This is a genomic window from Butyricicoccus sp. AF18-9LB (assembly GCF_027684505.1).
GTDB classification, from domain to species: domain Bacteria; phylum Bacillota; class Clostridia; order Oscillospirales; family Butyricicoccaceae; genus Agathobaculum; species Agathobaculum butyriciproducens.
Window position 1 is genome coordinate 57,672 of record NZ_JAQCWA010000005.1, and the last position, 56,158, is coordinate 113,829.

Consider the following 56,158-nt stretch of genomic DNA (forward strand, 5'->3'; position numbering starts at 1 on the left):
GCGCGGCATTACCATCAAGGCGCGCGCTGTCCGCATGGAATATACCGCGGACAACGGCAAGACCTACGAAATGAACCTGATCGACACCCCGGGTCATGTGGACTTCAACTATGAGGTTTCACGTTCTCTGGCGGCGTGTGAGGGTGCGCTTCTGGTCGTTGATGCGGCACAGGGTATTGAGGCGCAGACGCTCGGCAACACCTATCTTGCCATTGACGCCGGTCTGGAGGTCGTGCCGGTCATCAACAAGATCGACCTGCCGGCGGCAGACGCGCCGCGCGTCAAGAAGGAGATCGAGGATATCATCGGCATTCCGGCAGAGGACTCGCCCGAAATTTCCGCAAAAATGAATATCAACATTCACGAGGTGCTCGAGCGTATCGTAACCGATATTCCGGCGCCGGAGGGCGATGCGGATGCGCCGCTGCGTGCGCTCGTGTTCGACAGCCAGTACGACCCGTACAAGGGCGTTGTCGTTTACATGCGCCTGCTTGACGGTAAGATCTGCCCGGGCATGAAGGTCAAAATGATGGCCACCGGTGCCGAATTTCAGGTGCTTGAGTGCGGCTATATGCTGCCGCTCGGTCTGTCTCCGCAGCAGGAGCTGTGTGCGGGTGAGGTTGGCTACTTTACCGCCTCTATTAAAAAGGTGTCCGACACCCGCGTGGGCGATACCGTTACCGGTGTGGAAAATCCGACGCCGGAGGCGCTGCCCGGCTATCGTCCGGCACGTCCGATGGTATTCTGCGGCATTTACACCGAGGACGGCTCCAAGTATCCCGATCTGCGTGACGCACTTGAAAAACTGCAGCTGAATGACGCGGCACTGTCGTTTGAGCCGGAAAGCTCGGTCGCACTCGGCTTTGGTTTCCGCTGCGGCTTCCTCGGTATGCTGCACATGGAGATCATTCAGGAGCGTCTCGAACGTGAGTTTGACCTCGATCTTGTTACCACCCTGCCGAGTGTTATCTACGAGGTCAGCAAGACTGACGGCACCGTGCAGCGCTGCGACAATCCGCACGACTATCCGAGTCCGGATGTCATCGAGGAGGCCCGCGAGCCGTATGTTAAGGCATCCATCATGACGCCGCAGGAGTTCGTCGGCAATATCATGCCGATGTGTCAGGACCGACGCGGCATCTTCAAGGATATGCAGTATCTGGACTCCAATCTGGTCGAGCTGCACTATGAAATGCCGACCGGTGAGATCATTTATGACTTTTTCGACGCGCTCAAGGCTCGTACCAAGGGTTATGCGTCGCTCGACTATGAATTTATCGACTACCGCAAGAGCGATCTCGTTAAGGTCGATATGCTGCTCAACGGCGATCAGGTGGACGCGCTGTCCTTTATCGCGCACCGCGACAAGGCCTACGGCCGTGCCCGCCGTATCTGTGAAAAGCTGAAGGAAAATATTCCGCGCCAGCTGTTCGAGGTGCCGATTCAGGCAGCCATCGGCGGCAAGGTTATCGCCCGCGAGACGGTCAAGGCGCTCCGCAAGGACGTACTGGCTAAGTGCTACGGCGGCGATATCACGCGTAAGAAGAAGCTGCTCGAAAAGCAGAAGGAAGGCAAGAAGAAGATGCGTGCGCTCGGCACGGTTCAGCTGCCGACCGAGGCTTTTATGGCTGTGCTTAAACTCGATGAGGAAAACTAACGCTGCAACAGGCGGCAAGCTGCTCGGCCTCTACCTGCACATCCCGTTCTGCGTGAAAAAGTGCGCGTACTGCGATTTTTATTCGGTCACGGATGCGTCGCTCAAAGCCGATTACACGGCGGCGCTGATTCGTGATATAAAGGCGTACGGCGAACGCTGCTCCGGTTACACGGTCGATACCGTGTATATTGGCGGCGGCACGCCGACCTGCCTTGGCGCAGACTATCTCAGCAGGATTTTACAGGCGGTCGGGGCGTGCTTTGCGATTGCGGAAAACGCCGAAATCACGGTGGAATGCAATCCGGAGAGCACGGATCAAGCGGTGCTGGAGGCCATGCACGAGCACGGCGTCAACCGGCTCTCGTTTGGCGTGCAGGCGGCGCATGACACCGAGCTCAAACGCATCGGCCGTATTCACGACTTTGCGCAGGCACAGACAGCCGTAGAACTCGCGCGGCAGTGTGGCTTCGCCAACATCAGCCTTGATTTGATGTACGGCCTGCCGGACCAGACGCAGGCGCAGTTTCTCGACTCGGTGACACAGTGTTTGACGCTGAACCCGCAGCATTTGTCGTGCTACGGACTCAAACTGGAGCCTGCAACACCGATGGGACGTGAAAATCCGGTTCTGCCGGATGATGATACGCAGGCAGATACCTATCTTGCCATGTGCAGGCTGCTCGGCAGGAACGGCTTCGAGCACTATGAAATATCAAATTTCGCAAAACCGGGTTTTCGTTCCCGGCATAATTTCAAATACTGGGATCTTTCCGACTATCTCGGACTGGGACCGGGTGCCCATTCCTTCCTGAATGGCCGCCGGTTCGCGTTTGCCCGGGATATCAGGGCTTATATCAGCGGTGAGAGCATCCCGCAGGACGAGGAGGAGGTCTCGGACTTCCGGCGGCAGGGCGAATACCTGTTGGTGCGTCTGCGGACCTCGGACGGTGCGGATATGCACGATCTCGAAAACCGATACCATGTCAGCACGGCTCCTTACGAGCAGGTATTCCGCATGCTGGAAAAACACGGTCTTGCCGCCCACGAGGGTACACGGTGGTATCTCACCGAACAGGGGTTTCTGGTTTCCAACAGCATTATCAATGCTGTGGTGGAAGCCGGAGAATAATTGAGAACGACGGATTCTCAATTTTCCATTATTCATTTGTTTGTGATAAATTAACATATACGCAAAAATGGAGGAATCAACATGCGCGCAGTAATCACAGTAACAGGCAAGGACCGCACCGGTATCATCGCCAAGATCTCGAACACGCTCTATGAGCATCAGGTCAACATCATCGACATTTCTCAGAATGTAATGGACGATGTATTTGCAATGGTCATGCTGGTAAACATTGATAAGTGCACCGTAGACTTCAACACGCTCATCGACCTGCTTGACAAGGATGGTGAGGAGCTCGGCATGAAGATTCACACCATGCATGAGGACATCTTCGACGCAATGCACAAAATCTGACAAATTGATGGAATCGAGAGCAGGTAACCGATTCTCAACTCTCAATTTTTCAGGAGGTTTAGTTAAATGTCTATGATCAACACGAAAGATATTCTGGAAACCATTAAGATGATCGAGGAGGAGCACCTCGACATTCGTACCATCACGATGGGCATTTCGCTGCGCGACCTTGCGGCGGACGACATTAATGTGCTGGCGGACAAGGTATACGACAAGGTAACGCGCCGTGCGGAAAAGCTGGTTGCCACCGGCGAGCAGATTGAGCGCGAGCTGGGCATCCCGATCATCAACAAGCGTATTTCGGTAACGCCGATCGCCATGGTCGGTGCGACCTCCTCGGCGAACAGCTATGTGCCGCTGGCCAAGGCGCTTGACCGTGCCGCTGCGACTACCGGCGTTAACTTCGTCGGCGGCTTCTCGGCTCTGGTGCAGAAGGGTTTTGCCAAGGGCGATGAAATCCTTATCAACTCCATTCCGGAGGCAATGGCGGAAACCAATCTGGTCTGCTCGTCGGTCAACGTTGCGTCCACCAAGGCGGGCGTCAATCTGGATGCCATCGGTCTGATGGGCCGCATCATCAAGCAGACCGCAGAACTGACCAAGGACAACGATTCCATGGGCTGCTCCAAGCTGGTCGTTTTTGCCAACGCGGTAGACGATAACCCGTTCATGGCCGGTGCGTTCCACGGCATCGGTGAACCGGAGACCGTTATCAACGTTGGCGTTTCCGGTCCGGGTGTTGTGCAGTCCGCAATTCGCCGTGCAGGTGACTGCTCCATCGGCGAGGTTGCCGATGTGATCAAGAAAACTGCGTTCAAAATCACCCGTATGGGTCAGCTGGTTGGCGCACTGGCAAGCCAGCGTCTGGGGGTTCCGTTCGGCATTGTTGACCTGTCTCTCGCACCGACGCCGGCGATCGGCGACTCGGTTGCGCGTATCCTCGAGGAAGTCGGTCTGGAGGTCTGCGGCGGCTGCGGCACGACCGCAATCCTCGCTATGCTGAACGATGCCGTTAAGAAGGGCGGCGTTATGGCATCCTCGAGTGTCGGCGGTCTGTCCGGCGCATTCATTCCGGTTTCTGAGGACGAGGGCATGATTGCGGCGGCTCAGGCAGGCGCACTGACCCTTGAGAAGCTCGAAGCAATGACTGCGGTATGCTCGGTTGGTATCGACATGGTTGCTGTTCCGGGTGACACCACCGCCGAGGTCATCTCCGGCCTGATCGCGGACGAAATCGCAATCGGCGTTGTCAACACCAAGACCACCGCTGTCCGTGTTATCCCGGCCATCGGCAAGGGAGTCGGCGATATGGTCGAGTTCGGCGGCCTGCTTGGCTCGGCTCCGATCATGCCGATCAAGACCGGTTCTCCTGCGAAGTTCATCAACCGTGGAGGTCGTATTCCGGCTCCGATTCAGAGTCTCAAGAACTAACTGCATAAAGCGCATAAAAAACAGCTCAGCAATGTCTGAGCTGTTTTTATGCTATGCCGGTGAGACGAAAAGACGCCCGCTCAAAACCACGCTTTCGAGCGAATACTGAAGAAAAACCGCGCCCTGCGGGCACATTTTTTCTTCCCTTGTATAAAAAGTCAGGTACACGCCTCGACTTTTTATGAATTTGCTCCGCAAATTCTATTTTATGCGTGCTGCCGCACGAAGCGTAAAAATTAAAATAATACTTTTTTGACAGACTGACGCCCGCTCGAAAATGAGCGGGCGTTTATGGTTTTTACCGATTCTCGTTGCCTTTCTGGCACATGGTAGTGAAAATCACGCCTGCACCGGAGACAACCCCTACGGTTATCCACAGTTTGGATGAGCCGCCGGACAGGTGCTCCTTGAAGCTGTCAGCCGTTGGAATATCGTTCTCTGCAATATCTGCAGCCGAAGCCTCGTTATCCCAGGTTTCACCGGCCGGAATCGGTCCATCAGGAATGTCGATAATGATCGGCTCGTAGGAAACCTCCGGAACATCGGAATCCGGACGGTTTACAGATAAATCGGTCTCATCGTTTGAGATCTCTGAAACGAAAGCAGCGTCCGTCTCCGGAGAATCTTCTGCTGCAAAAGCGCTGATGCTGAGCATATTCAGACTCAGGCTGGCGGTGGTCAGCAGAACCAGAAAACGCTTGCCTTTTCCCTTCATGAGTTCTCCCTCACTTTCGCATGAAATCAGAAGCATAAATCAATGCCGTTGCCTTAAACATAGTTTATCAGACAGCGGATACAGAAAGAGGGTATATTTTGCGAAATGACAGCATTTACCTGAAAAAATGTACAAGGCGTTAAAGCGGGCAACGAACACGGAAAAAGCCGTTCTGAGGTACAGAACGGCTTTAGAAAAGTTATTCCCACTGCTCCCAAACATCGGGCTGGTAGCCGACAGTTGCCTGACGGCCGTTGCGGACGATTGGCGTTTTCATCAGCGTGCCGTCCTCGAGCAGCTTTTCCTTCTTGTCCTCGTCGTAGGCGAGGTAGGAAAGCGACGCATAACTCTTGCTTTTCTGGTCGAGCAGGTTGTCCAGTCCACCGACAGCCTTCAGCACGCTGTCCAGTTCACCCTTGGACATGCCCTTTTGCGCAAGGTCGATCATCTGGAATTTAATGCCGCGTTCTTTGAACCAGCGCTGCGCCTTTTTGGTGTCAAAACACTTATTTTTTCCGAAAATCTGTATATTCATGCCGTAATCTCCTTTGCTCTGCTGTTTGCATTATAGCAGAACTGGGAGAGGAAAACAAGGGCAATACCGCATAATTGAACAAGAGCGATTTGCGCAAAGCGCCGCGGCAGCGCGACCGGAGCCTGCGCAAGGAACCGCAGCTTTAATTGTGCGGTGTTGCCCAAATCCTATTGCGGTCGGCGCAGGTGCAAAACGCCGCAGGTGCGTGTGAACGGATACAGCAGCACACAGACAAGTGCGGCGCATCGGCCAATCTCACACAGGAGGAGAGGCACTGCGAAGAATACCTCGCCGTGTCGGGCAAAATTGCCGATGGCAGCCAGTCCGGCGGCAGTGAATGCCGGATAGGGGAGCAGGGCAGCGGTGTTAGCTCCAAGCAGCAGCACTGTGCGCAGCAGCAGGAGTGCGAGCAATGCACCGCCTGCGCTGAGTCCGCGTGACACGCTTGCGGACAGCTTGGCCTCCGGCAGAGATAACGCCAGTACGACCGATACCGGCAGCAGGGAGTACAGAATATGCCGGAATTGCGGCAGCAATACTGCTGTCGGTGCGGAAAAGTTTGCGGGCGTAAGCTGCGTGAGTGTCAGCACACCGGAGAGCAGGAGTACCGCACCGGCAAGCCACGCAATCGGCAGTGCCCACATGGCACAGCGGTTGAGCCCCATTGAGGCCGTGAGCAGGATGCAGACTGTCAGCAGCACAACTGTGCTGCCGCATGAGCGTCCGGTGAACACGGTCTTCTGCAGGAAAATGCTCATGCGGGCGATGGATGCCAGCAGCGGAAACAGCGAGGTCAGGGCGAGCACCCATTGTGCAGGAGCTGAATGCCGAACCCGGTCGGACAGCCTTGCCGCTCCGATACCGGCCAGTGCACAGACCGTACACGCGAGTGCAGCGGCGTACACGCTCTGCCCGTCGGCGGGAAGATACAGTAATTCACTCATCGGCAGCAGGGCAAACAGCGCCGTACACCACCGCGGAAACAGCCGCTCACGCATAGGTGCCACCGCCAATCTCACCGTCTAAAAAGCAGTTCAGCCGTTCGTTTTTGAACACTGCTGTACCTGCCGGTGCCGTCTGTCCGAACGCATCCACGCGCAAGGCCGGAAGAATGGCTGTGCCGTCTGCGTGCAGCACATCGGTGACGCGGTACAGCGGCATATCCGGCAGAATACCGTCCTGCGCGGAGCGGTCAAGCAGCTCGCTGAGCGCGTACACCTCGTTATCGTTCTCCAGCAGCTCGGCGGCAGAGCCGTCCCGCACGACGGCTGCCCGCAGGCTGAGCCGCACATCGTTTTCACGGCAGAGATAGTCCGCCAGCGGAAGAATGCTCTCGGAAACTGCTTCCTCACTTAAAAGCAGCACCTGTGCATGGCTCAAATACAGGTCTCCCGGCAGGATACTGCGCAGATTGTGCAGCGCGTCCGTCACATCGGTTCCGGTAGCGGACAGGTAAGCCGGAGCGGCGGTGTCATCCGGCGAGTCCTGCCGCACAACCTCGGCGGTCAGGCAGTATACACCGTTTTTGCAGTCGAGCGCAAGTGCGGACACCGGCGAAACCTCTCTCGCACAGCCGCACAGCAACAGCAGCAGCGGCAGGAGTCTGAGCAGCTTCACGGGCGTTCCTCCTTCGACGGGCGTTTGACGGCAAAGCGGTCGCAGCGCATGAAAAACCATGGATAGCGAAGCCAGGTGTCCTCATGCTCGGCGGAGATGCGCGGCACCAGATTGAGCAGATACGGTACCGAGCACGAGTGCATGCGGCACAGTGCCGCGAGTGTTAATCCGAGTGCAAGACCAACGCCGTACAGTCCCCAGGAGGCTGCAGCAGCGAGCAGCACGAAGCGAAGCCACAGGGCAGCGGTCTGCAGCTTGGGCACCATCAGACCGGTGACACCCGCGATAGCGACTACGATAACGGTCGGTGCGGCGGCAAATCGCGCGGAAACCGCTGCGTCACCGAGCACCAGACCGCCGACAATGCTCATCGTCTGTCCCATGGCACCGGGCGTTCGCGCTCCGGCTTCCTTGAGTGCCTCGAGCACGAACAGCATGAGCAAAATCTCCCAACCGATGGGAAGGGGAACGCCGCGCTGTGCGGCGGAGACAGCGAACAGCAGCCGCGCGGGCACTAATTCTCGGTGATAGAGCATGAGTGCGGCGTACATGGCGGGAAACGTGATCGTGAATACAAATCCGATGACACGCAGGATGCGCGAAAGATTTGCCTGCAGAAAGCTGATATAGTAATCGTCGTTGGACTGAAAGCACTCCTGAAACAGAAACGGCGCTGTGAGCGCTACCGGACTGCCGTCCACGACAAGGACACACCGACCCTCCAGCATACGGGAAGCGGCAACGTCCGGCCGTTCGGTCGTGCCGAGTGTCGGAAACGGCGACCAGCGGTGGTCGCGTATGCGCTCGGCAAGATAGTTGGAGTCGAGCACGCTGTCGATATCGAGCGCGGTCAGACGTGTTTCCAGACGCTCAACCAGACTGTTTTCACACAGTCCGGCGATATAGCACAGGCACACGTTGGTGTTTGTGCGGCTGCCGACGCGCATAAACCGGAATTTCAGCCGAGGGTCATTCACGCGACGGCGGATGAGCGCCAGATTGGGCATAAAGCACTCGGTGAAGCCCTCTCGCGGGCCGGAAAGCACGCGCTCGTTTTCCGGCTCGGCGGTGCTGCGCTTGTCGAAGCCCTTGGTGTTGACGAGAACCGGACGTGCATCGCCGTCAGTCAGTACAATGGCGTCGCCGTAGAGAAAGGCGGCAAATACCTTGTTCATATCAGTTTCCACGCGGCATTCGTCAGCCTGGAGCACAGCGGCGGCGAGTATATCGGCGGAAAGCCGCGGCTGCTCACAGCGCAGGATCGGCCGCACAAGGCTCTGGTTGATGGCAAGGGAATTTACCATGCCGTCAAAGAAAAACAGCGCACAGCGCAGTCCGTTTTGACCAATGGCACGCCGTATGATAAGCGTATCGTCGTTCCGGAACAGCTCCTGCATCATGCGGATGTTCCGTTCCAGATCGGCGGTAAATGTGATCGTTTCCATAGTTTCACCCCAAGTTAGGGTGCGCACTATGATAAAAATTATTCGGAAAGTTATCTTGCAGGGCGGGGTGGCCTCATTCCGCCCTGCGGTCAAGTGGTCAATTCGGCCGAAAGAACCTCGCCAAATAATCTGATTCCCTTCAGCGCTTCTGTCATCGTATTGCCCGACGAACCTACCTCCACCAGAAACGCGCTGTGCGTTGCATGCTGATTAAAACGCTGGGTCCGCAGATTAAGCGGACGCATGAGCGTCGGATAGGTGCGGTTGAGCCGGTACTGCAGCGATGCTGCACGATTCAGGTTCTCCTGCCAGTCCGGATGATACAGGCCGCCGTCATCTGTGCCGACCACAAGCATAAGCTGTGCGGTTTCCTCGCCGTTTATCGTGCAGGAGGTCTTGTAGGCGCGGCCGTCATCGGTCAGGATCGAGTCGCGGTGCACGTCAATGACGGTTGTGATGGATGGATATTCTGCCAGCGTGTCCTCAACCACGGCAAGTGAGCGGTCATACGCACCGGTGTACACGGGCGAATCGAAAATTTCGCGGATATGTACGGCCTCAATGCCGTTGTTCTCGAGGACCTTCTGCAGCTCGTCACCGACGCGCACTACATTATAATTGGTATCGGTCGTGCGCTCGGTCTCGGTCGGTGTATACGGAAAAGCGGCATCCGGCGTGTAGCTTTCGCTGCCATGTGTGTGATAGATAAGCACCTGCGGTCCGTCACCGCCTGCGGAAAGATGCTCGTCTGCGGCGAGACAGTCTGCCGCATCCACATCATACGAGGTCTCGTTGTTGATGGAGACCGTGGCGGCCTTGTCAGCGGCCGACAGCACCGGATTGTCGTTCTCGGTGTCGGACGAGGGCACATAGGCGCTCTCCGCAAGCGGATTCTCCGCCTGCTCATCCCGCGCTGCGGCAGCCGTGCGCGGCGTGTACACCTCGGCGGTATCATCCGGCGAAACGCCGAATTCGAGCGCCATTGCGCGGGTGACAAAGCCGCTGTTGTGCGCCAGACCGGTCAGTGCCTTTTGCGCAATCGGCTCGCCGCCTGCCCGGGAAAAAATCAGCAGCGACAGCGCCAGACAGAGGGTGATGACGGCAGGCAGGCGGATGCCGCCTCTCGATCGGAATTTCTGATGTTTACGCCGCTTCATTGCGCCATCCTCCTTGCTGTTTCATGCTATCTATCATACGCCGTACAGCGTGCGAGTATGCCCGAAACCTGTCACGAGAGGTACAGGTCGATATCGGCAACACTGAGGTGCGGATGCAGCGCCATGTTGACTGCATAGCCGATCATGCGGGAGATGTCAGCGACCTCGCGGTCAATATCGCGTGTGGTGATCATCACCGGCTGAGAAAGGTCGTCCAGCGCTTCACAATCAGGCTGCCCAAGCTGACTGCTGATCTCATGTGCGAGCGTTGCGCCGTCCACCACGGTCGGCACACCGACGGCGATAACCGGCACGCCGAGTGTTTCCTTGTTGAGCGCTGCGCGGGCGTTTCCCACGCCGGCCCCCGGCGTAATGCCGGTATCTGCCAGCTGCACCGTACGCAGCAGCCGCGACAGCCGACCGGCGGCAAGCGCATCCACGGCGATGACAGCGGCAGGGCGCACGCGGTCGAGCACACCGCAGATGACCTCGCCGGTCTCGACGCCGGTCTGTCCGAGCACACCCGGAGCCAGTGCGGAAACGGGCCGCCAGTCCGCGAAAATAGCGGGCGACTGCGCGACCAGATGCCGCGTGGCAATGACATGATCGGCGGTCTGCGGACCAATGGCATCGGGGGTTATCATACGGTTGCCCAGTCCGGCGATGAGCACCGGACCGTCATTCGGATGCGGCAGCAGCTCGCGCAGCAGTGTGCTGAGCGCCTTGCAGGCACGCGGAAACGCGTCCTCCTCACGGCGGATGAGTGCATCCAGCTCAAGCGTGAGATAGCGCCCCTGCGGCTTGCCGATCTCGCGGGCGGCATCCTCTGAGAGAATGCGTACCTCGTGTACGGCGAAGCCCTCAAGCATGTGGTCGGACTGCCGGACATGCGGCAGGGCAGCGGCTGTTTTATGGTTTTCAATCGCCTCAACGGCCAGATCGGTGCGGAAAGCCATGCGCAATCCCTCCTTATAAGGATAGTTTTTTTCGAGGAAAAAGTTTTTATGCAGAAAATGAAAAAAACACTTGCTTTTTTTGTGAGAAGATGATAGAATAATATCACTGTTGAATAGAAAACGAAGGAGGTGTTTTCAGAATGCCCAATATTAAGTCTGCAAAGAAGCGCGTTAAGGTTAACTCCGTAAAGGCGCTGAACAACCAGATGGCTAAGAGCGAGCTCAAGACCACTCTGAAGAAGTTTGATGCTGCGATTGCTGGCGGCGATAAGGCTGAAGCAACTGCTGCTTACACGACCGCTGTCAAGGCTGTCGATCAGGCGGCTGCCAAGCACCTCCTGCACAAGAACAATGCGTCCAACAAGAAGAGCAAGATGACTACCAAGCTCAACGGCATGGCGTAAGTTCTGGTATAGAACATCGAAACCGCAAGTTTAACTTGCGGTTTTTCTTTTTGCGTCATTTAGATATTTATCGAAATGTATTGACAAACGCAGAAGATGTGGTATACTGAAAACAATTAGATGGCCATCTAATTAATAGGATAGCGAGAAGGGCGGTGAACGGAATGGACATTACCATTCTGATTTGCGCGATTGCGCTGATTTTAGCGGCAATACTGGTAATCTGGCAGGCAAAAGCGCTTGCAAGGTGCGATTTAATTTGTAAATCCTGCGGCACGAAGCAGAATCTGCCGTGGAAGCGGCTGGTTTTCCGCACGCATGTGGGAAATGACTGGCAGCTATATTGTCCGGTCTGCGGACGCAAAATGTGGTTTGCCGCACGAAAGAGGGGACAGTAATGGGGTTTCAGCAGAGCTTTAAGGCACTTAGCGATCCGGTGCGGCGCGAAATTCTGTCGCTGCTGCGGCGCGGACCGATGGCGGCGGGCGATATTGCGGCGCACTTCGAGGTGTCGGGCGCAACCATTTCGCATCACCTGTCCGTCCTGCGGGATGCGGGTCTGGTGCTGGATGACAAGCAGGGCAAGTACATTTATTATGAGTTGAATATGTCGGTCGTGGATGAGATTCTTGAATGGATCAGCGCCTTGAAAGGAGATGGCAGGAATGAAAAAAATCAGTAGACTGCAGGTGACGGCGTGGGTGCTGTCGCTGCTGCCGGCGGCAATGACAGCCGCGTTTTACAGCAGGCTGCCCGCAGAGATTCCCATGCAGTGGGATCTTGCCGGCCATATGAATTACGAAACCAGATGGCATTTGTGGATCGTGGCCGGGATGGCACCGCTGTTTGCGGTTCTGTTTTACTTTCTGCCGCGGTTTGACCCGAAAAGCAGGAACTACAGCAAGTTTTACGATGTCTATATCGGGTTTCAGATCATGATCGACCTGTTTCTGACCGCAATGTGCGGTATCTGTATTGCGGAAGCACTGCGTCCGGGTACGGTCGATGTGCCGACAGTCGTATGTCTGCTCGTCAGCCTGCTGGTGATGTGCCTCGGCAACATTATGCCGAAGTTTCGCATGAACTGGTACTGCGGACTCAAAACGCCGTGGACGCTGTCGAGCGAAACCGTCTGGACGAAAACGCATCGTGCGGCGGGCCGCATGCTGTTTGCGGCGGGTATTATCGGTGCGGCAGGCTCGTTCATTCCGAACGAAATTGCGAAGTTTGTGCTGGTGCTTGCGCCAATGGCGGCGGCAACGATTATCCCGACTGTGCTGAGCTGGCGATGGTACCGCGCAGAACAGCAGTGATAGACGAAAAATGAACTTTGAAAGCGCGGTTTGCTGGAAAACCGCGCTTTTCTTGTATAAAAAGGTTAAAATTACAGAATGGTTACAACAAATTTAGTCATATTTTAACTTGTCAAGTGGGGAACGGTGTGCTATAATTTTGAAGCAAGTTTACATAGGTGGGGAATACACCCTATCTATCATAACCACTGGGCAAGGAGAATATTATGAAAAGAACGCGAAAGCTGGTGACCGTTGCGGTGCTGGCGGTTGCGGTGGTCGTAAGCGCGATCACGGCAGCCTATGCACTGAGCGCGAACACCACGGAGACGTATGCGTATCTTCCTGAACACTCGGTTTACTTTTATGATACAGCAGGAGAGTACGCGTGGGCTTCCAGCGAGGTTGATACGCTTGCCGTTGCAGGCGTGATCAAGGGCGGCGGAACCCATCTGTTTTATCCGGGCAACGCCATTACCCGAGCGGACTTCATCGTTATGCTCGACCGCGCCTATGGCATGAGTGAAGCGCTCGACAACGGTCAGGTCAATTCAAACGGCTCATTTGTCGATGTGCCGAGCAGCGCCTATTACAGCAAGGCGGTTATCGCGGCGAAAGCCTTCGGCATAGCGGCGGGCACCGCGACCGGTGAGTTTCAGCCGCAGCAGAGCATGACCCGTCAGGACGCAATGGTGTTCCTCAAACGCACGATTGACCGCACGGCGCTCAAGCTGGGCACCGGTTCGGTGAGCAGCTTCTCGGATGCGAGCAGGATTTCCAATTACGCGAAGCCTTCGGTCAGCGCACTGGTCGGTGCTAAGGTGATCGGCGGCTCGAAAGGGAAAATCAATCCGCTTTCCAAGGTAACGCGTGCGGAGATGGCGGTGATGCTCTATCGGGCAACGCATTTGACCGTGCAGGGCAGCGGCGCGGTGTATCAGAGCCGCGGCGATCTGGTCAATCTGTGTATCGGCACGCAGAATTACTGCGATGTTGTGATCGAGAACTATGATCCTTCGGTGACGTATACCGGTCTGATGGAGTATACGGATTTCCGACGAGTCGGCGGTGTTAGCTACGTTTCGCTGAGCGGCAAACGCGCAATCGACCGCACGGTAGCGTACACGAACGGCGTGTTCACCTTTGCAGACGGTGAGGGTACAGTGAGCATTCCGGCGGCCGCCGATTGCGTAGCTATCGATGTCAGCCAGCCGTACCATCAGCTGAATGCGCCGACAAGCACCGGCAGTACCTACCGGCATTGCTATCCCTCCATCGAGGACGGTGCGGTTACTGCGATTTATTATTCCAAGGTATAACGAAACCACCCTGCTTTCGCAGGGTGGTTTGAGACTGTCGAAAAACTCCGTTTTTCGAGCAGCCTCTCGATTGAAACCACGCTTTCAATCGAATCTTGACGAAAAGCCGCGCCCTACGGGCACAATTTTTCGTCCCTTGTATAATTCCCGAGGTACACAAGGTGAATTGCCGCATAGCGGCAAAAGAGGGTGGCCTGGGCCACGCCCCCGGGAATTATGAATTTGCTGTGCAAATTCTATTTTATGCGTGCTGCCGCACGAAAGGTAAAAACGATAGATTGGCTTTATCGACAGACTGAAACCACCCTGCTTTCGCAGGGTGGTTTTTCGTTGTTAAATGCGTGGGCGGAAACTGGAGAAACGTTACGTTCATTCTCCATTTTCCATAAAAAAGACACCTCCGCTGTGCGGAGGTGTCTTTTTTATACATTTGGAGATGAATGGATTTTTGGAGAGAATTGCAGGATTTGAGAATTAAAATTACTCAGAAACCAGCGGGGTGGACAGGTAACGGTCGCCGGTATCAGGCAGCAGAGCTACGATAACCTTGCCGGCGTTCTCCGGACGCTTGGACAGCTCAACAGCAGCCCACAGAGCAGCACCGGAGGAAATACCTACGAACAGACCCTCGCTGTGTGCAAACTGGCGAGAGGTTTCAAATGCGTCCTCATTTGCTACACGAACAACTTCGTCGTAAACCTTGGTATCGAGTACATCCGGAACGAAGCCGGCGCCGATACCCTGAATCTTATGCGGGCCGCCCTTGCCGGTGGACAGTACCGGGGAGGTATCCGGCTCAACAGCAACTACCTTGACATTCGGGTCCTGATCCTTCAGGTACTTGCCGGTACCGGTTACGGTGCCGCCGGTGCCTACGCCTGCAACGAAGATGTCAACCTTGTGACCGGACTGCTCCCAAATCTCGGGGCCAGTGGTTGCGTAGTGTGCAGCTGGGTTTGCCGGGTTTACGAACTGACCCGGGATGAAGCTGTTCGGGGTCTCCTTAGCGAGCTCGTTTGCCTTTGCGATCGCACCGGACATGCCCTTTGTGCCTTCGGTCAGAACCAGCTCAGCGCCGTAAGCCTTCAGCATGTTGCGGCGTTCAACGCTCATGGTTTCCGGCATGGTGAGGATGATGCGGTAGCCGCGGGAAGCTGCAACTGCTGCCAGACCGATACCGGTGTTGCCGGAGGTCGGCTCGATAATGGTTGCGCCCGGCTTGAGCGCACCGGACTTCTCAGCCTCGCTGATCATGGCGTTTGCGATACGATCCTTAACGGAACCGGCCGGATTAAAGTACTCCAGCTTTGCGAGAATCTGTGCGTTAGCGCCAGCCTTAGCTGCAAACTTTTCAGCCGCATACAGCGGGGTGTTGCCGATCAGATCGGAGAAGCTCTTTTTAATATCAGACATGGGATAAACCGCCTTTCAAAATTAAGAAAAATTAGAATGTGATGTTAGTAAGGAATGATGGGAAAACTCAGTCGATGCAACATCGACACATTCGCCGGATCGTCATTGAGATCACGCTCCTAAATTCACTTTATTCATATGTGTTTTGTATGAATTAAATATACAACCGAAATTCCCATTTGTCAATAGGAATTTTGAAAAAAGTCAAAAAATTTCCGCACCCGGAAAAATGGTGCGGAAACATACTGTTTAATGGGTAAGATCCCAGTCGATAGGGTCGATGCCGTGCGCTTCGAGAAACGCATTGCACTTGGAGAAGTGCTTGCAGCCGAAAAAGCCATTGTACGCCGACAGAGGAGAGGGATGCACGCTTTCGAGCACAAGGTGCTGCGGTGCGGTGATGAGTTTCTTTTTGCTGCGGGCATTGCCGCCCCAGAGCAGAAAGACGATCGGCTGCTCATGCTCGTTCAGCTTTTCAATGATATGGTCGGTGAAGGTCGTCCAGCCGAGGTTTTTGTGGCTGTTCGCCTGCCCGCGGCGTACGGTCAGAGTCGTGTTCAGCATGAGCACACCGCGCTCCGCCCACTTGGTGAGCGTGCCGTCCTTGGGAGGCACAATGCCAAGATCACTCTGCAGCTCCTTGAAGATGTTCTGCAGGCTCGGAGGCGGCTGAACACCCGGCTGAACCGAAAAGCAAAGCCCGTGCGCCTGTCCGGGACCGTGATATGGGTCCTGCCCGAGGATGACGGCCTTGACCTTGGAATACGGCGTGTACCGCAGAGCGTTAAAGATATTCTCTGCCGCCGGATAGATGGTCTGCTCGGCGTATTCCTTTTTCAGCCAGTAGCGAATGCGCTTGTAATAATCCTGCTCAAACTCACCGGCAAGGATCTCGTCCCAATCGTTGCCAAGATGTACCATGCGATCACTCCAAAATTGTTTTCTTACCTTTAGTATAGCATAGGGAAGGGGGTGTGTCAAAATTGGGAATGGATAGGAAGCGTCCTATCGCGCAGGCAGTTCGTCCTATCCGGGCTGCACCGGTCGCAGACACAGGTTTTCCGGTGTGCCCGAACTGCGAAGGTGGTTCGCCATTGCCGGGCGAGGATTCCGCCGCTGCGGCGGTGAGGAACGTGCGGCGTCCGCCGCGGGGACAAAAAGGAAGGGACACCCATGGTTTCCCTTCCTCTTTGAACTCCTACCTTTCCTTTGTTTGATAGTACGGCGGTAATGGTAGAGAAGAGACAGGAGTACGGCAGTCGGGTTACCGTTCCGTAGGGGCGCGCATTGCGCGTCCATTCCTCTACCTATTCGCAGCAGGCGCGGCATACCCGTGCCGCGCAAATTTTTTGCTTGTGCAGATTATCCAAATTCTACGGATATAGGCGATATGCACCCGTAATCGTGTTGCGCGGCACTGTTATGCCGCGCCTGCGTAGACCCAAATTGGATGTAGCAGTACGGTATCTGACACTACGAATAGGCGGATACAATGCGGAACGAAAAATCCTCTGCCGTACTCTTTTTTTCGCAGCGGTCTCCTCTCTACCGTTACCGCCGTGCCCTCTAAGGGAAAAGGGGAGATTCACAAGAGGGTGGAAAACCGCAGGTTGTCTACCCTCTTGTGCGCCTGCCGCGCGCAGCGGCACTCCACGCCGTGGTTCACGGAAAAATTCTCCGCCCGAATAGGGTGAACCGCCTGCATGGTTCGGGCATATCCAATTCTCGATTTCGATTTTGAACAAACCATGAATTTTACAAACCCTACTTGATTTTTTGGCGCAATAGGCTTATTATATCAATGTTGGCACTCGATGATTGAGAGTGCTAATACCAAACAACAAACACAGAGGTGTATGTAATCATGGCAACCAAGCAGTTTAAGGCAGAATCCAAGCGCCTGCTCGATTTGATGATCAACTCCATTTATACGCACAAGGAAATCTTTCTGCGTGAGCTGATCTCCAACGCATCCGACGCAACGGATAAGCTCTACTATAATGCAATGAAGGAAGGCAAGACCGGTATCACCCGCGACAGTCTGCCGATTGAGCTGACGCTCGACAAGGCAAACCGCCGCTTTATCATCGAGGACCACGGCTGCGGCATGACTGCCGAGGAAATGGAGAACAACCTCGGTACGATCGCGCATTCCGGTTCGCTGGCGTTCAAGAACGAAAACGAAAAGCAGGACGACATCGACATCATCGGTCAGTTCGGCGTTGGCTTCTATGCGGCATTTATGGTCGCAAAGCATGTTGAGGTCGTATCCCGTGCGGCAGGCAGCGACGAGGCCAACCGCTGGGAGTCCGACGGTGCGGACGGCTACACGGTTGCACCGTGCGAAAAGGCAGAAAACGGCACGAAGATCGTACTGACCATCAAGGACAATACGGAGAACGAGAATTACGATGAATTTCTCGAGCCGTACCGCATTCAGGGTCTGGTAAAGAAGTATTCCGATTACATTCGCTACCCGATCAAGATGGATATGACGCGCTCCCGCATGAAGGAGAAGCCGGCGGATGCAGGTGACGACTACAAGCCGGAGTGGGAGGAGTACACCGAGAATGAGACCCTCAATTCCATGGTTCCGATCTGGAAGAAGTCCAAGAAGGAGCTGAAGGACGAGGATTACAACAGCTTCTATACGCAGAAGTTCTACGATTATCAGCCGCCGCTGTGCCACATCCATTCCAGTGTGGAAGGCGCGGTAACGTACACGGCAATGCTGTTCATCCCGTCTCACGCACCGATGGACTACTACACCAAGGACTATGAGAAGGGCCTGCAGCTGTATTCCAACGGCGTGCTCATCATGGACAAGTGCGCGGATCTGCTGCCCGATCATTTCAGCTTTGTACACGGCATGGTCGATACGGCAGATCTGTCGCTCAACATCTCCCGTGAGATGCTGCAGCATGACCGCCATTTGAAGGCCATCGCGCAGAGCCTTGAGAAGAAAATCAAGAGCGAGCTGCTCAAGATGCAGAAGGACAAGCGCGAGGATTATGAGAAGTTCTGGGCAGCGTTCGGCCGTCAGATCAAGTACGGTGCTTATGTTGAGTACGGCGCGCACAAGGAGCTGCTGCAGGATCTGCTGATGTACCATTCCTCTACGGAGGACAAGCTGGTATCGCTCGCGGAGTACGCTTCCCGCATGAAGGAAGACCAGAAGTATATCTACTATGCTTGCGGCGAGACCATTGACAAGATCAAGCTGCTGCCGGTTATGGAAACGCTGTCCGACAAGGGCTACGAGGTGCTGTGTATGGATGACAGCATTGATGAGTTCTGCGTCAAGATGCTCGCTAAGTACAACGATAAGGAATTCAAGTCCATCGCGGATGCAGACCTCGGTCTGGACAGCGAGGACGAGAAGGAAGAGATCAAAAAGCTGAGTGAGGACAACAAGGATGTCCTCGAAGCGCTCGGCAAGGCGCTCGAGGGCAAGGTTAAGAAGGTCGAGCTGACCAGCCGCCTCAAGAGCCATCCGTGCTGCCTGCGTGCCGAAGGCCCGGTAACGCTCGAGATGGAGAAGGTGCTCAACCAGCAGGCAGCTGTCAACGGCGGTCAGAGTGTACACGCAGAGCGCGTTCTGGAGCTGAATGCCGAGCACCCGATCTTTAAGAAGCTGTGTGCGCTGCAGGCGGAAGGCTCGGATAAGGTAAGCACCTATGCGGATATCCTGTACACGCAGGCGCTGCTCATCGAGGGTATGCCGGTGGATGATCCGGTGGCTTATGCAAATGCTGTTTGCAATTTGCTCTCCTGAGATATATAATAATATAGTTAGTATATAGATAGTATACTTGGGATAAAAGAGTGAATGATTGATGGATTGAGAATAGCGATGCGGCTCGGCTGTGTCGATACTACATTTTATTTATGAACAAAACCGGAAGGTGATGAAACATGAAGAGAATGCTGTGGATACTCAATCCGCATGCGGGACGCGGTGCAATGAGCGGAAAGATCATCGACTGTGTGGCCGCATTTCAACAGGCAGGATATGATGTGACGATTTATATCACGCAGGGTGCGCAGGATGCAACGCGTGTTGCACGGGAGCGTGCGGGCGAATTCGATCGCATTGTGTGTGCAGGCGGTGACGGTACGCTGAACGAGGTGATTACCGGTCTAATGCAGGCGGAGACCCGTCCGGTTCTCGGTTATGTGCCTGCCGGCACGACAAATGACTTCGCGTTCAGTCTGGGCATTTCCAAGGTGCCCGCTGAGGCGGCGGTTATTGCGGCAGGCGATACGCTGCAGGCGCTGGACATCGGCCGCTTCAACGATCGCTATTTTAACTATGTTGCGGCGTTCGGCGCGTTTACCGAGGTCTCTTACGAGACACCGCAGCAGACCAAGAACATTTTCGGGCGTGCTGCGTATATCATCGAGGGCATTAAGGCGCTGACCAACATCAAAACCTACCACATCCGCGTGAACAGCGCGGAAACGCAGATAGAGGACGATTTCATCTACGGTATGGTGACAAACACGGTGTCGGTCGGCGGCTTCAAGACCATCCGGCCGGATGGCGTGGCGCTGGATGACGGACTGTACGAGGTGCTGCTCATTTACCCGGTCGAGAATCCGATGGAGCTGCAGTGGCTGGCGAATGACCTGCTGACGCATAATGTTGAATCTAACCGCTTCGCGTACTTCCGCACGTCAAAAATCAGTTTTTCGTCCGATGACGAGGTGACGTGGACACTGGACGGCGAGTTCGGCGGAGCATTGCACAATGTGCAGATTACCAACTGCAGCCGTGCGATCACATTTGCCACCGGCAAGGAGCCGGAAAGCAAAGAATCATAAGAAAAGTCCTGCAGAATGCTGGCTTAACCGTGATAAGGAACGAATGCAGCCGTATTACGGATAGCCGGCGGATTCAGGTGTGCAAGGACAACAAACGTAAAGACAACCGCCCATTTCCGAAAGGAAGGGGCGGTTGATTTTTGCTGTTTATCAAAAGTAAACTGATTCAATTTCATGGACGAGGTGGCAATCTCCGTATCGGCAGAGCCCGGGATCATAGAAAAAACGGCGTGACTTTCACGGTCACACCGTTCTTTGCGACACAATAATTACTTGTCACGATTCAGTGTCAGCTCTGCGGGATTTTTATACGTTGGGTGCAAGCAGGATGGGCTGAAGCTGTCTGCCGTTCATGGCCGCGTCAATGGCGGCGGGAATCAGCGTCATGTCTGCGACAAGTGAACGCGGTTTGCTGTGCGGTGCATCCTGCCGCAGCGGTACGAAATAGTAATGCCGGCGATTTAGCAGCGTGCCGAGATTGGCGGCGCTGCCGGACAGACCGTCGTTGGTGGAGACCGCCAGCACGACCGGACGTTCTCCGCGCAGATGGCTTTTGACCGCCATGGTCGCGGGCGTGTCCGTCAGACCGTGCGCCAGTCTGGCGAGTGTGTTGCCCGTGCACGGCGCAACGATCAGTATATCAAACAGCGCCTTCGGCCCAATCGGCTCGGCGGAAACAATGCTGTCGATAGGGGGGACGCCGGTGAGTGCGGTCAGCTCCTGACGCCAGTGCGCGGCTGTGCCAAAGCGGGTGTCGAGTGTGCCGGCGCTGTCGGACAGAATCGGCGTAACGGAATCGCCGCGCTCGATGAGTGCTTGTATAACCGGTATGACCTTGGCAAAGGTACAGAACGAACCGGTCAGTACAAAGCCAATGCGGAGTTTGCTCATAAGATGCCCTCCTCGTGCAGAATGGTGTCCACGGTATCGAATACCGCACGTGCAGCGCTGAGCGGTGCTACCTTGCCCGGAAGAGACAGTGCGTGCAGCACGCGGCAGCCATCCGGAAGCAGGGTATCGGCGGCAACACCGCCCGGCAGAGATGCAAGATCAATGATGAAGCAGGGCGGTTTCATGTCGGATAGTACCTCGGTTGTCAGGATCGGAGCGGGTACGGTGTTGAAAATCAGGTCAAAACCGGCAAGGTGACCGGCGAGCCTGCGTGTATCCAGTGCGTGCAGTCCTGCGGCAGCGATGCGTGCGAAATCACGCGTACAGCGTGCGGAGACCGCAACCTGTGCATCGAGAGCGTACAGCTTGCGTGCAAGAAGCATGCCGATCCGTCCGGCACCGATCACCAGACAGCGTGCATTTTGCAGCGTGAACGCAGTCTGCTCCATCGCAAGCTGAAGTGCTCCCTCGCAGGTAGGGAAGGCGTTAGCGATTTGGCGCATAAACGGGTTTGCCTTCGCATAGACTGCAAGCGAAGGAGGGATAGCCATGAAACTGACCGAACAGGAGCAGGCCGCTGTTTCGCGCGGCATGATCGAGGGTCTGCTCCGCGCTTTGCGCGCGGAAGGTATGCTGCCGCCCGAGCGGCTGGAGCTGGTGCTCGAGCTGTTGTGCGCAGGCCGCTGACGTGCTGCGCGTGGCCGCCTATTGCCGCGTTTCCACCTCACAGGAGGACCAGAGAAACTCGCTGGAGAATCAGCGGCGATATTTTTCGGAGTACATCAGCCGTCAGCCGGACTGGGAGCTTGTGGAGGTTTATGCGGACGAGGGCCTGTCCGGTACCTCATCCGACCGGCCCGCCTTTCGGCGCATGCTGGCAGCGGCAGCAGAAGAGAAAATTGACCTGATTTTAACCAAAGAGGTCTCACGCTTTGCCCGAAATACGGTTGACACGCTCGCGTACACGAGGCTGCTGCGCCGTCAGGGAGTCGGTATTGTATTCATTGGAGATCATATCGACACCCGCCAGAATGACGGTGAATTTCGTCTTACCATAATGGCAAGCGTAGCGCAGGAGGAGAGCCGCAAAATCTCTGAGCGCGTCAAGTGGGGGCAGCAGCGCTCGATGGAGCGCGGTGTGGTGTTCGGGTGCAACAATATATACGGATTTACCCTGCAGGGTGGGGAACTGACGGTAAAACCCGAGCAGGCGGCAGTCATCCGCGAGGTGTACCGCCGTTTCTTGATGGATGGCAAAGGCACTTACATCATCGCACGGGAGCTGACCGCCGAGGGCATCCCGCCGCCAAGCGGAAAAGGAAAATCGTGGTCGTCTACGATGGTGCTGCGGCTGCTCCGGGGCGAGAAATACTGTGGCGATCTTCTGCAGCGCAAAAGCTGCACGCCGGATTTTCTCGATCATCGCAAGGTGAAAAATGAGGGGCAGTCACCGCAGGTTTATCTGCGGGATCATCACGAGGCGATTGTGCCACGCTCGATGTTCGAAGCTGTCCAACGGGAACTCGACCGTCGGCAGGCAACCCGCAAAGCCGGCAGCCGACCCTCCACACGGTATTGGTGCTCCGGAAAAGTGGTCTGCGGACTGTGCGGCAGTCGGCTTGTGCCGCGCAGGGGCGCACAGGCGGACGGTGGTCTGCGATGGGTGTGCGGGAAACGGGTGCAGCACGGCGTGGCAGCGTGTGCGGCTCCGGCAGTTGGGAATCGAATTTTGCTGGACTGCATGAAGCAAATCACACAGGATTTGCCAATTGATATAGAGGTGGTATTGCGGCAGACCTTACGCGCGATACCTGATCTCACACGCACCGAAAGACAGCGATTCTGTACGATTTTACGGAAAAAGCTGTACAGTAACACGGTTTACAGTGCGCTGCTCGATCATATCACTGCAACAGGGGAGGGCTTGACTGTATATCTGCACAGCGTGTCCGAACCGCTGCATTTCGACCTTTCAGGCAGAGAAAAACCGTCCGTGCAGCGCACGGACGGCTGAACACTATTCGCTTTTCTTTCCGCGTTCGTCGTAATCATCGAGGAACGAGTGAAGCACGCCGCCGGTCTTGTAACCGGGCATCATATCCAGATTTACCGAGTGGATGCTGTTGAAAATGCTGCGCTCGATATTCGGGTTGTCGCGGCGCAGACGGCGCAGCAGAATCTTGACCTCCTGTCGCTTGGAACCGCCTCCGCCGTTGTCGCACATCGTACAGTTTTCGGTGAAGCGGCACGCGCACTGGATAAATTCGAGGTCGTTATACTGCTTCCACGCGAGGATATCCTCCTCGTGAATGCAGTACAGCGGACGAATCAGCTCCATGCCTGCAAAGTTGGTGCTGTGCAGCTTGGGCAGCATGGCCTGCATCTGCGAGCCATAAAACATACTCATCACGGTCGTTTCAATGACATCGTTGAAGTGGTGGCCGAGCGCGATCTTGTTGCAGCCAAGCTCCTGTGCCTTGCTGTACAGATAGCCGCGGCGCATCCGCGCACACAGGTAGCACGGGTTCTTCTCGCTGTTGTTGGCAACCGCGAAAACATCGGTCTCGAACACGGTGATCGGGATATGCAGCAGCGCGGCGTTGCTCTCAATCTTATTGCGGTTGATCTCGTTGTAGCCGGGGTCCATAACGAGGAAAACTACCTCAAACGGCACCTCGCTGTACCGCTGGAGCAGCTGCATCAGCTTTGCCATCAGCATGGAATCCTTGCCGCCGGAGATGCACACGGCAATCTTGTCACCCGGCTGAATCAGCTGATACTGTCGAACCGCCAGTGTAAACGGGTTCCAGATGGTCTTGCGGAATTTTTTGATGATACTGCGCTCGATCAGCTCGTGCGGCTGTAAATCTCGTTTCATAATGATGCTCCCTGTATTACTTGACTAACTCGTGATAGCACGCGTCGAAAACGGACAGAAATTCGTCGATTTCCGCGTCCGTGGTAAGGTGGCTCAGGCTGATGCGCCATGAGGACAGTGCATTTCTGCGATCACGGCTGACAGCAAACACTGCACGGGACGGCAGACCGTCTGCCGAGCAGGCGGATTTGACCGATACGCACACGCCTTTTTCGGACAGCGCGCGCTGAAATACGGTGCCTTTCACATTCTTCACGCTTAGATTGAGGATATGCGGCACGGCGTGCTCCGGACTGTTGATATGCACTGCGGGATACGCCGCAAGTGCCTTCCGAAGCCGTTCGCTGTGGCGCTGAACGACCGCACAGCGGCTCTCACGCTCATCGCACGCCAACTGCAGTGCCAGCGCAGATGAAGCCGCCAGACCGAGTGCAGGCGTGCCGCTGCGGTACAGCGTCGTGCTGGCACCGCCGTTCATCTGGGGCTCGAGCGGCATACGGCTGCGCTTAAGCAGCACACCGCTGCCGCAGATGCCGCCAAACTTGTGCGGCGCAAAGCTCAGCGTGTCGATGCCGGAAAAGTCCACCGGGATGCGCCCGATGGCCTGCGTTGCGTCAACGTGCAGACGGCAGTTCGGATGGTCAGCCAGCAGCGCTGCGATTTCGTTTACCGGCTGAATGGTGCCAAGCTCGCTGTCCACCGCGCAGATGGCAACGAGAACGGTATCCGGACGCAGAAGCTCGCGCACTTCCTCCGGATCCACCGTGCCGTCCCGACCGATGGAGAGCAGGTCAATCTCCCAGCCGCGCTCCTGCAGGGCGGTCAGGCTGCCGCTGACCGAGGAATGCTCGAGCGGTGTGGAGATGATATGTTTGCCGATATGCCGTGACGCCTGTGTGATGCCCTTGATGGCGAGGTTGTTCGCCTCGGTCGCACCCGAGGTAAAGATGACCTCGGCAGGGGATGCGCCGGTCAGCACTGCAATCTGCTCAGTGACACGCGCCATTTCCTCACGGGCGGCTTTGCCTGCCATGTGTATCGAGTTCGGGTTGGCCGGAAACCGGCGTTCTATATCGCAGAATCGCTCCAGCACCGCAGGGTCCGCGGGTGCATGGGCGGCATAATCGAGATAAATCATAGCATGGACTCCTCAAAATAAGGTTAACGGCTATAATCATAGCATTCTTATAGGAAAAAGTCAAGATGGACAGAAAAAGACTGCTGTCTCCGATGAAACAGCAGTCTTTTGTTTTACCTCATTGCGGGGTCGGTCACACCGTTGGCCTCGAACGCGCGGATGCGGTCCAGGCAGGTGCCGCACTTGCCGCACGGCTTGTCGCCGCCCTCGTAGCAGCTCCACGTCAGCTGATAGGGAACCTGCAGCCGCAGACCTTCGGCAACGATCTGCGCCTTGTTCCAACGCACGAACGGAGCCTCGATGCGGACATCACCGCCCGAGCCGAGTACGATGGAGTGGTTCATTGCATTTACAAAATCCTCACTGCAGTCGGGATAGGCATTGCCGGCGGCATCGTCGTGATGCGCACCGTAGTAAATCACGCTGCAGTTCTTGGACAGCGCAACGCTGGCCGCTGCCGACAGGAACAGACCGTTGCGGAACGGCACATAGGTCGTAACCGGCTTGCCGCCGCGCTGCGCCAGCTGCTCGGCGTAGGATTCCTCGGGGATGTCCTCGGTCGAGTGGGAAAGCAGCGAGCAGTCGCTGTACGCGAACACCGGCGTCAGGTCGAGAGACGTGCCCTCGATGCCATAGTATTCGAGAACCGCCTTTGCAGCCTGGATCTCCTTAACGTGCTTCTGACCGTAGTAAATGGACAGCGCACACACATTCTCCTTGCCGTGCTTCTCGATGGCAAGCGCAAGACAGGTCGTGCTGTCCACGCCGCCGCTGCACAGGACCATTGCCTTTTCGCTCATCGGTTGTCCACCTTCTCCGGGTACAGATCGTGGTGGGTGAGACGCTCGAATGCAACCTCCTCCCAGCGGGTGCCGGGCTTGCCGTAGTTGCAGTACGGGTCGATCGAGATGCCGCCGCGCGGCGTAAATTTGCCCCAGACCTCAATGTACTTCGGGTCCATCAGGCGGATGAGGTCCTTCATAATGATGTTTACGCAGTCCTCATGGAAATCGCCGTGGTTGCGGAAGCTGAACAGATACAGCTTGAGCGATTTGCTCTCTACCATGCGCTCGCCGGGCACATAGGAGATATAGATAGTAGCAAAGTCCGGCTGGCCGGTCATCGGGCACAGGCTGGTGAACTCCGGGCAGTTGAACTTGACAAAATAGTCATTGTCCGGATGCTTGTTCGGGAAAGTCTCTAGCATTTCGGGCGCATAGTCCGAGGGATACTTGTTCTTCTGGCTGCCCAGCAGAGTGACGCCGTTCAGTTCTTCTTTATTTCTTCCGGTCATGGTTGCATTCTCCTTACATTAACTAGCCTTAGTTGCCTTGGGATACAGTGCACGCTGCAGTACGTTCACCAGAACGACACCGCAGACCGCAGGTACGGACTGACCGATGCACAGGCTGGTGGCGAGTACAGAATACGGAACGTGCAGCAGATAGCTCAGATAGCTCGGTACGCCGAGACCGGGCACAAGGATGATCGGGAGGATCATCAGCCAGCGGCTCCAGCCCTTGCGGCGGATGAGCACGATGATCGCGGTAACGATGATACCGACGAAGCAGCCTCCGAACCAGTCCAGCAGACCGAGTCCGCCGAACAGAAAGTTGGCAATGAAATTAGCGAAACCAAGCGGCAAAACCAGGAACGGAAACAGGTAAGCGAGCGCATACAGAGCCGTCGCAATGCGGATCTGGTACGCACCGAAAGAGAAGCTCTGCGTAAAGTACAGCACAACAACGTAAAGTGCCATCACCATAGCAGAAACGGTCAGTTTTTGAACCTTGCTCATGTTTTCTTTTACCATATTTCGTTCACCTCCAAATAATGCACACAACAACGTTGATTGAGAAACGTAAAGTTTTTCTGTTTCGTTGTCCCTAGTTTTGTTTTACGACAGGATGGTTTCGAACTGTCATTCCATATCCGGAAGCAAAGTGCCGAACGGCACAAACGATAGTATAGCGTATTTTTACCGTTTATGCAAGTGTAAAAGTACCAAAATGCGGTTTTTGATAGAGGGATTATGCGGTTTCACAGAGAAGCGCAGAGCACCTGTCCGGTTGGGAGAAAACCGGACATTCGACAGAAAAAACGCGGACTTGTCGAAAATTGTCGATAAATATGCGGGAAAAAGCAGGGATATCCGCTTGCGCGGACGCGCTGAATATGTAAAAATAAGATGTAATCCATAAATCGGCATAAGATAGAGAAAGCCGGGGGAAAGCAGTAAATGAAGATCAAACAAGGCAAAATGCGTATTTTACTGGCGTGTGCGGACGAGTCTCTGCTGAAACAGACAAAACGGCTTATGCAGGCGAGCAATGAGCTGGAGCTTGTCGGCTGTACGTCGAACGGCACGAAGGCGTGGGAAATGATTCGACAAAAAACGCCGGATATGGTCGTGCTGGATACCGACCTGCCGTATGCGGACGGCTTTGCCGTTGCGTCATGGATGAGACAGAATAAGATGTGGGATACGAGCATTATCCTGCTCAGCTCGTTCATCGGCGGTCAGACCTATGTAGAGTGCAGTCTGCTGCACATGAACGTGCTGCTGCGTAAGCCAATCTGCGCGGATGCACTGTATGAGCGCATCAAGCTGGCGGTCACCTGTACCAGTCGGGGAGACACGGTGGAGCAGCGGCTGGCCCAGATCCTGCGTGAGCTGGGTATGCGCGAGCAGACGATCGGCTATCAGTGTGCATTGCTGACCGTGTGCCTGTATCGGGAGACCAACGGTGCCAGCATCACCAAGATCATTTATCACAGTGTCGCGCAGCAGCTGAACAGCGAAGGCAGTAATGTGGAGCGCAATATGCGCTACGCCGTTCGCCGCGCATGGGATAAGTGCGATAAAGCCGTGCTTGCCAGGTATTTCGGTGAAGCGCGTGCACAGGATAAGGAGCCGCCGAGCAACCGCGAATTCTGTGCGGCTCTCGTGGAGTATCTCCGGCAGGAAGCCTGCCGCCTGTAACCGGACAGCCTGTGCTTTTTGCAAATGCGGCAGGTACCGCGTTGCGGATCGCCAACTCCTCGCGGGATAAGTAGTCGATGAGTGTCAGTCCGTTCTGCACCGCGCGGGCGTGTACGGAAAAAGGCACGGCACCGGCCAGCGTCAGTGTTCCGGCGGGAATGGCATCGAGTACATCGCCGATTGTGTGCTGTGCATTGGCAAGCGGCGCGTTCAGACTGCCGTCCCCCGTCTGCACCGGCATAGGCAGAATGACCGCGCGTGCGTCGGCAAGGCACGCCTGCAGGTCACTTACAGCCGTGCAGCCTGCGGCGGGGCGGCGCTCGAGTGCAAACGTGCGCACGGTGTGGCCTGCTTCGTGCAGCAGCTCGGCTAAATACGCCTGACGCACGTCGCCGCCGACGACGGCGAGAGTCGTCGATTGATTCATAAGCAAAAACCTCCTTTGCGCCATTCTATGCCGGATGCAAAAGAGGAGTGAAAAGAGAACATCCGCTCTTTGTACAAACAGAGAGCGGATATTTTTGTATAGATTACTGATTGAGTACCTCGAACAGCGTGTCGCATGCGCCGGTGAGCGACTGCGCAGGACTGTCTGTGGTGATCTCATAGGTGTTTTCGCAGCCGATGAGGCCGACACCCGGAATCGCGATCTTCGGCTCAACGGCAAGCGTCATGCCGGACTCGAGCGGAGCCGAGAAGCCTTTGGCGAGAACCGGTGTTTCGTCCATTGTCAGACCGATGGAGTGGCCGAGGAACTTGCAGCCGTTCATAAAGCCTTCGCGGAACGCAGGATCGACGAGAGAGAGGATCTTCTCGTAAATCTCAGCCGGAACGGCACCGGCGCGCAGGAGAGATGCAGTTTCGTTCTCCAGCGCAATGCACTGCTCGCGTGCCGCGCGGATCACGCCGCTCTGCGGATGCTTGTCCAGCTCGCCGTAGTAGAACGTAATACTCTTATCGGTATGGTAGCCGCGCCAGCCGCACGGAATGTCCAGCAGGACGGTGTCGCCTTCGTGCAGCGTGCGCTCGGACGAGCCGATGGACTTCATTGCGGTCGAGGTGCCGATACAGCCGGAGGGGCTGTCCAGTGCGGTGGGACGCAGGCTGTTTTCACTGAAGCTGGCAATACCGAGCACGTCCTCGGCTGCCGGCTGATTGTAGCGCGAGATACCCATGCCGCCGCGGTCCACGATGGCGGTGCAGATCTCGCTGCACAGGCGTGCTTCGCTGACGCCTTCGCGCAGGAACGCCGGAGCAAGTTCCTCGATGACATAGCGGTGCAGTCTGCCGGATTCGCGCATGCAGTCAAGCTCATACGCGCTCTTGACCGAGCGCAGACCGCTCAGAACGCCGTCCATCGGCTTGGGTGCAAACGGCAGATGCTTGTTCAGCATGGAGAGCTTTTGCAGCGTCATGGTCTTTGCGGCAACGTAGACGGTCTCCGGAATATCCGGATAGACCTCCTTGATGCCGCGGAAGCTGCCCATCGGACGGATGTCTGCAAAGGCGGATTCGTCCTTTGCAACATCAAACGAGCGGCGGACGAACAGTGTAGCCTGATCGGGTGTCACGACAAGTGCGCCATCCTGCATTGTGCCGGTGAAGTAGTACATGTCGAGCGTGTTGTCGAGCAGAAGCATGGACCACGCAGGGTCCTTCTCGGTCATGGCACAGCGCAGACGGTCGAGCCGCGTGTTCAGTTCGGCGGCGGGCACGGAAATATGGGGCATGGATGATCCTCCTGTATGATTAACGGTGGTTTACAAAAATGTTACTTTTAGTGTAGCACATATTTAACCGGAGAGCAACGCAGACGCGTTGACTTTTTATACCTTGTGCGATATGATTATAGTCTATGGAAGGACTGCGCTATGCAGGGAAGGGAGCGATTATGATGCGCAGAAAAGTAGGCAAGCTGCTGGGCGACCGACGCGTTGTCGGCGGATTCCTGCTGCTGATTCAGCTTGCAATCGTTATGTTCGGCGTAAGCTGGGCAAGTACGGAATATCACTGGCTGACACCGGCACTGACCGTGCTGAGCGTTATCATTGTCATCTGGCTGGTGCGTAAGTACGACAACCCGATGTACAAGATCACATGGATACTGGTTATTGTGCTGCTGCCGCTGTTCGGCGGCTTGTTTTATCTGTTCTGGGGCAATACGCCGCTCAATCGGGCGCGTACCCAGCATCAGTACGAGCCGAAACCGCCGGATTTCACTGATTATATGCGCACGCCTGCTACAAAGGAGCTGATCGAGCAGCATCCGCGTCATGCAGCACGCGCCCGCTATATCGAGACGCTGGACGGTATGCCGGTGTGGACCAACACGGAGACGAAATATTTCCGTATTGGTGAGGAAATGTTCGACTCCATGTGCAAGGAGCTGCGCCGCGCACAGAAGTTCATCTTTCTGGAGTATTTCATCATCGAAGAAGGCATAATGTGGGATACGATCCTTGATATCCTGCGGGAGAAGGCGGCCGCCGGACTGGATGTGCGCGTGCTGTACGACGACGTTGGTTCGATCTGCACGCTGCCGAAAAACTACGACCGCTATCTGATGAGCCTCGGCATTCACGCGGTGCGCTTTAACCGCTTTATCCCGACGCTGAACACCTATCTCAACTACCGCAACCATCGCAAGATGACGATTATTGACGGCAATGTCGGTTATATGGGCGGTATCAATCTGGCGGATGAGTATATCAACAAAAAGGTGCGTTTCGGCTACTGGAAGGACACCGGCATCATGCTGCGAGGTGAGGGAACAGCCAATATGACCGCCCTGTTCCTGCAGATGTGGGAGTATGTCACCGGCGAGGATATGCCGCCGCTCGAAAACTATCTGCCGACCGCCAAGCTGCCGGCAGACGGCTATGTGCAGCCGTTTGCGGATTCACCGCTCGACGACATCAATATCGGTGAATCTACCTACCTGCAGATCATCCATAACGCGCGAAAGTACGTCTATATCACCACGCCGTATCTTGTACTGGACAACGAGATGATTACGGCGCTGACCATTGCGGCGCAGTCCGGCGTGGACGTGCGCATCCTGACGCCGGGCATCCCGGATAAAAAGCTGGTGTACATGATCACACGTTCGTATTATCAGCAGCTGCACCGAGCGGGTGTGAAGATTTATGAGTACCGACCGGGCTTTCTGCACGCGAAAACCATCGTGTCCGACGATGATACGGCGGTGGTCGGTACGATCAACATGGATTTCCGCTCGTTCTTCCTGCACTTTGAGTGCGCGACCTGCTTCTACAACAGCTCGGTCGTTGCTGCCGTTAAGCAGGACATTATGGAGACCATCAATGTCAGCCGCCGGATTGATGACGAATGGCTGCGCCGTGTGCCGTGGATTCGGTCGATCATGGCAAGCGTGCTGCGTCTGTTCGCGCCGCTGCTGTAATGAGAGGAGCGTGGTTTGATGGATCGACCGGAGCAGACACTTTCCGCTGTGCTGGATGCGGGAGAGCTGCTGCTGACCTCGGGTGCTGAGGCAGCTCGCGTAGAGGACACCATGCGTCGTCTGGCACGCGCCTACGGTTTTGTACGAGCGGATGTGCTGACCATCACGGCCAGCATGGCAGTAACGGTACGGACGGCAGACGGTCAGGTGATTACGCAGACACGCCGCATCCTGCGGCGCGGAACCGATATGCGCTGCATTGAGGCGGTCAACGAGCTGTCGCGCAAGGTATGTGTGAATCCTATCCCGCCGGAGGAATTACACGCACGTCTGGAAGCCATCCGCACCGCACCGGATAAGCTGCGATGCCGGCTGCCGCTGGCGTATCTGATCACGTCAGGCTCGTTCGCTGTGTTCTTCGGCGGCACCTGGAGAGACGGCATAGCCGCCATGCTGTGCAGCGTGCTGCTGTATGTCATCGGCGTGCTCGGTGATCGGATTTCGCTGCAGCCGCTCGTGCTGACCATGGTCAGCTCGGCGGCGATGTGCGCGGCAGCGGCTCTCACGGTAAAAACCGGCATGGGACAGAATCTGGATTATATCATTATCGGCAACATCATGCTGCTGATTCCGGGCATTCCGTTCGTCAACTCCATGCGCGATATTTTCGTGGGCGACACCATCACCGGACTGCTCAGCGCATTTGAAGCGGTTTTGCGAGCGCTTGCCATCGCGGCAGGCTGCGCACTCGTGCTCATGCAGACTGGGGGCGGTGCCGTATGACGGGTGAAATCCTTCTGCAGATTGTCATGGCGATGATCGGTGCGCTCGGCTTCGGACTGCTGTTTCATATTTACGGCAGTCGCCTGATCACGATCATGCTGGGTGCTGCGGTAAACTGGGGTGTGTATCTGCTGGCGATGCAGTGGTATGATAACCGCGTGACCGCGTTTTTTGTCTCTACACTGGCAACGGCCGCACTGGCCGAGGTGCTCGCGCGGTTGCTCAAAGCGCCTGTCATCACGCTGCTCGTGCCTATGCTGGTGCCGCTGATTCCGGGCGGCGACCTGTATTACACGACGCTTGCGCTCGTGCAGGGCGACACGGATGGCTTTGCTCGATACGGTACGCTGTTCATCGAGGAGGCGGGCGCGATGGCGTTTGGCGTCATCCTTGTGGCGTGCTTGGTGCAGACTCTCGGCAAGCTGTGGCTGCTGCACAGCGCAAGAAAATAAAGGCAACACCGCTATGCGGTATTGCCTAAAGAAAGCGTTCTGTAAATCTCATACAGAACGCTTTTGTGCTGCTTACAGCAGGTGAATTGTCAGATATAACGCACAGAGCAGAATCGCGATCCACACAGTGGCGAAAATCACATTGTACACTACCCGTGCAAGCGGCAGACGTGCCTGCCGCAGAGCCTTTCCCAGTACATCCGGGTCACCGAGTGCGCGCAGCACCTGACGCACAGCCTGCTCCTGTGTGAGACTGCCGCGGCAGCGCAGCTCCTCCGCGCGGCTGAGAATATGGTCGGTCAGCTCCCGCCGAACGCGGGCACGGTAAGGCGGCCACAGGAGATGCCGGCACACGCGGTGCAGGTACGGCACAATCAGCTTATTTGGTGACACAGGCGCCACCTCCGATTGGCTTGCGGCAGGTTTTCCACTGTTCCCGGCAGCAGGTGAGCGTTTTCACGCCCTGACGGGTCAGCCGGTAAAAACGGTGCGTGCCGTCCTCGGTCTGCCGTTCACAGGAGCGGACATCGCCGCGTGCCTCAAGTCCGTGCAGCAGGGGATACAGGCGGCTTTCACGGATGGCAAACGCGCAGTCTGAGCGGCATTCCACCTCATGCAGCAGATGAAAACCGGTCTTGTCCGCCTCCTCAAGCAGAGAAAGCACAAGCAGAGCTGCGCTGTCGTAAAAGGCAGCGTCTTTTTGTCCTCGCGGCATGGAGATCCCCTCCTTTATATATCCAGTATAACCGTTCGCAAGAGGTGCGTCAAATTATTTTACACAGATTTTACGATTGCAGCGCTTGCGTTTGTATGCGGAATAGGGTATCATTAACAAGTATATCTGTGTGAGTATTCGCTGTTTACCATAGAACACTTGTCAGGAGGAAAAAATCGTGTTTTCATCGTTATTCAACTGGCTGATGGGCGCAGGCCGTGAACTGGCGGTTGTGCTCATCTCCATGGTTCCGCTGGTGGAATTGCGCGGTGCGGTCCCGCTGGGCGCAGTCGCAGGCGTGCCGGCGATCGAGCTGATCCCGCTGGCTGTGATCGGCAATATGATCCCGATCCCGTTTTTGCTGTTCTTCGGCGAAAAGCTGCTGGACTGGGTGTGCTCGCTCGGCCCGCTTTCCGGCTTTGCCACCAAGTACCGCGAAAAGCTGCTCGGAAAGACCGGTCAGGTCACCAGATATGAACGGCTGGGTCTGTTCCTTTTTGTGGCGATTCCGCTGCCGGGCACCGGAGCATGGTCGGGTGCATTGATTGCAACGCTGCTCAAAATGCCGAAAACCAAGGCGCTGACTTCGATTCTGTGCGGCGTAATTGTTGCAGGCTTCATTATGCTGCTCGGTTCTCAGGGTGTAATTGGCGTTGCACATTTGTTTTAACAGATAACAGCCATTCCCACGGGAATGGCTGTTATCTTTTGCGGCAGTGAAAGAAAAATACCCTTTTCGAAAAATTCCTCTTGCCAACCGGTGCGATTTACGATATAATAACCATGTTATGCCGGTGTGATGGAATTGGTAGACGTAGTGGACTCAAAATCCACCGCTGGCGACAGCGTACCGGTTCGAGTCCGGTCACCGGCACCATCAAGCGCCTCGGTTCCTCGGAATACGGGGCGCTCACAATACTATCCGGGTGTAGCGCAGTTGGTAGCGCGCCTGCTTTGGGAGCAGGATGCCGCAGGTTCGAATCCTGTCACTCGGACCAGATGAAACACCGCTTAAACGTCGTTTTGAGCGGTGTTTTTTGTGTTTGCGGAACAAAATAAGTTTTCGGGAGGAACAACATGAAACTGACCCATTTGGATGAAAACGGTGCAGCGCACATGGTCAACATCGGCGCGAAGCCGGTCACGCAGCGCGAAGCGGTGGCGCAGTCCGTGCTGACCATGCAGCCGGAGACGCTGCGCATGATCCTTGACGGCACAGTGCCCAAGGGCGATGTGTTCGCGTGCGCGCGTATCGCGGGCATTATGGCGGCCAAGCGGACGGCAGAGCTGATCCCGATGTGCCATCCGATCCCGATCGAGAGCGTGGACATCGCCATTGAGGCTGTCTCGGAGACGCAGGTGCGCGTTGTCAGCACGCTGCGTTGTTCGCACAAGACCGGTATTGAGATGGAAGCACTCACGGCGGCCACTGTTGCCGCGCTGACCGTCTACGACATGTGCAAGGCGGTGGACCGCGGTATGCGTATTGATGAGACGTTGCTGCTGCACAAGACCGGCGGCAAAAGCGGCGATTATCACGCGGAAGGAGCGACGGCACGATGACTTTGCTGGAACAGCTGCAGGCTGCCGCGGAAAATGCGCGCAAGGGACTTCCGGCGGCGCTGACTATCGACGCGGACGGCGTACAGTACACGCGCAATTTCATGCCGCAGGAACGCCTGATTCTGCTCGGCGGCGGCACGATCGCGCAGCCGCTTTGCCGCTATGCGGCCGATCTCGGTTTTGAGCTGGTTGTGGCGGACGACCGGCCGTCTTTTGCCAATCATCCGCGCTTTCCGGAAGCAAAGCAGATCGTATGTGATCTGTTTCCGGCAGCAATTAAGAAAATCGGCATCCGAGAGAGCGATTACGTTGCCGTTATCACGCGCGGGCATCGTTATGACGCGGACTGCCTGCGGGAGCTTTTGCGCGGCACCATGCCGCGCTATCTCGGTATGATCGGGTCGAAGCGGCGCACGGTCGGTCTGCTGAACATGCTTGAGGAAGAAGGCTTCTCTCGGGCAGATCTCGACCGCATTCATACGCCCATCGGTCTGGACATCGGTGCGCTGACCGTCAAGGAAATTGCGATTTCTATCGTGGCAGAGCTGATCGCGGAACGCCGTCGCACGACCGATCGCCGTTCCAAGAGCAGCATTCTCACCGCAGAGGACATCGACCTGCCGCTGCTGGAAACCGCTGCACGCGGTGATATTCCCAAAACGCTCATGCTCGTGTACGAGACCAGCGGTTCCACGCCGGTAAAATCCGGCTCGTACATGGTGGTCGATGCCAACACGGCTACCGCAGGCACCATCGGCGGCGGCTGCAGTGAGAGCGCCGTTATGCGGCAGGCGTACTACTTGATTGGGACCGGCGAGCACAAGTGCGTCACCATCGACATGAGCAACGACATTGCTGCACAGGAAGGTATGGTTTGCGGCGGGCAAATGAAGGTGTTGCTGGCGGATTTGGGTACGAAAAAATCGACATAAAGTGAAAAAATTGTCGAAAAATACTGGAATAAAATGTTATACTCTCTCTGGCATTCATAGATCTAAAATGGTATAATAAGGATAAAAAGCAAAGCAGGGGAAGCCATGAGACTCAAAAGACGGATTTTCGGTGTATTTGCGGCAGCGCTGGCGGGTGTGCTGCTGTGCGGATGTACGGCTGCCGAGGATATGCAGGAGCACCAGACGAAAACACCGATAACGATCAAGGTGGGCAGTGACAACTATCCGCCGTTTAATTATACCGATGAAAACGGCAATCCGGCAGGCGTGGATGTGGATCTGGCTAAGGAATCCTTCGGACGGCTGGGGTATGCAGTATCCTTCGTCGGCATTGACTGGGAAGAAAAGAAGAAACTGGTTGAACATGGTGATATTGACTGTATCTGGGGATGTTTTTCCATTGATGGGCGCGAGAACGAATACAACTGGACTGAACCGTATATGATCAGCCGCCAGGTGGTTGCGGTCAACCGCAGCAGCGATATTTACCGGCTGAGCGATCTGGAGGGCAAGACCATTGCCGTGCAGTCCACCACCAAGCCGGAGAGCATTTTCCTCGAGCGAACGGACAGCCGCATTCCGCTCGTGCGTGAAGTATACAGTCTGGAGGATCGCGAACTGCTCTACACCTCTCTCGGCAAGGGCTATGTGGATGCGATCGCGGCGCACGAAACCGCTATTAGGCAGTATATGAAGGATTATGATGTGGATTACCGTATTCTGGACGAAAGTATTCTCACGACAGGAATTGGTGTGGCGTTTGCAAAAAACGATGCGCGTGGACTGAACGAACAGCTTTCCCGGGTTTTCGAGGAAATGCGTGCAGACGGTACGACTCGAACGATCATAGGCAGGTATCTGTCCGATCCGGACAAATATTTGGAGGTGGACTGTGCTGCAGGTTAAAAAGGGCAAAGCCACGCGCCGGTACGAACGGATTGCGGCTGCAATCGGCGCCGTGCTGGTCATATTGGTTGGCTTTCGCACGGTGCGTGCGGAGAGCGCGCAGACACGGGAACAGCTCGGCAATACGATAGACTATGTGAAGGAGCAGTGCACGACCTATACACGCTATAATGCTGCGGCTGTTACCAAAAGTCTGATGCGTATCATGGACAACGCACAGCAGGTAAACCGCAATATCGGCTATGAGGGCTCGGCTGTAGATGAAGACCGGCTTCGGTTCTATGCGCAGAAACAGCGGCTGACCGGCATTATTCTGCTGGACACAGATGGAAGAGTGCAGTGCGAGTATAACGGTGATCTGCTGAATTTTCTAACACTGCAGGAGTATATAGAGCGGAATACAGTGCTCGATGTGGTCAGGTATCCGCAGAAGACCTATGCTTCGCGGATTGACCTGCCGGACGGCTCCTATGTGGATATTTCGGCGTACGGTCGTACAGATGTGCCCGGTGTGATCGTTGTATACTATCACACCACTGCGGAGTATGCACGCAATTATACGCTGACCATACAGGGCTTGCTTGCGGGCTATAATACCAGGGACGACGGTGTGATTGTGGTGACAAACGGCGACCGCATTATCGCGTCCAACGACGAAGAACTGGCTGATACCAAGGTGGAGGACAGCCGGATTCTGCAGCAGATCAAGTCAAAACTGTCGTCCGCCGCGGTCGGACATTTCAAGTGCGATGGCAATGCCTATTTCGGTGGTCTGGACCGCAGCCGCGACTACTATATCTACGCCTATGTATCCGACCGTATGGTAGCGACTGATATGGTCAAAAATATGATGGCGGCGCTGATCATCTATCTGGTCATGCTGACCGTGATTCAAATGTTCCGCAGGCGTTCCGCGCGGGAATATCTGGCCGAGCAGGATCGGCGCGAGCGGGAATTCCGCGGGCAGCTGATGGAATCCGCCAAAAAGGCTGAGCAGGCCAACCGCGCTAAGACTGAGTTCCTGCAGCGCATGAGCCATGATATCCGCACGCCGATTAACGGCATTCGCGGTATGATCGAGATTGCGAATTATTACAAGGACGATCCGGACAAGCAGACCGAGTGCCGGAAGAAAATCTGGGATGCCTCCGGTCTGCTGCTTGAGTTGGTAAACGAGGTGCTGGACATGGGCAAGCTGGAATCCGGCGAGATCATGCTGGAGGAACGCGAGTTTGACCTCAAGGAACTGCTGGACAGTGTTGGCGTGGTGGTGGATAAGCAGGCACGGGAGCGGGGCATTACGATAATAACGGATGGCTATCCGGTTGAGCACCGCTGCCTGCTCGGCAGTCCGCTGCACCTGCGTCGGCTGCTGATGAATATCATCAGCAATGCGGTCAAGTACAACCACGCGGGGGGCGAAGTCAGGCTGGGATGCCGCGAAAAGCCGAGTGCGGATCCGGAGACTGCACAGATTGAATTCACCTGTGCGGATACCGGTATCGGCATGAGCGAGGAGTTTCAGAAGCACGTATTTGAGCCATTTGCACAGGAACGGAATTTTGCTCGATCGGAATATGGCGGTACCGGTCTGGGTATGCCGATTGCGAAAAGTCTGGCGGAGAAAATGGGCGGCACGCTGTCCTTTGTCAGCAGGCAGGGCGTAGGCACGACGTTTACGCTGTCGCTGTCGTTCCGCATCTGCCATGCACCGGAGAAGCGAAACAAGCCGAAACGTCTGCTGCAGACCAGTTCTATTGCCGGACTGCATGTGCTGGTTGCGGAAGATAACAGGATGAATATGGAGATTGCTGAGTTTGTACTCAATGTGGAAGAAGCCTCCATCATCAAGGCAGTGAATGGTGAGGAGGCGGTACGCATTTTTGCCGATTCCAGGCCCGGAGAAATTGATGCGATTTTAATGGATGTGATGATGCCGGTGATGGACGGTCTGGAAGCGACGCGGCGTATTCGCGCGATGAAGCGTCCGGATGCGAGAACCATTCCAATCATCGCCATGACAGCAAACGCTTTCGCAGAGGACCGTCAGCTTGCCTTTGCTGCGGGCATGGATATGCATATTGCAAAGCCGCTGGAAGGCTCGGAGATGGTGGAAACGCTGGAGCGGTTTGTCAAATCCTCGCGAAAATAGGAGCAGAAGCGCAAGAAGGATGATATATAAAGGAAAAGTCAGCCGAAAACGGCTGACTTGAGGCTGTCGAAAAACTCCGTTTTTCGAGCAGCCTCTCGATTGAAACCACGCTTTCAATCGAATCTTGACGAAAAGCCGCGCCCTACGGGCACAATTTTTCGTCCCTTGTATAATTCCCGAGGTACACGCCCCCGGGAATTATGAATTTGCTGTGCAAATTCTATTTTATGCGTGCTGCCGCACGAAAAGTAAAAACGATAGATTGACTTTATCGACAGACTGAAGTCAGCCGAAAACGGCTGACTTTTCCTTTATAGTGCAGTTCTGCTGCCCGTATTATACATACAGCGAAACTATTCGGCAGGATGGGAGTTCACATCAGCCTTTCCTTCGCAAGCAGGTGAGCGTAATGCTGTCTGGCGCGGCTTAAGCGCGCACGGCTGGCCTCGTGACTGATATGCAGATATTCGGCAATGTCCACACAGTTCAGATTCAGCTGATACCGCAGATACAGAATCTCCTTATCCGTGCGGGATAATTCGTTCGGCAGCAGGTCGAGCATGGAAAGGAAAATCGGTTCACAGCCAAGATCCTGAACGCTGTCCAGCGGCACCTGCACATACCGGCTCCGCCGTTTGTACTCATCAAGCGCGAGATTGGTCAGCACGGTGTGCAGCCAACCGGGCAGATTCGGGTGCTGGCGCACCTGGTCAAAATGCGTCAGCAGGATGGTAAACGCCTCGTTCGTCAGCTCCTCTGCTGTAAACGGGTTGTGTGCAATGCGGATGGCCGCATACAGCAGCCGCTTGTAATTCCGGTCGTATAATTGGGAAAACAGCTCCTTGTCCTGTGCCGTCATAGATCGTTCACCTGATTTCTATCGGGTTATGTTACGCACGATACCCGTTTTCGAGAGCAAAATCAATAGCGCGTTCCTGATTGGACACTTTGCGTTCCTGCTCTGCAGCCGGACGTCCATCAATCTGCGGTATAATAGAAGCGGAGCAGCAGGAGACAGACCGCTTTGTGAAATATTGTATGCCGTGCTGCTTTATGGTATAGTTAGTTCAGAACACAACAGGGAGGAGCACTCATGCGTATTATACTGTGCGATGACGATACCGTATTCACGCAGGTCTTTGCAAAACGTCTGCTGACCGTTTTCAAAAAATACGGAATCACACCGGAGATCGTGTTCGCGCACACGGGCGTGGAAGCCTTGCGTGAGATTACATGCAGGCCGACTGATGTGCTGTTTTTAGATATTGATATGCCCGAAAAAGACGGCTTTTCGGTCGCGGAAGAACTGTCAGCCATGCCGTCGAAGCCGATTATCATTTTCCTGTCCGGCATGGAAGATCTGGTGTATCAGTCGTTTGCGTTTCAGCCGTTCTGGTTTCTCCGCAAAACGCATCTGGAGGAACTGCCGCGGATAACCGAGAAAATGATGCAGCTTCTCAACAGTCGTCAGATTCACTACACGGTTACGATGAACGGCAGCAGCACCCGCATTCCGATCACGGAGATTGCGTATTTTGAGAGCCAGGGACATTATATCGTTGTACATTACAACGAGAAATCCCTGCGGTTCAAGGCACGCATGAGCGATATCGAAACGGCACTCAGCAAATACTTTTTCGTGCGCTGCCACGTTGGCTATCTGCTGAACTGCCGGTTTGTTCAAATCTGCAGCCGGACAAGCGTCACCTTGTCGGACGGGACGGTCCTGCCGGTCAGCCGCGCCAAAGCTGAGGAAACACAGACCGCCTTCATGGCGTATATGAGGAGTCTGCGCCCATGAATTTCTGGTTTGAAATGGCAATTAACGCCGTAGAGGTAACCCTTATTTTGAGCTTCTTAGTGCAGTATTTCGGATACCGCATGGCCTGTCCGGCGAAATATATATGGACGGCACTCTTTGGTGTGCTGTCCTTCGGCAGTGTAGCCTTTTTCTCCTGGGGGCAGCTGTATGAAGGCTATGCAAGCTCGATACAGATACTGATCAACATTGCGTTTTGCTGCATTTTGCTGCGCGGACCAATCCTGCAGAAGATATTTGTTTCTGCATTTACGATGGGCCTTGTGGCTATTATTGCAACTTTTACGGCACTGCTTGTCGCAAAATTGTCCGGAAATAATGTTGCCTTGCTGCTCAGTCGGTTTAATTCGGTTCGCATTATTTCGATTTTGATAACCAAACTGCTGTTTTTTGTAATCACGCGGATTATCCTGCGGGTGAAGGAAAACGGTCGAATCAAATGGCTGGATGTTATCCCGTTGGTAGCGATTCCAACGTTATCCATTATCACGATTACGCTGATGATGTACGCGGCGATACAGGAACCGCATATTCAAAATATTGTATTTTATGCGGTGTGTATCGTGTTGGCGTTGAATATCCTGATTTATTTCCTGTTTGTTCGATTGGGGCAGGTCAGCAAAATCCAAACCGAAATGGCGCTGCTCGCGCTGCAGAACGAATGTCTGCAGGAAAACGCCAAGGACATTGAGAACATGTATGACACGGTTCGTGCGCTGCGGCATGACCTCAAAAATCACCTGCTCTGCATTTTATCCATGGCGGAAGAACGGGATCTTACGGGAATCGAGCAGTACACAGGGCAGCTTCTGCAGCAGCAGAATACCGTCAACAAGCTGATCATGTTTTCGGGCAACAAGGTGCTTGACGCGATCATCAACAGCAAAAGCGCAGCCGCGGAACGGGCAGGTGTTCGGCTGAGCGCCATTATCACGACACCGCTGTCGGGTATTTCGCCGGAGGATATTACCATCATCCTCGGCAATGCGCTGGACAATGCGATTCGTGCTGCGAAAGGCAGTGAGCGCAAGGTGGTGGATATTCATATTCAGCCGCAGGGAGCATACAGCTCGATTGTGATTGCCAATGATATCGCACATCCGGTGCTGTCGGATAATCCGGCACTGCGTACCACGAAAAATATCCGGTATCGCCACGGCTTCGGTATTCAGAATATGCGGCAGGCGGTGGAACGTAATCAGGGACTGATTCGGTTTTACGAGCAGAACGACCGGTTCATCTGCGATATTCTGCTCCTTAACGCGCAAAGCAGGAACGAATAACGACTAAGCAGGAACAGTCGGTTGTAATTTCAGTGAAAAGCAGTTATCTTACAGATAGACCATGACAAACGCAATTTGCAGGGGGTATCTGCTTAGATAACTGCTTTTGGAGGTGATTTAGACGATTCATTGAAATTGTAGAATCGGTAAGGTATGGATAGCGGTTAGAGAACAAACAGGGAGGGTTGAATAATGAACAGATTTCGGAAAATACTGAGTACCGCGCTGGCAGGCTGCATGACGGTCTCTGCGCTGATGATGAGCGCCGGTGCGGCGAATACCGGCACGGCAGCCGCATGCGAGAAGGTCATTTACGGCAGTCAGGCGTGGACGGTGAATGGTGCGGCAGCCATTCAGCACAGCGACGGCACAGTAGAGCCGGTACCGGAGTTCTCGGCGCTGTATCCCAGGTGGACAGTACCGAAGCAGACGGCTTCGGTATCGAGTACGGCACTGGCTGAGGTGGCTGATGTCGGTTCGCATTCAATCAGCGGCTATTATCGGAATGTGTATTTGACGCAAGATGTGAAGTATAAGCCGTTTTACAGTTTTATGGGAAACGGTGAGACGGTCAGCGCGTTTGCGGTGACGATACCCGGCAGCAAATATAATCTCGGCATTTATAACGAGACAGCGCAGCAGGACGCCGGCTGGCTGCCGAATCTCTCTAAGGACGATCGTGTGCTGCTGCAGACCGAAAATGGTGTATACTGCTCGATTCGTGCAAGCGTACCGTTGAATATGCCGATTGGGTATTCGCGCATGAAGGTAGCGGAGACAGGGTGTAATTGAAAATGTGGGAAAGAGCTGAAACTTTTGGGTTTCAGCTCTTTTGGTGATGCGGAAATTGTGCTTTTGCTGCTGATCGGTAGCATATGTCCTGAAACGATATCCTGTCATCCTAAAACTCGTTAAAAAGGTGCTGAACCTGCACTAAAATCAGCACTAAAATGAAGCGCCGCGATTTTGGTAGACACTTGTGGTAGACAAAAGTATAGAAAAAGAGCTGAAATCAAAAGATTTCAGCTCTTTCACTTGGTGCGGATGGGGGGACTTGAACCCCCACGTCCTTGCGAACACTAGCACCTGAAGCTAGCGCGTCTGCCATTCCGCCACATCCGCATATTTTGTTGTTGAAAGAAGGTGGTGCGAGTGACGGGACTTGAACCCGTACGTCGATCGACACACGCCCCTCAAACGTGCCTGTCTACCAGTTCCAGCACACTCGCATTCTGTTCTCATCGAGTCGCCTCACTGTCAGCGACAAGAATTATTATATCCATGTGGACGCTAAATGTCAACACCTTTTTTCAAATTTTTTTGAAAAAATTCAAAACGCGAAAAACAGACGATTTCTCTGCCACGCGGAACAGTTTGTGTGTTACAATAGAAGCAGTCAGAAAATTCACAACAAAAAGGAGGAAGACTTCAGTGCTTTCTAAAAAAAGTAAGGCAATCGGTTTTATCATTATGTCCGCGTTCGGTTTTGCGATGATGGCGGCATTCATACGTCTGGCGGGGGATCTGCCGTTCACGCAGAAAACCTTTTTCCGCAACTTGGTCGCGGTGGCAGTGGCCGCCGTAGTGCTGTGCCGTGAAAAGGTTGGTTTTAAATGGGAAAAGGGCAACCTGCCGCTGCTCATCATACGCGCAACCTGCGGCACACTCGGCATTTTCTGCAATTACTACGCTATTGACCATCTTGTACTGGCAGATGCAAACATTCTTAATAAAATGTCGCCGTTTTTCGCTATCATCTTTTCGCTCATTCTGCTGAAGGAGCGGGCCAGTGTATTTCAGTACGCGGCGGTGCTTGCGGCATTCGGCAGCAGCATGCTGATTATCAAGCCGGGTTTTTCCTCGGCAACCTTCCCGGCAATTATCGGCCTGCTGGGCGGCATGGGTGCAGGCGCGGCCTACACCTGTGTACGCGCACTCAGCCGGAAAGGCGAAAAGAGCGCCCGCATTGTGTTCTTCTTCTCGATGTTCTCCACACTGGTATGCGTGCCGTTTATGATCACGGACTACCACCCAATGACATGGGGACAGTTCTTCTGCCTGATCGGCGCAGGTGCGTCAGCCGCTTTGGGACAGTTCGGCGTAACGCTCGCATACGCCAACGCACCGGCCAAGGAGATTTCGGTGTTCGACTACACGCAGGTCATCTTCTCGGCTGTCCTCGGCTTTTTTCTGTTCGGCCAGCTGCCGGACGGCTGGAGCGTTCTCGGTTATCTGCTGATCTGCGGCATTTCGGTCGCGGTGTTCTTCTACAACCGCAATCTGGAGCGCAAGGGACAGTGATATGATCGAATACGAGCTGGTTCGCTCCAAACGCAAGACGCTTGCCGTGCAGGTGACGCGCGAGGGGCGTGTGATCGTTCGTGCGCCGCTGCGGCTGGCAAAATACTGTATTGAACGGTTTGTCGCGGAGCATACGGACTGGATAGTCCGCGCACTTGCCGATCAGCAGTCCCGCCGTGCGGCACATCCGGAGCCGGATGAGGCCAAGCAGGCTGAGCTTATCCGCCGAGCGAAAATAGAGCTGCCGCCCAAGGTACAGCATTACGCAAAACTGATGAACCTGTACCCGGCCGGACTGAAGATCACCTCAGCGAGAACACGGTTCGGCTCGTGCAGCGGCAAAAACAGTATTTGCTTCTCATGGCGGTTGATGGACTATCCTGGACCCGCTATCGACTATGTGGTGGTGCATGAACTGGCGCACATTGCACATAAAAACCATGGACCGCAGTTCTGGGCGCTGGTGGAGCGCTATTTACCCGATTATCGTGCGCGGCGTGCCATGCTGCGCGAATGAGAACAGGAAACGAGTATGAATATGACGAATCAATACAAAATTCTGGCATTGGATTTAGATGGAACGCTGCTGGATGCGCAGAGCCGCATCACGCCGGAGAACGCCCGCGCGGTACGCATGGCGCAGCAGGCGGGCGTGCAGATCGTGCTGTGCACCGGACGCAACGTGCGCGAGGTGCGCCGCTTCAGCGAACAGCTGGAAGCCGCACCGGACTGGCTCGTCACCGCAAACGGCGCGGCAGTGCAGCATCCAGACGACAGGGAACCGGCGTTTTTCGACGGTCTGAGCACAGAAATGGTGGACATCATCCTGAACGAGTGCACTGCCATTGATACCGACCCATGCCTGTATACCACGCAGGATTTGTACTATGGACATGCTTTTCGGCATTTTCTCGAGAATCTGCAGCGGCGCGGACGGGTCGTGATGGACGAGGCCGACGAGGGTTATCACTTTGTCGGGGACAAGAATGCGTGGCGCGCTGCGCTCGCAGACGAGCCGCGCCCATTCACCAAGGCGATTCTTTATCACGATGACCCGAATGCAATCGCGCCGCTGACAGCTGCGCTCGATAAATACGGTATTTTCGAGCTTGCGCCGTCCGTCATGTATGGCGGAGAGCTGCGCAATGTCGAGGTCAACCGCGTGGGTGTGCACAAGGGACGCGGACTGGAATGGCTGGCGCATCACCTCGGCTGCACGCTGGCCAACGTCATTGCCATCGGTGACAGCGAAAACGATCTGACCATGCTGCAGATGGCGGGGCTGGGCGTTGCCATGGCAAACAGCGAGCCGTGCATCCGCGAAGCAGCGGACGTTATCACCGGAAGTAATGCGGAAAACGGCGTCGCGCAGGCGATTTACCGACATATTCTGGGGGAATGAACGATGAAAAAAGTAGTGGCAATCGGCGAACTGCTCATTGATTTCGTGCCGCAGCAGCGCGGCTGTGCACTTGATGAGGTCGTGCAGTTTGAGCGTGTCGCGGGCGGTGCGCCGGCCAATGTGGCAACCGCAGTGGCGCGTCTCGGCGGCAGAGCGCAGATGATTTCGCAGGTGGGAGAGGATGCATTCGGTACGCACATTCTCAAAACGCTGCACGCAAACGGCGTGAACATCTCAACGGTGTTCCGCACCGGACGGGCGAATACCGCGCTGGCGTTTGTTTCACTTGATAAGAACGGCAACCGCGAGTTTTCCTTCTACCGCAATCCCTCGGCAGACCTGTTTCTCGATGAAGCGCAGATTACGCCGGATATTTTCGCGGACTGTGCCGTGCTGCACTTCTGCTCGGTCGATCTGGTAGATGCACCTGTCAAGCAGGCACATCGCAAGGCCATCCGGCTGGCAAAGGACGCAGGCGCGTTCCTCTCGTTTGACCCTAACGTGCGCCTGCCGCTGTGGGACAGCCCGGAAAGCTGTCAGGCAGCGATTCGTGAGTTTCTGCCGTGTGCAGACCTCGTGAAGCTGTCGGATGATGAAGTTGAATTCTGCACCGGCTGCAAAACCGAGAGGGAAGCGGCAGAGCTTCTGTTTTCGCAGGGCTGCAGGCTGCTGCTTGTGACACGCGGCGCGGACGGCGCGGCAGTCTACACGCCGAACGCGAGCGCCGAGACCAAAGCGCTGCCAGTGACGGTCGCGGATACCACCGGAGCGGGCGATTCGTTCATCGGGTCGTTCCTGTATCAGCTTACCCGCGACGGCGTGACAGCGGAAACGCTCGCAGACATCCCGCAGGAGAAACTTGCGGATTATCTGACATTTTCGTCCGAATGTTCGGCGTATACCGTGCAGCATAAGGGCGCGGTTATGCCAACGGAAGAAGAATTGAGAATGGGAAATGGAGAATGAATGTGTCCGCCCACAGAGTGGCAATTCAATAATGCGCTTTGCGCGTAACCGCGGTTCTCAATTTTCCATTAACCTGCCACTAAAATTTATTGCACAATGTGTGCGAACGTGGTATAATTTTGAGGTTATAAAGAAATGATAACGATTCTTGGCATCGACCCGGGCTACGGCACGATTGGCTATGGCGTGGTGCGGTTCGATAATATGAAATTTACGCCGGTGCAGTACGGTGCGGCAAAAACCGCTCCCGGAACACCGATGCACCTGCGCTTATGTGAGATTTACGATGATATCTGTACGCTGGTGGACACATTTCACCCGGACGAGGTGGCAATCGAGGAGCTTTTCTTCTCGAAAAACGTCACAACCGGCATTCAGGTTGCGCAGGCGCGCGGTGTAATTCTGCTGGCGCTGGCCCAGAAGGGACTGCATCCGGTATCCTATACACCAAATCAGGTGAAGCTGTCCGTTGTCGGCTACGGCGGCGCGGAGAAAAAACAGGTGATGGAAATGACGAAAAGCATTCTCCATCTCACCAAGCTGCCGCGTCCGGACGATGCCGCGGATGCGCTTGCGCTGGCCATCTGCCACGGGCATTCCCGGCAGGCCATGCGCTATGAAGGCTTATTATGAGGTTTAAATAGATGTTTTATTATGTAGACGGCACGGTTTCCGTGCTCCAGCAGGGGCTTGCGGTGATCGACTGCGGCGGTGTAGGCTATGCCTGCCACGCTTCGCAGAACACCATCGGCAAGCTGAAAACCGGCGAAAAAGCGCGTCTGCTGACCTGGCTCAATGTCCGTGAGGGCGTGTTTGAGCTGTACGGCTTTATCGACGAGGAGGAGAAGTCCTGCTTCCTGATGCTGACCAGCGTTAACGGTGTTGGCCCGAAGGCGGCACTGTCCATCCTGTCGGTCGCACCGCCGGACAGACTGGCGCTCAGCATTATCACCGGCGATGAAAAAATGCTCATGCAGGCGCCGGGCATCGGCAAGAAGATCGCACAGCGCATTGTACTTGAGCTGCGCGACAAGATGAGCAAGGAGCAGCTGGAGACCGCATCTGCAGCGTCTCCGGTGGCGGCAGCCGCCGTTTCCGGCGGTGTCAACCACACGCAGGAGGCAGTCGCGGCGCTTATGGTGCTCGGCTATACGCAGGCAGAGGCGCTGCACGCGATGGAGGGTCTGGATGCTGCCAGCATGGAGGCGGACGAGATCATCCGCCAGTGCTTGAAAAAGCTGGTCAAGTCCTGATTTTGGACGATAAAAGCCTGATCAAGTAGGAGAGTGTACCTTTGAGTATTGAATTTTCCGGCGGCATGACGGATGATGAGCGCATCATCTCCACCCGCCAGCTCAGCGAGGACGAGACCGAGAATTCGCTCCGTCCGAAATCCATGGCGGACTATATCGGTCAGAAAAAAGCCAAGGAAAACCTGAGTATTTACATACAGGCCGCGAAAATGCGCGGTGAATCGCTCGACCATACGCTGCTGTACGGCCCGCCGGGTCTGGGCAAGACCACACTCGCGGGCATCATTGCCGCAGAAATGGGCGTGAATATCCGTGTTACGAGTGGTCCGGCGATCGAAAAAGCGGGAGATTTGGCGGCTTTATTGACAAATCTCTCAGAGAATGATATTTTGTTTATTGACGAGATTCATCGTCTCGACCGTGCGGTAGAGGAGATTCTCTATCCTGCGATGGAGGACTATGCACTCGATATCATCATCGGCAAGGGGCCTTCGGCGCGCTCGATCCGTATCGACCTGCCGAAATTTACGCTCATCGGCGCGACTACGCGTGCCGGTCAGATGACCAGTCCGCTGCGTGACCGCTTCGGCGTCATGCTCCGTCTGGAGCTGTATTCACCTGAGGAGCTGTGCGGTATTGTTGAACGCTCGGCAGGCATTCTTAATGTACCGTGCGAACACGATGGCGCATTCGAGATTGCGCGCCGCAGCCGCGGTACGCCGCGAATCGCCAACCGGCTTCTGCGCCGCGTGCGAGACTTTGCACAGGTAATCGGCACCGGTACGATTGACAGAAAAAGTGCCGACATTGCGCTTCGTGCACTCGAGATTGATGAGTTAGGTCTGGATAACGTAGACCGCAGGATGCTCAAAAGCATCATCCAGAACTACGGCGGCGGTCCAGTCGGACTGGATACGCTGGCCGCGACCATCGGCGAAGAAGCGATCACCTTGGAAGATGTTTATGAGCCGTATCTCATGCAGATCGGCTTTCTCAGCCGCACGCCGCGCGGACGCTGCGTGACGCTGCAGGCTTACCGTCATTTGAATCTGGAACCGGCGGACGGACAGCAAATGCTGTAATGCAATCATTTCCCCGCCTTTATCATACAAGAAAGTTAGGTGTTTCATTTGGGTAGATATTTTGGAACAGACGGCGTTCGCGGTGTAGCGAACTCGGAACTTGATGCACTGCTGGCGTTCAAGATCGGCGCGGCAGCGGCATATGCACTCACGCAGGAGTCTGCACACGGCCGCAAGGCGAAGCTGCTGATCGGCAAGGACACCCGCGTATCCTCGGATATGCTGGAGAACGCGCTGGTCGCGGGCATCTGCTCGGTTGGCGCGGATGTAGAGCTGCTCGGCGTTATCCCGACGCCGGCGGTCGCTTTCCTCACCATCAAGCACAAGGCAGATGCGGGTATTGTCATTTCCGCAAGCCACAACTCCTTTGAGTACAACGGCATCAAGATTTTTGCAGGCAACGGCTACAAGCTGCCGGACGAAACTGAGGCAAGGATTGAGGACCTGATCGACGATTTCGAGTCTATTCCGAAGATGACCCACGAGAAGATCGGCCGTGTACTCAAAAGCGAGATCGACCCGGTAGTCGAGTACACCGACCACCTTGCAGATACCATCAAGGGCGACCTGTCCGGTCTGCGCGTAGCGGTGGACTGTGCAAACGGCTCTTCCTCCACAACGGTGGAGCGCCTCATGCGTCTGGTCGAGTGCAAGGCGGAAATCCGCTTCTATGAGCCGGACGGCATCAATATCAACGATAACTGCGGCTCCACCCATCTCGGTCAGCTGAAGGAGCGCGTCCGCTCGGGCAATTTTGATCTTGGCGTTGCCTTTGACGGTGATGCGGATCGCTGCCTGATCGTAGACGAGACTGGCGAGGAGCTGGACGGCGACCGCATTATGGCAGTCTGCGCGGCGCACATGAAGAAGGAAGGCAAGCTGCGCGGCGGCGCATTTGTTGCCACCATTCTGTCCAACATGGGTCTGCACGCCTACGCCGATAAGAACGGCATGAAGATCGAGTGCTCCAACGTCGGCGATCGCTATGTGCTCGAAATGATGCTCAAGAAGGGCTACATTCTGGGCGGCGAGCAGTCCGGACACGTTATTTTCCTTGAGTATGCGTCCACCGGTGACGGTGAGCTGACTGCACTGCAGTTTATGTCTATCCTCAAGGCGAGCGGCAAGAAGTGCTCGGAGATCGCAGCTGAGGTTGAGCCGTGGCCGCAGCTGATGATCAACGTCAAGGTGCCGAACGATAAAAAGGCTACCCTGCAGCAGCTGCCCGAGGTCAAGGCGGCTATCGATGCGGCTTCTGCGGAGTTGGGCAATAACGGCCGAATCCTGGTTCGTCCGTCCGGCACGGAGGCGCTTGTGCGCGTCATGGTAGAGGGCACGAACAGTGAGCAGGTAGATACTTTGGCAAAAAAGGTTGCCAAAGTCATCGAGTCTGTTGTATAATGTAAAAGAGCCAACAGGAGTGGGTGTGGTTTGCACACCCACTTTCTTCATTCTGAACAGGGAGGTGGGAGCATTTGCGCACAATTCCATAATATGCTAAGCGCCAGAACTGCGGTGCAGCCGGTATCGCAGTTGACGAGGAAAGGGTTAATCGAAAGTATTCGGCGGGTGCCCTTCGGTCACAAGTGGGTTGATCGTCAGCAGGCTGTTAAAACATACGGGCGACCGTATCGACAGAGCAGTTATGCGTAACGCACTATTTTTATACCCAAAATTAGAAATTCACCGCATATATTGAGGTAAGGCAATACGGAATAATTAAACAAGAGCGATTTGTGAGAGAGTTTTACGGACTAACAAGGCGTGTTTGGCGGTAATGATTGATGTATTATCGTAAAATCGTAATGCAGTCAGGACGTAAAATCTTCACAAAGCGGAGCGGCAGCGCGACCGGAGTTCGTGCAGGAAGCCGCAGCTTTCATTGTTCCGTGCTGTCTAAGGCTCATACTGAAATGTTGCGGAAGATATGTTATATTTACCGTTGCAAAGGAGTATTATTTTATGTGTGGAATCGTTGGATTCACCGGACGCGAGAACGCGCTTCCGATTCTCATCAAGGGTCTGTACAGTCTGGAATACCGTGGCTATGACTCTGCTGGTGTGGCTGCCTTCACGAAGGACGGTCTGCGCGTTGTCAAGGCGCGCGGCCGCATTGCAAACCTTGAGGAGAAGATCAAGGAGGAAGGCGGCGACATGTACTGCACCTGCGGTATCGGCCACACCCGCTGGGCAACGCACGGTGAGCCGTCCGACCGCAACTCACACCCGCATCTGGGCGGCAAGGGCAAGGTAGCAGTTGTACACAACGGCATTATCGAGAACTACAAGGAGCTGCGTGAGCGTCTGGAGGCACACGGCTATGAGTTTAAGTCCGAGACCGATACGGAGACTGTCGCGCACCTCGTGGACTATCTGCACACCGGCAAGCAGGAGGATCTGGCAAAGACCGTTCTGCAGGCCGTACAGCGTTTGCGCGGCTCTTACGCACTGGGCGTAGTCTCGATGGATAACACGCAGGAGATCGTTGCTGCACGCCGCGGCAACCCGCTGGTTATCGGTATCGGTGAGGGCGAGAACATGATCGCATCCGATATTACCGCTATTATCAATCGCACCAAGCGTTACATTATTCTGGATGATAACGAGGTTGCAATCGTTCGCCCGGACAGCGTAGTTGTCATGAACGAGTTCGGCGATACGGTAGAGAAGGAAATCATGACCGTAACGTGGGATATGTCCGCAGCGGAAAAGGGCGGCTACCAGCACTTTATGCTCAAGGAGATCATGGAGCAGCCCAAGGCAGTTGCCGATACGGTTAAGCCGCGCATCAAAAACGATGCGGTTGTATTCGAGGACAACGGTCTGACCGACGAGCGTCTGCGTGAGATCGAGCATATCCATATCATCGGCTGCGGCTCTGCACTGCACGCAGGCATGGTCGGCAAGCGCGTGATTGAGGCGATGTGCCGCATTCGCTGCACGGCAGAGGTTGCTAGCGAGTTCCGTTATGAGAACCCGATCATCGGCAAAAAGGATATGTGCATCGTTATCAGCCAGTCCGGCGAGACGGCGGACACGCTGGCTGCCATGCGTCTGGCCAAGCAGGCAGGTGCGTTCACGATTGCAATCGTAAACGTCGTTTCCTCGACGATTGCGCGCGAAGCAGACGGTGTGCTATATACCTGGGCCGGCCCGGAGATTTCGGTTGCGACAACCAAGGCATATTCCGCACAGCTGTCCGCTCTGTACCTCATCTCGGTTAAGATCGCGCGTGTGCGCGGTCTGATTTCCATCGGTGACGAGCGTGCGCTGTGCGCTGAGCTGCAGCGTCTGCCGGAATGCATTGAGCAGACACTGGGGTGCCAGTCGGATATGCAGCGTATCGCTACGCTGTATGCAAACCGCTCGAGCGTGTTCTTCCTTGGCCGCGGGCTGGACTATGCCGCCGCGCTCGAGGCTTCGCTCAAGCTGAAGGAAATTTCCTATATTCATTCGGAGGCGTACGCTGCCGGTGAGCTGAAACACGGCACGATTTCGCTGATCGAGGAGGGTACTCTGGTTGTTGCTCTGGCAACGCAGCCGGCACTGTTTGAGAAGACGGTCTCCAATATCCGCGAGGTTGTAGCGCGCGGCGCAAGTGTCGTGCTCGTCACCACGGACGATTTCACCGGGGACGAGTCGGTCTGCCAGCACATCGTGCGCCTGCCGAAGTGCCTGTATGAATTTTCCGCTTCGCTCTCGATTATTCCGATGCAGCTTTTGGCATACTATATCGCAGTGGAGCGCAACTGTGATGTCGATAAGCCGCGCAACCTGGCAAAGTCGGTAACTGTAGAGTAAAACGTCAACAATATTGTCATAATTGCACAAAAATAGAAGCGCGTTTTTGTGTGATATAGGTAAAGATGACAATCGTTTCTTGACATTTCCAATTCTACCGCGTATAATAGCTATTGACATGAGAAATGATTATCAAATACAGCCATCGAACGGGATTCCGGATGAAAAGCTGTGCCGTCTGGCACGGCAGGGAGACGGACCTGCGATGGAGAATCTGATCCGTCGTTATACCCGTCTGGTCAAGACCTGTGCGCGGCCCTACTTTCTGGCAGGCGCCGATGCGGAGGATCTGATGCAGGAGGGTATGCTCGGGCTGCTGAATGCCGTCCGGGAGTACGATGAGAGCAAGGGCGCACCCTTTGGAGCGTTTGCACGGTTGTGTATCACGCGGAAGATTTATTCCGCAGTGAAGGCGGCAGCGTCGCTCAAGCACGACCCGCTCAATCAGTCCATGTCAATCGATCGACCTCTGTTTGAAGACCTTGCGGAATCGCGTACCCGGGTAACTGCACCGAATGGTGATCCTGAATCGCTTGTTATCGGCAATGAGGAGAGGGAAGAGCGGAAAAAGAAGCTCTACTCGCTTTTGTCTGAATTTGAGGCACAGGTTTTGACGTTGTTTTTGGACGGCTTATCGTATGAAGAGATGTCCGAAGCGCTGCACAAACCAATCAAATCTGTGGATAATGCCGTCCAGCGCATCAAGCGAAAATCGGCAGCCATTAAACCTATTTAGGCGATAGCAGGCGCAGTGTCTGTACGCATATATTTCAAGTTTCCCGAGGGAACAGTATCAAAGAGAGGTAAAAACCATGTACGAAGACAAGACTTTAGTATGCAAGGAATGCGGTAAGGAGTTCGTGTTCACCGCCGGCGAGCAGGAGTTTTACGCAGAGCGCGGTTTCCAGAATGAGCCGCAGCGCTGCAAGAGCTGCCGTGACGCGCGCAAGAACGCTGCACGCGGTCCGCGTGAGTTCTTCACCGCTACCTGTGCTGCTTGCGGCGGCGAGGCTCGCGTTCCGTTCGAGCCGAAATCTGACCGCCCAGTATATTGCAGCGAGTGCTTCGCAAAGATGCGTGAGCAGTGATACCGTAACGGTAAAAAATCAATAAATGACACGTTAAAAGTGCCAGTAATGACTTTTCTCATTGCTGGTGCTTTTTTCTTTGCCCACAGGAAAGGAATCGGCAAGGAAATGTATGTGTTCCGAAAAATGATAAAGAAATGAAGAATCGGATCCGCAGGCGAAGGGCGGCTTGCGGCAAAAGAAAACCTCTGCTCAATATGAGCAGAGGGGATCTTTTGATTTTAAGCAATAATATCGTATCCCAGAATCAAGCCACGTTTCTGTCGATCGTCAAGGTCAGCAATAGCGGCATCAATACTGGGAAATAAGCAAGGGCAGATATGACCTTTGCTGAGATTCACGAAGCTGTACATGTTTGTTCCCTTGTGGGGGAGCAGAAGTACGTCCAGCGTTTCATTGCGCTTGAAAATGTAGAAATGCATAGAGAAGAGCCTCCTTTACTTGGTTTCGTTGATGGTAAGCAGCTCTTCGACCGTCTTTTTCTGCCGGCGAAGAAAGCCGAGATAGAAACCGTCAGAAACGGAAAATGCGATGAATGCTGCGTGCAGCAGAAGGACTCCGATATGTATAAGAAGAATGATGATCTCTGCGATGTTCATATTTTTGGGTGTGTAAAAGGCATAGGCGGGATTGGTAAACAGCAGATAAAAGTCCCGTAAGATAAGCACACTAACCGGAATCAGGGCGAACGATAAGGCAATCCAAACGCGGGTGTCTTTCTTAAGGACCTCGTACAGATGCAGAATATCGGCGTGCTTGGTTTCCAATTCTTCGCGCGAAAAGCGGGAATAGTAATCCAAGTCACATAGTTTCTGGTGCTTGATGAATTCGGCTGCGCCGTTTTCATCGGACTTTGATGGTATATTGCTGGGCATAGGCAATAACTCCTGTAATTAGGGTAGTTCTTGGTAAAAAGAAAAGGAAGACCCTAAAGAGCCTTCCTTATCGAAAGTGTCGGTAATGAAATCCTCATTACCGGCACTTTTTATTTGTCCGCAGTAAAAATAGTCCTCGCATAAGGAGGAAAAAGTGTGAAAAACGGAAAAATGATCTATCTCCCATATGTTCGTTTTGAGCAGGAGGAAGGAGAAGCAGAGGGCAGCGGCTGGTACTTTACGCAGTATAATGCCGAAACTGGAGAAGGTAAAGGCTGGCACGGAACAGAGTTCATGCCGGAGTGTTTCTTTGAAACGAACTGCGAGTGCGGCGAACCGGAAACAAAGTTCTTTGATGTGCATATCAATGAGCCGATTGAGCAGTGGAGTTGGCCGGAACCGCCGGATGACGATGCGTTCACGAACTACGATGCGTGTTCCAACACAACGCGGGTTTCGCTGTCAAGTGCCTTCAAGTGCTCGGCGAGAGAAGCCAATCCTTCCACGTTGCGGACAACATCCAACGGCAGCTGAACAACCTCGCCCAAAGAACGAAGCGCTGCAGCCGTGCTCTTTCTGCTTGGAACATCAATACCCACTGTGTTCATAGAAACACTCCTGTTTGGAATTTGCAATGGACAACGCCCTCTTTACCCATTGCCGATTCTATCTGTTTGCTTACATGAATGCGCTGGCTTTACCTGCACAAATCGAACACTGCTTTAATCCGTACACGGCGCGGAAAAAGGTTTAGTGGCCTACGGGCAAACCTTGGTGTCTCCCTCTTGCGCCCGTGCAGGGCAGGCAAGAGCGTTATCGCTTCTCAAGCGATAACGCTCCGGATAGCGGCATTCAGCAAACCGCGTTATCTCGCCGCAAATCTTGACAAAATCCTCGAAAACCGATACAATATAAAGGTTAAAAAGGACTTTCGGCTCCTGCTATGACGGCGGGAGCCTTTTTGGAGGAAACACGATGGAACTTACATTATGCTGCCCGACTTTATTCGGGCTGGAGGGCATCGTCGCGGATGAGCTGCGCTTCGGCGGCAGGCTGACCGACGTGCACGCGGAAAACGGCCGCGTGCTGTTCACCGGTGACGAAAACACGCTTGCATGGGCGAACCTGAACCTGCGGTGCGCCGAGCGTGTGCTCATCCGCATCGGCACATTCAAAGCCAAAACGTTCGACCAGCTGTTCGAGGGTGT

Annotated in this window: 60 protein-coding genes, 4 tRNA genes and 1 pseudogene (2 of these 65 only partly in view); 40 read left to right on the plus strand and 25 right to left on the minus strand. The window is 55.0% G+C overall.

The genetic code is table 11. The annotated features are described in order from the left end of the window. The 4 genes from lepA to PGY33_RS04890 all read left to right on the plus strand — a co-directional run. A protein-coding gene (lepA, locus tag PGY33_RS04875) for a translation elongation factor 4 (RefSeq protein ID WP_110436966.1) crosses the window boundary here: on the plus strand, positions 1-1,657 show its 3' portion. Its footprint begins 155 nt before the window's first position; 1,657 of the gene's 1,812 nt are visible here — the last part of the coding sequence; the start codon falls outside the window, past its left edge; its stop codon occupies positions 1,655-1,657. Next, the gene (hemW, locus tag PGY33_RS04880) at positions 1,644-2,786 is read left to right on the plus strand and encodes a radical SAM family heme chaperone HemW (protein WP_118479611.1); all 1,143 of its coding nucleotides are present in this window, start codon (positions 1,644-1,646) and stop codon (positions 2,784-2,786) included. The genes lepA and hemW overlap by 14 nt, the downstream gene beginning before the upstream one ends. An 81-nt stretch (positions 2,787-2,867) precedes the next feature. Then, positions 2,868-3,137: an ACT domain-containing protein gene (locus PGY33_RS04885; protein WP_118285197.1), complete on the plus strand. Its 270-nt coding sequence runs from the start codon at positions 2,868-2,870 to the stop codon at positions 3,135-3,137. 72 nt (positions 3,138-3,209) lie between these two features. Further along, entirely contained in the window at positions 3,210-4,568 is a 1,359-nt protein-coding gene (locus PGY33_RS04890) for a PFL family protein (protein WP_110437238.1), read from the plus strand. Positions 4,569-4,866: 298 nt separating this feature from the next. Here the strand turns inward: PGY33_RS04890 and PGY33_RS04895 are convergent, their stop codons facing one another. The 7 genes from PGY33_RS04895 to gpr all read right to left on the minus strand — a co-directional run bounded on the left by PGY33_RS04895 (position 4,867) and on the right by gpr (position 10,993). Continuing rightward, positions 4,867-5,283, minus strand: coding sequence for a hypothetical protein (locus PGY33_RS04895; RefSeq protein ID WP_118479613.1), 417 nt, complete (start codon positions 5,281-5,283; stop codon positions 4,867-4,869). Between the two features lie 199 nt (positions 5,284-5,482). Next, a complete protein-coding gene (locus tag PGY33_RS04900) occupies positions 5,483-5,818 on the minus strand; it encodes an arsenate reductase family protein (protein ID WP_118479615.1) in 336 nt (111 codons plus the stop codon). Positions 5,819-5,985: 167 nt separating this feature from the next. After that, complete coding sequence (locus tag PGY33_RS04905; RefSeq protein ID WP_118479617.1) at positions 5,986-6,816, minus strand: hypothetical protein; 831 nt, start codon at positions 6,814-6,816, stop codon at positions 5,986-5,988. Continuing rightward, positions 6,809-7,435 (minus strand): Ger(x)C family spore germination protein, encoded by a 627-nt coding sequence (locus PGY33_RS04910; protein ID WP_118479619.1) that lies wholly within the window; start codon positions 7,433-7,435, stop codon positions 6,809-6,811. The genes PGY33_RS04905 and PGY33_RS04910 overlap by 8 nt, the downstream gene beginning before the upstream one ends. Beyond that, entirely contained in the window at positions 7,432-8,880 is a 1,449-nt protein-coding gene (locus PGY33_RS04915) for a spore germination protein (protein ID WP_118479621.1), read from the minus strand. The genes PGY33_RS04910 and PGY33_RS04915 overlap by 4 nt, the downstream gene beginning before the upstream one ends. An 89-nt stretch (positions 8,881-8,969) precedes the next feature. Then, on the minus strand, positions 8,970-10,037 hold the full coding sequence (spoIIP, locus tag PGY33_RS04920; protein ID WP_118479623.1) for a stage II sporulation protein P: 1,068 nt from the start codon (positions 10,035-10,037) through the stop codon (positions 8,970-8,972). A 71-nt stretch (positions 10,038-10,108) separates the two neighbouring features. Then, positions 10,109-10,993 (minus strand): GPR endopeptidase, encoded by an 885-nt coding sequence (gpr, locus tag PGY33_RS04925; RefSeq protein WP_119214531.1) that lies wholly within the window; start codon positions 10,991-10,993, stop codon positions 10,109-10,111. A gap of 140 nt (positions 10,994-11,133) precedes the next feature. Between gpr and rpsT the strand changes: the two genes are divergently transcribed. From rpsT to PGY33_RS04950, 5 genes are all read left to right on the plus strand, one after another. Beyond that, positions 11,134-11,397, plus strand: a complete 264-nt coding sequence (gene rpsT, locus PGY33_RS04930; protein ID WP_110436956.1) for a 30S ribosomal protein S20 — start codon at positions 11,134-11,136, stop codon at positions 11,395-11,397. Positions 11,398-11,561: 164 nt separating this feature from the next. Beyond that, the gene (locus PGY33_RS04935; protein WP_119214532.1) at positions 11,562-11,795 is read left to right on the plus strand and encodes a hypothetical protein; all 234 of its coding nucleotides are present in this window, start codon (positions 11,562-11,564) and stop codon (positions 11,793-11,795) included. After that, positions 11,795-12,079 carry an autorepressor SdpR family transcription factor gene (locus tag PGY33_RS04940; protein ID WP_118358725.1) on the plus strand — a complete coding sequence of 95 codons (285 nt, stop codon included), beginning with the start codon at positions 11,795-11,797 and terminating at the stop codon, positions 12,077-12,079. The genes PGY33_RS04935 and PGY33_RS04940 overlap by 1 nt, the downstream gene beginning before the upstream one ends. After that, on the plus strand, positions 12,063-12,710 hold the full coding sequence (locus PGY33_RS04945) for an SdpI family protein (RefSeq protein WP_270477617.1): 648 nt from the start codon (positions 12,063-12,065) through the stop codon (positions 12,708-12,710). Before PGY33_RS04940 ends, PGY33_RS04945 begins: the two co-directional genes overlap by 17 nt. Before the next feature lie 206 nt (positions 12,711-12,916). After that, complete coding sequence (locus tag PGY33_RS04950) at positions 12,917-14,008, plus strand: S-layer homology domain-containing protein (protein ID WP_270477618.1); 1,092 nt, start codon at positions 12,917-12,919, stop codon at positions 14,006-14,008. Between the two features lie 480 nt (positions 14,009-14,488). Here PGY33_RS04950 and cysK read toward each other — a convergent pair whose 3' ends face one another. Together cysK and ung are read right to left on the minus strand one after the other, a co-directional pair. After that, a complete protein-coding gene (gene cysK, locus PGY33_RS04955; protein WP_270477619.1) occupies positions 14,489-15,421 on the minus strand; it encodes a cysteine synthase A in 933 nt (310 codons plus the stop codon). A gap of 249 nt (positions 15,422-15,670) precedes the next feature. Beyond that, positions 15,671-16,342, minus strand: coding sequence for a uracil-DNA glycosylase (ung, locus tag PGY33_RS04960; RefSeq protein ID WP_117751594.1), 672 nt, complete (start codon positions 16,340-16,342; stop codon positions 15,671-15,673). Positions 16,343-17,285: 943 nt separating this feature from the next. Between ung and htpG the strand changes: the two genes are divergently transcribed. Continuing rightward, positions 17,286-19,196 (plus strand): molecular chaperone HtpG, encoded by a 1,911-nt coding sequence (gene htpG, locus PGY33_RS04965; protein ID WP_110436949.1) that lies wholly within the window; start codon positions 17,286-17,288, stop codon positions 19,194-19,196. Positions 19,197-19,336: 140 nt separating this feature from the next. Then, positions 19,337-20,245, plus strand: a complete 909-nt coding sequence (locus tag PGY33_RS04970; protein WP_270477620.1) for a diacylglycerol/lipid kinase family protein — start codon at positions 19,337-19,339, stop codon at positions 20,243-20,245. 306 nt (positions 20,246-20,551) lie between these two features. Here PGY33_RS04970 and PGY33_RS04975 read toward each other — a convergent pair whose 3' ends face one another. Continuing rightward, entirely contained in the window at positions 20,552-21,136 is a 585-nt protein-coding gene (locus tag PGY33_RS04975) for a dipicolinate synthase subunit B (protein WP_118479635.1), read from the minus strand. Continuing rightward, entirely contained in the window at positions 21,133-21,639 is a 507-nt protein-coding gene (locus PGY33_RS04980) for an NAD(P)-dependent oxidoreductase (protein WP_158575111.1), read from the minus strand. The genes PGY33_RS04975 and PGY33_RS04980 overlap by 4 nt, the downstream gene beginning before the upstream one ends. A gap of 46 nt (positions 21,640-21,685) precedes the next feature. On the opposite strand from PGY33_RS04980, the gene PGY33_RS04985 reads away from it, so the two are divergent. After that, a complete protein-coding gene (locus tag PGY33_RS04985; protein ID WP_158575112.1) occupies positions 21,686-21,823 on the plus strand; it encodes a hypothetical protein in 138 nt (45 codons plus the stop codon). A 1-nt stretch (position 21,824) separates the two neighbouring features. Further along, the gene (locus PGY33_RS04990; protein ID WP_118479639.1) at positions 21,825-23,150 is read left to right on the plus strand and encodes a recombinase family protein; all 1,326 of its coding nucleotides are present in this window, start codon (positions 21,825-21,827) and stop codon (positions 23,148-23,150) included. Between the two features lie 3 nt (positions 23,151-23,153). On the opposite strand, the gene PGY33_RS04995 is transcribed toward PGY33_RS04990, so the two are convergent. The 5 genes from PGY33_RS04995 to PGY33_RS05015 form a co-directional block, all read right to left on the minus strand. Beyond that, positions 23,154-24,014, minus strand: a complete 861-nt coding sequence (locus PGY33_RS04995) for a tRNA 2-thiocytidine biosynthesis TtcA family protein (RefSeq protein WP_118479641.1) — start codon at positions 24,012-24,014, stop codon at positions 23,154-23,156. A gap of 16 nt (positions 24,015-24,030) precedes the next feature. Next, positions 24,031-25,152 (minus strand): cysteine desulfurase family protein, encoded by a 1,122-nt coding sequence (locus PGY33_RS05000; protein ID WP_270477622.1) that lies wholly within the window; start codon positions 25,150-25,152, stop codon positions 24,031-24,033. Positions 25,153-25,265: 113 nt separating this feature from the next. Then, entirely contained in the window at positions 25,266-25,952 is a 687-nt protein-coding gene (queC, locus tag PGY33_RS05005; protein WP_116704889.1) for a 7-cyano-7-deazaguanine synthase QueC, read from the minus strand. After that, positions 25,949-26,446 (minus strand): preQ(1) synthase, encoded by a 498-nt coding sequence (gene queF / locus PGY33_RS05010; RefSeq protein WP_118285179.1) that lies wholly within the window; start codon positions 26,444-26,446, stop codon positions 25,949-25,951. Before queF ends, queC begins: the two co-directional genes overlap by 4 nt. An 18-nt stretch (positions 26,447-26,464) precedes the next feature. Then, entirely contained in the window at positions 26,465-26,965 is a 501-nt protein-coding gene (locus PGY33_RS05015) for a QueT transporter family protein (RefSeq protein WP_199667405.1), read from the minus strand. Positions 26,966-27,391: 426 nt separating this feature from the next. Here PGY33_RS05015 and PGY33_RS05020 point away from each other — a divergent pair, with 426 nt between their 5' ends. After that, positions 27,392-28,135: a sporulation initiation factor Spo0A C-terminal domain-containing protein gene (locus PGY33_RS05020; protein ID WP_118479645.1), complete on the plus strand. Its 744-nt coding sequence runs from the start codon at positions 27,392-27,394 to the stop codon at positions 28,133-28,135. A 127-nt stretch (positions 28,136-28,262) separates the two neighbouring features. On the opposite strand, the pseudogene PGY33_RS14460 reads toward PGY33_RS05020, so the two are convergent. Next, positions 28,263-28,742: pseudogene (locus tag PGY33_RS14460) on the minus strand (dipicolinate synthase subunit A N-terminal domain-containing protein); the annotation flags it as partial. Continuing rightward, complete coding sequence (locus PGY33_RS05030) at positions 28,666-29,865, minus strand: M24 family metallopeptidase (RefSeq protein WP_270477624.1); 1,200 nt, start codon at positions 29,863-29,865, stop codon at positions 28,666-28,668. The gene PGY33_RS05030 and the pseudogene PGY33_RS14460, both read right to left, overlap by 77 nt. Before the next feature lie 161 nt (positions 29,866-30,026). Between PGY33_RS05030 and cls the strand changes: the two genes are divergently transcribed. Genes cls through PGY33_RS05045 form a run of 3 tightly spaced genes read left to right on the plus strand, consistent with a single transcriptional unit; the run spans position 30,027 to position 32,791 of the window. Next, entirely contained in the window at positions 30,027-31,556 is a 1,530-nt protein-coding gene (cls, locus tag PGY33_RS05035; RefSeq protein ID WP_270477625.1) for a cardiolipin synthase, read from the plus strand. 18 nt (positions 31,557-31,574) lie between these two features. Continuing rightward, on the plus strand, positions 31,575-32,339 hold the full coding sequence (locus PGY33_RS05040) for a threonine/serine exporter family protein (RefSeq protein ID WP_270477627.1): 765 nt from the start codon (positions 31,575-31,577) through the stop codon (positions 32,337-32,339). Beyond that, complete coding sequence (locus tag PGY33_RS05045) at positions 32,336-32,791, plus strand: threonine/serine exporter family protein (RefSeq protein ID WP_118285173.1); 456 nt, start codon at positions 32,336-32,338, stop codon at positions 32,789-32,791. The genes PGY33_RS05040 and PGY33_RS05045 overlap by 4 nt, the downstream gene beginning before the upstream one ends. Before the next feature lie 72 nt (positions 32,792-32,863). Here the strand turns inward: PGY33_RS05045 and PGY33_RS05050 are convergent, their stop codons facing one another. Both PGY33_RS05050 and PGY33_RS05055 read right to left on the minus strand, forming a co-directional pair. Next, positions 32,864-33,184: a permease prefix domain 1-containing protein gene (locus PGY33_RS05050; RefSeq protein ID WP_116704895.1), complete on the minus strand. Its 321-nt coding sequence runs from the start codon at positions 33,182-33,184 to the stop codon at positions 32,864-32,866. Next, the gene (locus tag PGY33_RS05055) at positions 33,171-33,506 is read right to left on the minus strand and encodes a PadR family transcriptional regulator (protein ID WP_118479655.1); all 336 of its coding nucleotides are present in this window, start codon (positions 33,504-33,506) and stop codon (positions 33,171-33,173) included. The genes PGY33_RS05050 and PGY33_RS05055 overlap by 14 nt, the downstream gene beginning before the upstream one ends. Before the next feature lie 178 nt (positions 33,507-33,684). Between PGY33_RS05055 and PGY33_RS05060 the strand changes: the two genes are divergently transcribed. The 7 genes from PGY33_RS05060 (at position 33,685) to PGY33_RS05090 (ending at position 39,080) form a co-directional block, all read left to right on the plus strand. After that, positions 33,685-34,176 (plus strand): COG2426 family protein, encoded by a 492-nt coding sequence (locus PGY33_RS05060; protein ID WP_227109541.1) that lies wholly within the window; start codon positions 33,685-33,687, stop codon positions 34,174-34,176. A 120-nt stretch (positions 34,177-34,296) separates the two neighbouring features. Further along, positions 34,297-34,383: transfer RNA gene (locus PGY33_RS05065), tRNA-Leu, on the plus strand. A gap of 45 nt (positions 34,384-34,428) precedes the next feature. Further along, positions 34,429-34,504 (plus strand) — tRNA-Pro (locus PGY33_RS05070). Between the two features lie 79 nt (positions 34,505-34,583). Further along, a complete protein-coding gene (gene moaC, locus PGY33_RS05075; RefSeq protein ID WP_118479657.1) occupies positions 34,584-35,069 on the plus strand; it encodes a cyclic pyranopterin monophosphate synthase MoaC in 486 nt (161 codons plus the stop codon). Then, positions 35,066-36,001: an XdhC family protein gene (locus tag PGY33_RS05080; protein ID WP_118479659.1), complete on the plus strand. Its 936-nt coding sequence runs from the start codon at positions 35,066-35,068 to the stop codon at positions 35,999-36,001. The genes moaC and PGY33_RS05080 overlap by 4 nt, the downstream gene beginning before the upstream one ends. 105 nt (positions 36,002-36,106) lie before the next feature. Next, positions 36,107-36,928, plus strand: a complete 822-nt coding sequence (locus PGY33_RS05085) for a substrate-binding periplasmic protein (RefSeq protein WP_118479661.1) — start codon at positions 36,107-36,109, stop codon at positions 36,926-36,928. Next, positions 36,915-39,080, plus strand: coding sequence for an ATP-binding response regulator (locus tag PGY33_RS05090; protein WP_118479663.1), 2,166 nt, complete (start codon positions 36,915-36,917; stop codon positions 39,078-39,080). The genes PGY33_RS05085 and PGY33_RS05090 overlap by 14 nt, the downstream gene beginning before the upstream one ends. Before the next feature lie 373 nt (positions 39,081-39,453). On the opposite strand, the gene PGY33_RS05095 is transcribed toward PGY33_RS05090, so the two are convergent. Further along, entirely contained in the window at positions 39,454-39,939 is a 486-nt protein-coding gene (locus tag PGY33_RS05095) for an RNA polymerase sigma factor (RefSeq protein ID WP_270417362.1), read from the minus strand. A gap of 234 nt (positions 39,940-40,173) precedes the next feature. Between PGY33_RS05095 and PGY33_RS05100 the strand changes: the two genes are divergently transcribed. The 3 genes from PGY33_RS05100 (at position 40,174) to PGY33_RS05110 (ending at position 42,974) form a co-directional block, all read left to right on the plus strand. Next, positions 40,174-40,881: a LytR/AlgR family response regulator transcription factor gene (locus PGY33_RS05100; RefSeq protein WP_118479667.1), complete on the plus strand. Its 708-nt coding sequence runs from the start codon at positions 40,174-40,176 to the stop codon at positions 40,879-40,881. Continuing rightward, positions 40,878-42,182: a sensor histidine kinase gene (locus PGY33_RS05105; protein WP_118479669.1), complete on the plus strand. Its 1,305-nt coding sequence runs from the start codon at positions 40,878-40,880 to the stop codon at positions 42,180-42,182. Before PGY33_RS05100 ends, PGY33_RS05105 begins: the two co-directional genes overlap by 4 nt. 192 nt (positions 42,183-42,374) lie before the next feature. Further along, on the plus strand, positions 42,375-42,974 hold the full coding sequence (locus tag PGY33_RS05110; RefSeq protein ID WP_118479671.1) for a hypothetical protein: 600 nt from the start codon (positions 42,375-42,377) through the stop codon (positions 42,972-42,974). A gap of 244 nt (positions 42,975-43,218) precedes the next feature. Here PGY33_RS05110 and PGY33_RS05115 read toward each other — a convergent pair. Together PGY33_RS05115 and PGY33_RS05120 are read right to left on the minus strand one after the other, a co-directional pair. Further along, positions 43,219-43,304: transfer RNA gene (locus PGY33_RS05115), tRNA-Leu, on the minus strand. 22 nt (positions 43,305-43,326) lie between these two features. Further along, positions 43,327-43,411 (minus strand) — tRNA-Leu (locus PGY33_RS05120). A gap of 202 nt (positions 43,412-43,613) precedes the next feature. Here PGY33_RS05120 and PGY33_RS05125 point away from each other — a divergent pair. The 11 genes from PGY33_RS05125 to PGY33_RS05175 all read left to right on the plus strand — a co-directional run bounded on the left by PGY33_RS05125 (position 43,614) and on the right by PGY33_RS05175 (position 54,075). Next, the gene (locus tag PGY33_RS05125) at positions 43,614-44,483 is read left to right on the plus strand and encodes a DMT family transporter (protein WP_256372134.1); all 870 of its coding nucleotides are present in this window, start codon (positions 43,614-43,616) and stop codon (positions 44,481-44,483) included. 1 nt (position 44,484) lies between these two features. Continuing rightward, positions 44,485-45,000, plus strand: a complete 516-nt coding sequence (locus PGY33_RS05130; RefSeq protein ID WP_118479675.1) for a M48 family metallopeptidase — start codon at positions 44,485-44,487, stop codon at positions 44,998-45,000. Between the two features lie 21 nt (positions 45,001-45,021). Further along, positions 45,022-45,885 (plus strand): Cof-type HAD-IIB family hydrolase, encoded by an 864-nt coding sequence (locus tag PGY33_RS05135; protein WP_158575114.1) that lies wholly within the window; start codon positions 45,022-45,024, stop codon positions 45,883-45,885. Positions 45,886-45,888: 3 nt separating this feature from the next. Next, positions 45,889-46,851 carry a carbohydrate kinase family protein gene (locus PGY33_RS05140; RefSeq protein WP_118479679.1) on the plus strand — a complete coding sequence of 321 codons (963 nt, stop codon included), beginning with the start codon at positions 45,889-45,891 and terminating at the stop codon, positions 46,849-46,851. Between the two features lie 138 nt (positions 46,852-46,989). Beyond that, positions 46,990-47,484 carry a crossover junction endodeoxyribonuclease RuvC gene (gene ruvC, locus PGY33_RS05145; protein WP_110437233.1) on the plus strand — a complete coding sequence of 165 codons (495 nt, stop codon included), beginning with the start codon at positions 46,990-46,992 and terminating at the stop codon, positions 47,482-47,484. Between the two features lie 11 nt (positions 47,485-47,495). Next, positions 47,496-48,104, plus strand: coding sequence for a Holliday junction branch migration protein RuvA (ruvA, locus tag PGY33_RS05150; RefSeq protein WP_270477630.1), 609 nt, complete (start codon positions 47,496-47,498; stop codon positions 48,102-48,104). 41 nt (positions 48,105-48,145) lie between these two features. Further along, the gene (gene ruvB, locus PGY33_RS05155; RefSeq protein ID WP_202183319.1) at positions 48,146-49,186 is read left to right on the plus strand and encodes a Holliday junction branch migration DNA helicase RuvB; all 1,041 of its coding nucleotides are present in this window, start codon (positions 48,146-48,148) and stop codon (positions 49,184-49,186) included. A gap of 48 nt (positions 49,187-49,234) precedes the next feature. Then, positions 49,235-50,587, plus strand: a complete 1,353-nt coding sequence (glmM, locus tag PGY33_RS05160) for a phosphoglucosamine mutase (RefSeq protein ID WP_110436909.1) — start codon at positions 49,235-49,237, stop codon at positions 50,585-50,587. A 561-nt stretch (positions 50,588-51,148) separates the two neighbouring features. After that, positions 51,149-52,987: a glutamine--fructose-6-phosphate transaminase (isomerizing) gene (gene glmS, locus PGY33_RS05165; protein ID WP_117490424.1), complete on the plus strand. Its 1,839-nt coding sequence runs from the start codon at positions 51,149-51,151 to the stop codon at positions 52,985-52,987. A gap of 205 nt (positions 52,988-53,192) precedes the next feature. Next, complete coding sequence (locus PGY33_RS05170) at positions 53,193-53,723, plus strand: sigma-70 family RNA polymerase sigma factor (protein ID WP_227601148.1); 531 nt, start codon at positions 53,193-53,195, stop codon at positions 53,721-53,723. Between the two features lie 76 nt (positions 53,724-53,799). Then, a complete protein-coding gene (locus tag PGY33_RS05175) occupies positions 53,800-54,075 on the plus strand; it encodes a zinc-ribbon domain containing protein (protein ID WP_117490422.1) in 276 nt (91 codons plus the stop codon). A 221-nt stretch (positions 54,076-54,296) separates the two neighbouring features. Here the strand turns inward: PGY33_RS05175 and PGY33_RS05180 are convergent, their stop codons facing one another. Then, entirely contained in the window at positions 54,297-54,497 is a 201-nt protein-coding gene (locus PGY33_RS05180; RefSeq protein ID WP_270477633.1) for a hypothetical protein, read from the minus strand. Positions 54,498-54,512: 15 nt separating this feature from the next. Beyond that, positions 54,513-54,950 carry a hypothetical protein gene (locus PGY33_RS05185; RefSeq protein ID WP_270477634.1) on the minus strand — a complete coding sequence of 146 codons (438 nt, stop codon included), beginning with the start codon at positions 54,948-54,950 and terminating at the stop codon, positions 54,513-54,515. A gap of 156 nt (positions 54,951-55,106) precedes the next feature. Between PGY33_RS05185 and PGY33_RS05190 the strand changes: the two genes are divergently transcribed. Together PGY33_RS05190 and PGY33_RS05195 are read left to right on the plus strand one after the other, a co-directional pair. Beyond that, complete coding sequence (locus PGY33_RS05190; RefSeq protein WP_270477635.1) at positions 55,107-55,484, plus strand: hypothetical protein; 378 nt, start codon at positions 55,107-55,109, stop codon at positions 55,482-55,484. 441 nt (positions 55,485-55,925) lie between these two features. Beyond that, positions 55,926-56,158, plus strand: the 5' portion of a protein-coding gene (locus tag PGY33_RS05195) for a THUMP domain-containing class I SAM-dependent RNA methyltransferase (RefSeq protein ID WP_270477637.1). It continues 952 nt past the right edge of the window; only the first 233 of its 1,185 coding nucleotides appear in the window; its start codon is at positions 55,926-55,928; the stop codon falls past the right edge of the window.

Bases quoted from the DNA above. Each gene is read 5' to 3' on its own strand.
- hemW (WP_118479611.1), top strand. From the start codon at position 1,644: ATGAGGAAAACTAACGCTGCAACAGGCGGCAAGCTGCTCGGCCTCTAC.
- PGY33_RS04885 (WP_118285197.1), top strand. From the start codon at position 2,868: ATGCGCGCAGTAATCACAGTAACAGGCAAGGACCGCACCGGTATCATC.
- PGY33_RS04890 (WP_110437238.1), top strand. From the start codon at position 3,210: ATGATCAACACGAAAGATATTCTGGAAACCATTAAGATGATCGAGGAG.
- PGY33_RS04895 (WP_118479613.1), bottom strand. From the start codon at position 5,283: ATGAAGGGAAAAGGCAAGCGTTTTCTGGTTCTGCTGACCACCGCCAGC.
- PGY33_RS04900 (WP_118479615.1), bottom strand. From the start codon at position 5,818: ATGAATATACAGATTTTCGGAAAAAATAAGTGTTTTGACACCAAAAAG.
- PGY33_RS04905 (WP_118479617.1), bottom strand. From the start codon at position 6,816: ATGCGTGAGCGGCTGTTTCCGCGGTGGTGTACGGCGCTGTTTGCCCTG.
- PGY33_RS04915 (WP_118479621.1), bottom strand. From the start codon at position 8,880: ATGGAAACGATCACATTTACCGCCGATCTGGAACGGAACATCCGCATG.
- spoIIP (WP_118479623.1), bottom strand. From the start codon at position 10,037: ATGAAGCGGCGTAAACATCAGAAATTCCGATCGAGAGGCGGCATCCGC.
- gpr (WP_119214531.1), bottom strand. From the start codon at position 10,993: ATGGCTTTCCGCACCGATCTGGCCGTTGAGGCGATTGAAAACCATAAA.
- rpsT (WP_110436956.1), top strand. From the start codon at position 11,134: ATGCCCAATATTAAGTCTGCAAAGAAGCGCGTTAAGGTTAACTCCGTA.
- PGY33_RS04935 (WP_119214532.1), top strand. From the start codon at position 11,562: ATGGACATTACCATTCTGATTTGCGCGATTGCGCTGATTTTAGCGGCA.
- PGY33_RS04940 (WP_118358725.1), top strand. From the start codon at position 11,795: ATGGGGTTTCAGCAGAGCTTTAAGGCACTTAGCGATCCGGTGCGGCGC.
- PGY33_RS04945 (WP_270477617.1), top strand. From the start codon at position 12,063: ATGAAAAAAATCAGTAGACTGCAGGTGACGGCGTGGGTGCTGTCGCTG.
- PGY33_RS04950 (WP_270477618.1), top strand. From the start codon at position 12,917: ATGAAAAGAACGCGAAAGCTGGTGACCGTTGCGGTGCTGGCGGTTGCG.
- cysK (WP_270477619.1), bottom strand. From the start codon at position 15,421: ATGTCTGATATTAAAAAGAGCTTCTCCGATCTGATCGGCAACACCCCG.
- ung (WP_117751594.1), bottom strand. From the start codon at position 16,342: ATGGTACATCTTGGCAACGATTGGGACGAGATCCTTGCCGGTGAGTTT.
- htpG (WP_110436949.1), top strand. From the start codon at position 17,286: ATGGCAACCAAGCAGTTTAAGGCAGAATCCAAGCGCCTGCTCGATTTG.
- PGY33_RS04970 (WP_270477620.1), top strand. From the start codon at position 19,337: ATGAAGAGAATGCTGTGGATACTCAATCCGCATGCGGGACGCGGTGCA.
- PGY33_RS04975 (WP_118479635.1), bottom strand. From the start codon at position 21,136: ATGAGCAAACTCCGCATTGGCTTTGTACTGACCGGTTCGTTCTGTACC.
- PGY33_RS04980 (WP_158575111.1), bottom strand. From the start codon at position 21,639: ATGCGCCAAATCGCTAACGCCTTCCCTACCTGCGAGGGAGCACTTCAG.
- PGY33_RS04985 (WP_158575112.1), top strand. From the start codon at position 21,686: ATGAAACTGACCGAACAGGAGCAGGCCGCTGTTTCGCGCGGCATGATC.
- PGY33_RS04995 (WP_118479641.1), bottom strand. From the start codon at position 24,014: ATGAAACGAGATTTACAGCCGCACGAGCTGATCGAGCGCAGTATCATC.
- PGY33_RS05000 (WP_270477622.1), bottom strand. From the start codon at position 25,152: ATGATTTATCTCGATTATGCCGCCCATGCACCCGCGGACCCTGCGGTG.
- queC (WP_116704889.1), bottom strand. From the start codon at position 25,952: ATGAGCGAAAAGGCAATGGTCCTGTGCAGCGGCGGCGTGGACAGCACG.
- queF (WP_118285179.1), bottom strand. From the start codon at position 26,446: ATGACCGGAAGAAATAAAGAAGAACTGAACGGCGTCACTCTGCTGGGC.
- PGY33_RS05015 (WP_199667405.1), bottom strand. From the start codon at position 26,965: ATGGTAAAAGAAAACATGAGCAAGGTTCAAAAACTGACCGTTTCTGCT.
- PGY33_RS05020 (WP_118479645.1), top strand. From the start codon at position 27,392: ATGAAGATCAAACAAGGCAAAATGCGTATTTTACTGGCGTGTGCGGAC.
- PGY33_RS05030 (WP_270477624.1), bottom strand. From the start codon at position 29,865: ATGCCCCATATTTCCGTGCCCGCCGCCGAACTGAACACGCGGCTCGAC.
- cls (WP_270477625.1), top strand. From the start codon at position 30,027: ATGATGCGCAGAAAAGTAGGCAAGCTGCTGGGCGACCGACGCGTTGTC.
- PGY33_RS05040 (WP_270477627.1), top strand. From the start codon at position 31,575: ATGGATCGACCGGAGCAGACACTTTCCGCTGTGCTGGATGCGGGAGAG.
- PGY33_RS05045 (WP_118285173.1), top strand. From the start codon at position 32,336: ATGACGGGTGAAATCCTTCTGCAGATTGTCATGGCGATGATCGGTGCG.
- PGY33_RS05055 (WP_118479655.1), bottom strand. From the start codon at position 33,506: ATGCCGCGAGGACAAAAAGACGCTGCCTTTTACGACAGCGCAGCTCTG.
- moaC (WP_118479657.1), top strand. From the start codon at position 34,584: ATGAAACTGACCCATTTGGATGAAAACGGTGCAGCGCACATGGTCAAC.
- PGY33_RS05080 (WP_118479659.1), top strand. From the start codon at position 35,066: ATGACTTTGCTGGAACAGCTGCAGGCTGCCGCGGAAAATGCGCGCAAG.
- PGY33_RS05085 (WP_118479661.1), top strand. From the start codon at position 36,107: ATGAGACTCAAAAGACGGATTTTCGGTGTATTTGCGGCAGCGCTGGCG.
- PGY33_RS05095 (WP_270417362.1), bottom strand. From the start codon at position 39,939: ATGACGGCACAGGACAAGGAGCTGTTTTCCCAATTATACGACCGGAAT.
- PGY33_RS05100 (WP_118479667.1), top strand. From the start codon at position 40,174: ATGCGTATTATACTGTGCGATGACGATACCGTATTCACGCAGGTCTTT.
- PGY33_RS05105 (WP_118479669.1), top strand. From the start codon at position 40,878: ATGAATTTCTGGTTTGAAATGGCAATTAACGCCGTAGAGGTAACCCTT.
- PGY33_RS05110 (WP_118479671.1), top strand. From the start codon at position 42,375: ATGAACAGATTTCGGAAAATACTGAGTACCGCGCTGGCAGGCTGCATG.
- PGY33_RS05130 (WP_118479675.1), top strand. From the start codon at position 44,485: ATGATCGAATACGAGCTGGTTCGCTCCAAACGCAAGACGCTTGCCGTG.
- PGY33_RS05135 (WP_158575114.1), top strand. From the start codon at position 45,022: ATGACGAATCAATACAAAATTCTGGCATTGGATTTAGATGGAACGCTG.
- PGY33_RS05140 (WP_118479679.1), top strand. From the start codon at position 45,889: ATGAAAAAAGTAGTGGCAATCGGCGAACTGCTCATTGATTTCGTGCCG.
- ruvA (WP_270477630.1), top strand. From the start codon at position 47,496: ATGTTTTATTATGTAGACGGCACGGTTTCCGTGCTCCAGCAGGGGCTT.
- glmS (WP_117490424.1), top strand. From the start codon at position 51,149: ATGTGTGGAATCGTTGGATTCACCGGACGCGAGAACGCGCTTCCGATT.
- PGY33_RS05170 (WP_227601148.1), top strand. From the start codon at position 53,193: ATGGAGAATCTGATCCGTCGTTATACCCGTCTGGTCAAGACCTGTGCG.
- PGY33_RS05175 (WP_117490422.1), top strand. From the start codon at position 53,800: ATGTACGAAGACAAGACTTTAGTATGCAAGGAATGCGGTAAGGAGTTC.
- PGY33_RS05180 (WP_270477633.1), bottom strand. From the start codon at position 54,497: ATGCATTTCTACATTTTCAAGCGCAATGAAACGCTGGACGTACTTCTG.
- PGY33_RS05185 (WP_270477634.1), bottom strand. From the start codon at position 54,950: ATGCCCAGCAATATACCATCAAAGTCCGATGAAAACGGCGCAGCCGAA.